This window comes from Candidatus Pelagibacter sp. PS_11, assembly GCF_059417975.1.
The window spans coordinates 1-57671 of sequence record NZ_CM182075.1 but is presented as its reverse complement, the minus strand read 5'-3'; the positions used below and the strand labels follow the sequence as shown (position 1 = coordinate 57671).

47 protein-coding genes, 3 tRNA genes and 1 pseudogene (1 of these 51 running past the window's edge) are annotated in these 57671 nt (G+C 29.2%); 20 read left to right on the top strand and 31 right to left on the bottom strand.

What is annotated here, in order from left to right; genetic code table 11:
- Positions 1–840, top strand: partial view of a cobaltochelatase subunit CobS gene (gene cobS / locus AC5SLT_RS00255; protein WP_271741897.1) — the 3' portion only. It extends 135 nt beyond the left edge of the window; 840 of the gene's 975 nt are visible here — the last part of the coding sequence; its start codon lies beyond the left edge, outside the window; its stop codon occupies positions 838–840.
- Positions 841–2649, top strand: a complete 1809-nt coding sequence (locus AC5SLT_RS00250; protein ID WP_494591953.1) for a cobaltochelatase CobT-related protein — start codon at positions 841–843, stop codon at positions 2647–2649. It abuts the gene before it with no gap.
- Here AC5SLT_RS00250 and AC5SLT_RS00245 read toward each other — a convergent pair.
- From AC5SLT_RS00245 to AC5SLT_RS00235, 3 genes are all read right to left on the bottom strand, one after another.
- Positions 2646–3926: an ActS/PrrB/RegB family redox-sensitive histidine kinase gene (locus tag AC5SLT_RS00245; protein WP_494591951.1), complete on the bottom strand. Its 1281-nt coding sequence runs from the start codon at positions 3924–3926 to the stop codon at positions 2646–2648. The genes AC5SLT_RS00250 and AC5SLT_RS00245 overlap by 4 nt on opposite strands.
- A 2-nt stretch (positions 3927–3928) precedes the next feature.
- Positions 3929–5986, bottom strand: coding sequence for a DNA gyrase subunit B (locus tag AC5SLT_RS00240; RefSeq protein WP_494591949.1), 2058 nt, complete (start codon positions 5984–5986; stop codon positions 3929–3931).
- A 120-nt stretch (positions 5987–6106) separates the two neighbouring features.
- Positions 6107–6196 (bottom strand) — tRNA-Ser (locus AC5SLT_RS00235).
- A gap of 72 nt (positions 6197–6268) precedes the next feature.
- On the opposite strand from AC5SLT_RS00235, the gene AC5SLT_RS00230 reads away from it, so the two are divergent.
- Positions 6269–7015: a hypothetical protein gene (locus AC5SLT_RS00230; protein ID WP_494591947.1), complete on the top strand. Its 747-nt coding sequence runs from the start codon at positions 6269–6271 to the stop codon at positions 7013–7015.
- Positions 7016–7017: 2 nt separating this feature from the next.
- Positions 7018–7146 carry a hypothetical protein gene (locus AC5SLT_RS00225; RefSeq protein WP_494591946.1) on the top strand — a complete coding sequence of 43 codons (129 nt, stop codon included), beginning with the start codon at positions 7018–7020 and terminating at the stop codon, positions 7144–7146.
- A 1-nt stretch (position 7147) separates the two neighbouring features.
- On the opposite strand, the gene AC5SLT_RS00220 is transcribed toward AC5SLT_RS00225, so the two are convergent.
- Positions 7148–7954, bottom strand: coding sequence for a DUF4422 domain-containing protein (locus AC5SLT_RS00220; RefSeq protein WP_494591944.1), 807 nt, complete (start codon positions 7952–7954; stop codon positions 7148–7150).
- 69 nt (positions 7955–8023) lie between these two features.
- On the opposite strand from AC5SLT_RS00220, the gene AC5SLT_RS00215 reads away from it, so the two are divergent.
- On the top strand, positions 8024–8776 hold the full coding sequence (locus AC5SLT_RS00215) for an FkbM family methyltransferase (protein WP_494591942.1): 753 nt from the start codon (positions 8024–8026) through the stop codon (positions 8774–8776).
- On the opposite strand, the gene AC5SLT_RS00210 is transcribed toward AC5SLT_RS00215, so the two are convergent.
- The 9 genes from AC5SLT_RS00210 to AC5SLT_RS00170 are packed head-to-tail and all read right to left on the bottom strand — an operon-like array spanning position 8773 to position 19150.
- Complete coding sequence (locus AC5SLT_RS00210) at positions 8773–9588, bottom strand: hypothetical protein (protein WP_494591940.1); 816 nt, start codon at positions 9586–9588, stop codon at positions 8773–8775. The genes AC5SLT_RS00215 and AC5SLT_RS00210 overlap by 4 nt on opposite strands.
- On the bottom strand, positions 9585–11396 hold the full coding sequence (gene lepA, locus AC5SLT_RS00205; RefSeq protein WP_494591938.1) for a translation elongation factor 4: 1812 nt from the start codon (positions 11394–11396) through the stop codon (positions 9585–9587). Before lepA ends, AC5SLT_RS00210 begins: the two co-directional genes overlap by 4 nt.
- Positions 11397–11398: 2 nt before the next feature.
- A complete protein-coding gene (pheT, locus tag AC5SLT_RS00200; protein ID WP_494591936.1) occupies positions 11399–13807 on the bottom strand; it encodes a phenylalanine--tRNA ligase subunit beta in 2409 nt (802 codons plus the stop codon).
- A complete protein-coding gene (gene pheS, locus AC5SLT_RS00195; RefSeq protein ID WP_494591934.1) occupies positions 13804–14871 on the bottom strand; it encodes a phenylalanine--tRNA ligase subunit alpha in 1068 nt (355 codons plus the stop codon). Before pheS ends, pheT begins: the two co-directional genes overlap by 4 nt.
- A gap of 43 nt (positions 14872–14914) precedes the next feature.
- Positions 14915–15271, bottom strand: coding sequence for a 50S ribosomal protein L20 (rplT, locus tag AC5SLT_RS00190; protein ID WP_494591932.1), 357 nt, complete (start codon positions 15269–15271; stop codon positions 14915–14917).
- A gap of 1 nt (position 15272) precedes the next feature.
- Positions 15273–15479: a 50S ribosomal protein L35 gene (rpmI, locus tag AC5SLT_RS00185; RefSeq protein ID WP_006997462.1), complete on the bottom strand. Its 207-nt coding sequence runs from the start codon at positions 15477–15479 to the stop codon at positions 15273–15275.
- Between the two features lie 53 nt (positions 15480–15532).
- Positions 15533–16078: a translation initiation factor IF-3 gene (infC, locus tag AC5SLT_RS00180; protein WP_006997463.1), complete on the bottom strand. Its 546-nt coding sequence runs from the start codon at positions 16076–16078 to the stop codon at positions 15533–15535.
- The gene (thrS, locus tag AC5SLT_RS00175) at positions 16079–17995 is read right to left on the bottom strand and encodes a threonine--tRNA ligase (RefSeq protein WP_494591930.1); all 1917 of its coding nucleotides are present in this window, start codon (positions 17993–17995) and stop codon (positions 16079–16081) included.
- Positions 17996–19150 carry a glycosyltransferase family 4 protein gene (locus AC5SLT_RS00170; RefSeq protein WP_494591928.1) on the bottom strand — a complete coding sequence of 385 codons (1155 nt, stop codon included), beginning with the start codon at positions 19148–19150 and terminating at the stop codon, positions 17996–17998.
- 42 nt (positions 19151–19192) lie between these two features.
- Here AC5SLT_RS00170 and AC5SLT_RS00165 point away from each other — a divergent pair, with 42 nt between their 5' ends.
- Complete coding sequence (locus tag AC5SLT_RS00165) at positions 19193–19948, top strand: alpha/beta hydrolase (RefSeq protein WP_494591926.1); 756 nt, start codon at positions 19193–19195, stop codon at positions 19946–19948.
- Here the strand turns inward: AC5SLT_RS00165 and AC5SLT_RS00160 are convergent.
- Genes AC5SLT_RS00160 through AC5SLT_RS00150 form a run of 3 tightly spaced genes read right to left on the bottom strand, consistent with a single transcriptional unit; the run spans position 19919 to position 26740 of the window.
- Positions 19919–20794 carry a Rossmann-fold NAD(P)-binding domain-containing protein gene (locus tag AC5SLT_RS00160; RefSeq protein WP_494591924.1) on the bottom strand — a complete coding sequence of 292 codons (876 nt, stop codon included), beginning with the start codon at positions 20792–20794 and terminating at the stop codon, positions 19919–19921. The two genes, AC5SLT_RS00165 and AC5SLT_RS00160, sit on opposite strands and share 30 nt — an antisense overlap.
- Position 20795: 1 nt before the next feature.
- Positions 20796–25301, bottom strand: a complete 4506-nt coding sequence (gene gltB / locus AC5SLT_RS00155) for a glutamate synthase large subunit (protein WP_494591922.1) — start codon at positions 25299–25301, stop codon at positions 20796–20798.
- Positions 25301–26740, bottom strand: coding sequence for an NAD(P)-dependent oxidoreductase (locus AC5SLT_RS00150; RefSeq protein ID WP_494591920.1), 1440 nt, complete (start codon positions 26738–26740; stop codon positions 25301–25303). The genes gltB and AC5SLT_RS00150 overlap by 1 nt, the downstream gene beginning before the upstream one ends.
- Before the next feature lie 183 nt (positions 26741–26923).
- Between AC5SLT_RS00150 and AC5SLT_RS00145 the strand changes: the two genes are divergently transcribed.
- Positions 26924–27694, top strand: coding sequence for an undecaprenyl-diphosphate phosphatase (locus AC5SLT_RS00145; RefSeq protein ID WP_494591918.1), 771 nt, complete (start codon positions 26924–26926; stop codon positions 27692–27694).
- Here the strand turns inward: AC5SLT_RS00145 and AC5SLT_RS00140 are convergent.
- The 4 genes and pseudogenes from AC5SLT_RS00140 to AC5SLT_RS00125 form a co-directional block, all read right to left on the bottom strand.
- Positions 27691–28577, bottom strand: a pseudogene (locus AC5SLT_RS00140) (DMT family transporter). The gene AC5SLT_RS00145 and the pseudogene AC5SLT_RS00140 overlap by 4 nt on opposite strands.
- Positions 28578–28583: 6 nt before the next feature.
- Positions 28584–29855: a 2-oxo acid dehydrogenase subunit E2 gene (locus AC5SLT_RS00135; RefSeq protein WP_494592584.1), complete on the bottom strand. Its 1272-nt coding sequence runs from the start codon at positions 29853–29855 to the stop codon at positions 28584–28586.
- A gap of 1 nt (position 29856) precedes the next feature.
- Positions 29857–32895 carry a pyruvate dehydrogenase (acetyl-transferring), homodimeric type gene (gene aceE, locus AC5SLT_RS00130; RefSeq protein ID WP_494591916.1) on the bottom strand — a complete coding sequence of 1013 codons (3039 nt, stop codon included), beginning with the start codon at positions 32893–32895 and terminating at the stop codon, positions 29857–29859.
- A gap of 130 nt (positions 32896–33025) precedes the next feature.
- On the bottom strand, positions 33026–34213 hold the full coding sequence (locus AC5SLT_RS00125; protein ID WP_494591914.1) for an acetyl-CoA C-acetyltransferase: 1188 nt from the start codon (positions 34211–34213) through the stop codon (positions 33026–33028).
- A gap of 75 nt (positions 34214–34288) precedes the next feature.
- Here AC5SLT_RS00125 and AC5SLT_RS00120 point away from each other — a divergent pair.
- Positions 34289–34365: transfer RNA gene (locus AC5SLT_RS00120), tRNA-Arg, on the top strand.
- A 121-nt stretch (positions 34366–34486) separates the two neighbouring features.
- Positions 34487–34912 carry a PaaI family thioesterase gene (locus AC5SLT_RS00115; RefSeq protein WP_494591912.1) on the top strand — a complete coding sequence of 142 codons (426 nt, stop codon included), beginning with the start codon at positions 34487–34489 and terminating at the stop codon, positions 34910–34912.
- On the opposite strand, the gene AC5SLT_RS00110 is transcribed toward AC5SLT_RS00115, so the two are convergent.
- The 4 genes from AC5SLT_RS00110 to AC5SLT_RS00095 all read right to left on the bottom strand — a co-directional run bounded on the left by AC5SLT_RS00110 (position 34913) and on the right by AC5SLT_RS00095 (position 41577).
- On the bottom strand, positions 34913–37234 hold the full coding sequence (locus AC5SLT_RS00110; RefSeq protein WP_494591911.1) for a TRAP transporter permease: 2322 nt from the start codon (positions 37232–37234) through the stop codon (positions 34913–34915).
- 76 nt (positions 37235–37310) lie between these two features.
- Positions 37311–38315, bottom strand: a complete 1005-nt coding sequence (locus tag AC5SLT_RS00105; protein WP_494591909.1) for a TAXI family TRAP transporter solute-binding subunit — start codon at positions 38313–38315, stop codon at positions 37311–37313.
- A gap of 73 nt (positions 38316–38388) precedes the next feature.
- A complete protein-coding gene (locus AC5SLT_RS00100; RefSeq protein WP_494591907.1) occupies positions 38389–39615 on the bottom strand; it encodes a pyridoxal phosphate-dependent aminotransferase in 1227 nt (408 codons plus the stop codon).
- Complete coding sequence (locus AC5SLT_RS00095) at positions 39616–41577, bottom strand: acetoacetate--CoA ligase (RefSeq protein ID WP_494591905.1); 1962 nt, start codon at positions 41575–41577, stop codon at positions 39616–39618.
- Positions 41578–41751: 174 nt separating this feature from the next.
- On the opposite strand from AC5SLT_RS00095, the gene AC5SLT_RS00090 reads away from it, so the two are divergent.
- From AC5SLT_RS00090 to AC5SLT_RS00075, 4 genes are read left to right on the top strand one after another with little or no spacing between them, the layout of a single operon-like run.
- Positions 41752–44232: a helicase-related protein gene (locus AC5SLT_RS00090; RefSeq protein ID WP_494591903.1), complete on the top strand. Its 2481-nt coding sequence runs from the start codon at positions 41752–41754 to the stop codon at positions 44230–44232.
- Complete coding sequence (locus tag AC5SLT_RS00085) at positions 44232–44657, top strand: tellurite resistance TerB family protein (RefSeq protein WP_494591901.1); 426 nt, start codon at positions 44232–44234, stop codon at positions 44655–44657. The genes AC5SLT_RS00090 and AC5SLT_RS00085 overlap by 1 nt, the downstream gene beginning before the upstream one ends.
- The gene (gene fdxA, locus AC5SLT_RS00080) at positions 44654–44980 is read left to right on the top strand and encodes a ferredoxin FdxA (RefSeq protein ID WP_006997482.1); all 327 of its coding nucleotides are present in this window, start codon (positions 44654–44656) and stop codon (positions 44978–44980) included. Before AC5SLT_RS00085 ends, fdxA begins: the two co-directional genes overlap by 4 nt.
- Entirely contained in the window at positions 44922–45836 is a 915-nt protein-coding gene (locus AC5SLT_RS00075) for a CarD family transcriptional regulator (protein WP_494591898.1), read from the top strand. The genes fdxA and AC5SLT_RS00075 overlap by 59 nt, the downstream gene beginning before the upstream one ends.
- Positions 45837–46192: 356 nt before the next feature.
- Here the strand turns inward: AC5SLT_RS00075 and AC5SLT_RS00070 are convergent, their stop codons facing one another.
- The gene (locus AC5SLT_RS00070; RefSeq protein WP_494591896.1) at positions 46193–47899 is read right to left on the bottom strand and encodes an AMP-dependent synthetase/ligase; all 1707 of its coding nucleotides are present in this window, start codon (positions 47897–47899) and stop codon (positions 46193–46195) included.
- A 7-nt stretch (positions 47900–47906) separates the two neighbouring features.
- Positions 47907–47991 (bottom strand) — tRNA-Leu (locus AC5SLT_RS00065).
- Between the two features lie 68 nt (positions 47992–48059).
- Here AC5SLT_RS00065 and AC5SLT_RS00060 point away from each other — a divergent pair.
- From AC5SLT_RS00060 to AC5SLT_RS00050, 3 genes are read left to right on the top strand one after another with little or no spacing between them, the layout of a single operon-like run.
- The gene (locus tag AC5SLT_RS00060; RefSeq protein WP_494576921.1) at positions 48060–48656 is read left to right on the top strand and encodes a YqaA family protein; all 597 of its coding nucleotides are present in this window, start codon (positions 48060–48062) and stop codon (positions 48654–48656) included.
- A gap of 7 nt (positions 48657–48663) precedes the next feature.
- Positions 48664–49143, top strand: a complete 480-nt coding sequence (locus AC5SLT_RS00055; RefSeq protein WP_494576920.1) for a disulfide bond formation protein B — start codon at positions 48664–48666, stop codon at positions 49141–49143.
- Positions 49127–49660: a demethoxyubiquinone hydroxylase family protein gene (locus AC5SLT_RS00050; RefSeq protein WP_006997488.1), complete on the top strand. Its 534-nt coding sequence runs from the start codon at positions 49127–49129 to the stop codon at positions 49658–49660. The genes AC5SLT_RS00055 and AC5SLT_RS00050 overlap by 17 nt, the downstream gene beginning before the upstream one ends.
- Here AC5SLT_RS00050 and AC5SLT_RS00045 read toward each other — a convergent pair whose 3' ends face one another.
- Positions 49661–50227 carry an HNH endonuclease gene (locus tag AC5SLT_RS00045; RefSeq protein WP_006997489.1) on the bottom strand — a complete coding sequence of 189 codons (567 nt, stop codon included), beginning with the start codon at positions 50225–50227 and terminating at the stop codon, positions 49661–49663.
- Between the two features lie 51 nt (positions 50228–50278).
- Entirely contained in the window at positions 50279–50935 is a 657-nt protein-coding gene (locus tag AC5SLT_RS00040; protein ID WP_494591894.1) for an alpha/beta hydrolase, read from the bottom strand.
- A 50-nt stretch (positions 50936–50985) separates the two neighbouring features.
- On the opposite strand from AC5SLT_RS00040, the gene AC5SLT_RS00035 reads away from it, so the two are divergent.
- Positions 50986–51189: a twin transmembrane helix small protein gene (locus AC5SLT_RS00035; protein ID WP_018413748.1), complete on the top strand. Its 204-nt coding sequence runs from the start codon at positions 50986–50988 to the stop codon at positions 51187–51189.
- Here the strand turns inward: AC5SLT_RS00035 and AC5SLT_RS00030 are convergent.
- Positions 51186–51701 carry a TlpA family protein disulfide reductase gene (locus AC5SLT_RS00030; protein ID WP_006997492.1) on the bottom strand — a complete coding sequence of 172 codons (516 nt, stop codon included), beginning with the start codon at positions 51699–51701 and terminating at the stop codon, positions 51186–51188. The two genes, AC5SLT_RS00035 and AC5SLT_RS00030, sit on opposite strands and share 4 nt — an antisense overlap.
- A gap of 24 nt (positions 51702–51725) precedes the next feature.
- Here AC5SLT_RS00030 and argH point away from each other — a divergent pair, with 24 nt between their 5' ends.
- The 3 genes from argH (at position 51726) to AC5SLT_RS00015 (ending at position 55160) form a co-directional block, all read left to right on the top strand.
- Positions 51726–53114: an argininosuccinate lyase gene (gene argH, locus AC5SLT_RS00025; RefSeq protein ID WP_020169007.1), complete on the top strand. Its 1389-nt coding sequence runs from the start codon at positions 51726–51728 to the stop codon at positions 53112–53114.
- Between the two features lie 117 nt (positions 53115–53231).
- Entirely contained in the window at positions 53232–54446 is a 1215-nt protein-coding gene (gene lysA / locus AC5SLT_RS00020; RefSeq protein WP_494591892.1) for a diaminopimelate decarboxylase, read from the top strand.
- Between the two features lie 12 nt (positions 54447–54458).
- Positions 54459–55160 (top strand): lysophospholipid acyltransferase family protein, encoded by a 702-nt coding sequence (locus AC5SLT_RS00015; protein ID WP_011281690.1) that lies wholly within the window; start codon positions 54459–54461, stop codon positions 55158–55160.
- Here the strand turns inward: AC5SLT_RS00015 and dnaN are convergent.
- Together dnaN and dnaA are read right to left on the bottom strand one after the other, a co-directional pair.
- Entirely contained in the window at positions 55157–56269 is a 1113-nt protein-coding gene (gene dnaN / locus AC5SLT_RS00010; RefSeq protein WP_271480398.1) for a DNA polymerase III subunit beta, read from the bottom strand. The two genes, AC5SLT_RS00015 and dnaN, sit on opposite strands and share 4 nt — an antisense overlap.
- The gene (dnaA, locus tag AC5SLT_RS00005) at positions 56259–57671 is read right to left on the bottom strand and encodes a chromosomal replication initiator protein DnaA (RefSeq protein ID WP_494591890.1); all 1413 of its coding nucleotides are present in this window, start codon (positions 57669–57671) and stop codon (positions 56259–56261) included. Before dnaA ends, dnaN begins: the two co-directional genes overlap by 11 nt.

The window sequence follows — 57671 nt, the reverse complement described above, 5'->3', positions numbered from 1 at the left end:
TTTGATAGAGATACTACCCTTGCTATCTTATCAGGTTTTGCTTTTAATAAACGTGTCTTGGTTCAAGGTTATCATGGTACAGGAAAGTCTACTCACATTGAACAAATCGCAGCTAGATTAAACTGGCCTTGTATTAGAGTGAATTTAGACAGTCATGTAAGTAGAATTGATCTTATTGGAAAAGATGCAATTGTTGTAAAAGATGGAAAACAGATTACTGAGTTTAAAGAAGGTATTTTACCTTGGTCCATTCAAAACCCTGTTGCACTTGTTTTTGATGAGTATGATGCAGGAAGACCAGACGTGATGTTTGTTATTCAAAGGGTGTTGGAAGCCGAAGGTAATTTCACTCTTTTAGATAAAAATAAAGTTATAAAACAAAATAAATTTTTTAGATTATTTGCGACTTCAAATACAGTTGGTCTAGGGGATACAACAGGATTGTACCATGGTACTCAACAAATTAACCAAGGGCAGATGGATAGATGGAATATTGTAACATCTTTAAACTATCTTAGTCTTGATAGAGAAATGGAAATCGTTCTTGCTAAAAATAAAAATTTAAACAATCCAAAAGGTAAAGAAAAAGTCTCTAACATGATTAAAGTTGCATCTTTAACTAGAAAGGGCTTTATAGCTGGAGATATATCAACTGTAATGAGTCCAAGGACGGTACTTCATTGGGCTGAAAATGCTGAAATTTTCAAAGACACAGGTTATGCTTTTAGGGTCACTTTTTTGAATAAGTGTGACGATATAGAAAAAAATATAATAGCTGAATATTATCAGAGATGTTTTGGAGAAGAATTACCAGAGTCGATGGTTAATATTCAGATCTAAATGAGCTCAAAAGAAAACAATTTTAAAGAGCAATTTAAACAAGCATTAATTTCTACAGCTAAAGTAATTTCTGAAGATTATAAATTAGATGTTAAAAAATTAGATAAAGATTTAAGTAATAAAAAAAGTGATTTTTTTGATGTAACCAATTTATCAAATAAAAACGATTTTGTTAAACTAAGAGCAGAAACTGACTCTGGAGCCTTAAAGAAAAAATTTTCAAATAAAGAAATATTTAATAAAAACCTACCTAATAATCCTTCTTGTAAATCTTTATATAATATTGCTGAAAAAATCAGGTATGAACTTCTTGGAGGCAAAATGCTTAAAGGAGTTGGAAAAAATTTAAGTGAAAATTATAACCAAAAAATACTTTCTAATCGTAAAGAACAATTAAAAAATAAAGAAGATGTTCCTGTGAATGAAGCTTTTGAATTATATATGTTAAACAAATTCTTTAAATTAGAGCTCAATGATGTGTCTACAAAAATGTTAGATTTTTGGAAGAAAGAATTTGACGAATCTATTGATAAGCATTTTGATTTTTTAAGTAAAAATTTGGAAGATCAAAATAATTATAGTTTAAAATTTTCAGAAATTTTAGAGAATATGGATGTCTTTGCTTCAAATAATGAAGAAAATAATGAAGAAAACGATGAACAAGAAAATGAGCAAGATAATAAATCAGAGAACGATAATGACGGCCAGTCTGATGACAAAGAGGAAGAAAATAATCAAGATGATAGCCAGACTAGTTTAGATGCTGGCTTTGATCTAAGCGACCAGCAGATGGAAGAGCAATTAGAAGATTCAGATTCTTTAAAAGAGAGTGCAGAAAGTGTTTTACAAAAAACAAATATTGATAATATTGATCAAGATTATAAAGTATTCACCACAGAATTTGATGAAATTGCAAAAGCTGAAATATTAGAAGATATAAAAGAAACACAAAAATTAAGAAAAAATTTAGACCAACAACTTGTCGGGTTTCAAGATTTAATTACTAAGCTTGCTAACAAACTACAAAGGCAGCTCCTTGCAAAACAAAATAGAGCTTGGGAGTTTGACTTAGAAGAAGGTTTATTAGATAGCTCAAAATTAACTAGAATAATTATGGATCCTTATAATTCTTTATCTTTTATGAAAGAAAAAGATCTTGATTTTAAGGACACAATCGTAACCTTGTTAATAGACAATTCTGGTTCCATGAGAGGTCGGCCAATAACAATTGCTGCACTTTGTGCAGATATATTATCTAGAACCTTAGAAAGATGCTCTGTAAAAGTAGAGGTTTTAGGCTTTACAACAAAAAATTGGAAAGGTGGTAAAAGCAGAGAAGCTTGGACTAAAAATGATAAGCCAAAAAACCCTGGAAGATTAAATGATTTAAGACATATAATTTATAAAGGTGCAGACACTCAGTGGAGGCAGGCGAAAAACAATATAGGCTTAATGCTTAAAGAAGGATTATTAAAAGAAAATATTGATGGGGAAGCTATTTCGTGGGCCTATAATAGAATTAAAAAAAGAAAAGAAGAACGGAAAATACTGATGGTTATTTCAGATGGTGCCCCAGTTGACGACTCAACTTTATCAGTTAATTCAGGAGATTTTTTAGAAAAACATTTAAAAAAAATGGTTAAATTTATAGAAACTAAGAGTGACGTTGAAATTTTAGCTATCGGTATTGGGCATGATGTTTCTAGATATTACAATAAAGCTATTAAAATAACAGATGTGCATGAACTTGGAGATGTTATGGTTTCACAATTGAGTGGCTTATTTGAAAATAAAAAAAAACTACATTAAAGTTTTAAAAGATCTTCATTTTTCCATTTAATACTTACTTCAGCCCCACTTCTTGTTTGGGAATTTCTGCATAAAATATTTGCATAATTTTTTTCAAGTAAAGTTTTGCCTATAAAAATTCCAAGACCTAATCCAGATTTAGATTTTATTGAAGACTTAAAAGATTTAATATAAGGCTCTCCAATTTTACTCAAAACATCTTTTGGGTATCCCTCTCCATCATCTTCAATCATAACTTCTGTGAAATCACTATCACTTTTTATATTAATAAAAATCTTATTTTCAGAAAACTTATTTGCATTACCGATAAAATTTCTTAGTCCATAAACAATTTCTATTGATTTAGTTATATTTAGTGGATTTGAATTTTGATCATAATTTACAATAAAATCTTTTTTACTTACTTCTTGGAATGACTTGACTATTTCACTTACGTATTCTGCCATTGTTAAATCACGATCAATAAAATTATCTTCGATTATTGGGTTTAATGTTAATTTTTTTAAAATTTCACTACATCTCTCTAATTGACTGGATAATAACTCAATATCTTTTTTAACATCTTCATTATCTTTAAATCGCTCCAATAAATCAGTGGAGATAATCTTCATTGTTGAAAACGGTGTACCTAATGAATGTGCAGCGGCAGCAGCCTGTCCTCCTAATGATAATAGCTCATGTTCTTTTGACATGATTTCTTCCATTTTATTTAGTGCCTCTTTTCTTATTCTAGATTCTGATCCAAAGGTTAAAGCAAAATAATTTAAAAAAATTAAAGCAATAATTAATGCGATTGGAATTGAATAGTAATAATAGCTGTCTACGTGAAAATGTTCTTTAATTGGATAGGGCAAAGGTTGATTAAAAAAAGTAAGAAAAATAATCACTAAAACTGTGAAGCTAACTAACAATAAATTGCTCCTAAAACCTAAATTAGATGATGAAAATATAGCCGGAATAATCAAAAAAATTGAAAAAGGATTTATAATTCCACCTGTTAAATAAATCAAACAACTCAGTTGTAAAATATCAATAGATAAAAAAAGAAATGCTATTTTATCTGATAGTTGTGTGTTTTTATTAATATAGATTAAATAAAGATTACTTAGCGCTCCAATCAAAATTATCAAATTTTCTAAAATTAGATTAAATCTAAAATCAAAAACAAAATAAATAATATTAACTGTTATAAGTTGGCCAATAATAGCAATCCATCTTAGATTGATATAGGTTGATTTTTTTAATGAAAAATATTTAGAAGTTTCGAAAAACTTCATTATTAGATATCTAGATTTTGAACATTAATTGCATTTGAAACAATAAAATCTTTTCTTAATGCAACATCATTACCCATTAATGTGTGTATTAAATCTTGATCTTTTTTTATATCTTTTGAGTATTGTACTTGTAATAAATTTCTTGTTTCAGGGTCCAATGTGGTATTCCATAGCTCTTCTGGGTTCATTTCTCCTAATCCCTTAAACCTTTGAATGCTCATTCTAGATTTTTCATCTTCATAAGCTTTAGTGAATTCTTTTGTTCCTTTTTTAATTTTTTGTAATTCTTTATTATTCTTTAAAATATAATCTTCTAACTCTTTTTCATCTTTTATATAAATGCCTTTTGTGCCCTTATTGATCTTGAATAAAGGTGGCTGTGCAAGATAAACGTGTCCATTTTCAATTAGTTTATTAAATGGTTTATTGTTAAAGAATGTAAGTAACAACGCTCGTATATGAGAACCATCAACATCAGCATCAGTCATGATGATAATTTTTCCATATCTTAAGTCTTTCAAATCAATATCTTCAACTTTTGGATCAAGGCCAAGTGCATTAATTAAAGTCACAACCTCATTAGATGACATCATTTTTGATAAAGATTTTGTTCTATGTTCGCTACCATCTCTATTGCTATTTTTTTTAAAAAAAATCTCTTCCACATAGGTATTAAGAATTTTACCTCTAAGTGGTAAAACAGCTTGATTTGACCTATTCCTTCCTTGTTTAGCAGAACCACCCGCAGAATCTCCCTCAACAATAAACAATTCTGTTCCTTCTTGTTTGCCTATTTGACAATCTGCTAATTTTCCAGGTAACCCACTTAATTCTAAAGCACCTTTACGTCTAACATTTTCTCTAGCTTTTCTAGCAACGTCTCTTGCTAGAGCTGCCTGCATTACTTTAGCTAAAATAATCTTAGATAAAGTTGGGTTTTGATCAAACCATATTGAAAGTTTTTCACTAACAATACTTTCTACAATCATTCTAACTTCTGATGAAACAAGCTTATCTTTTGTTTGAGAAGAAAATTTAGGATCAGGTATCTTTGCTGAAATTACACAAGTAAGACCCTCTTTTATATCGTCTCCTGAAATAGTTAATTTATTTTTTTTTAATAAATTATGCTCTGTAGCGTATTTATTGATAACTCTAGTAAGGGCACTCCTAAATCCTAATAAATGGGTACCACCATCCTTTTGATAAATGTTATTTGTATATGGATAGATGTCTTCTCCGTAACTTGCATTCCACTTTAAAGAACATTCAATTTCAATATTGTCTTTTTTTCCTTCAATATAAATAGGCTTCTTAAATAAATCATTACCGGTTTTATTTACAAGTTTTTCTCTTTTTTCGTCTAAAAAATCAACAAATTCTAAAACTCCTCCATCAAACTTAAATTCAATTATTTTTTCTTTTTTTTGATTTAAATCGTTAACAGTTATTTTTATTCCCTTATTCAAGAATGCAAGTTCACGCATTCTTTTAATAATTATACTTGGAGTAAATTTAATTGAAGAAAATATTTCTTTTGATGGTAAAAAAGTTATTTGTGTTCCAGTTTCTTTTGATTTTCCTATAACTTTAAGAGGTGCTTTTGAGGCTCCATCTTTAAATTCTATAAAATATCTATTTCCATCTCTATCGATTTCTAATTTTAATTTTTCTGATAATGCATTTACAACCGAAACTCCAACACCATGTAAACCACCCGATACTTTGTAGGAATCATGATCAAATTTTCCTCCAGCATGAAGCTGAGTCATAATAACTTCTGCCGCAGACATTTTTTCACCTTTATGCATATCAACAGGTATTCCTCTACCATCATCTCTAACTGTAATTGTTCCGTCAGAGTTTATTTTAACATCTATATTTTTACAGTGTCCTGCTAAAGCTTCATCTATTGAGTTATCAACAACCTCATAGACCATATGATGCAAACCTGTTCCATCATCGGTATCACCAATATACATTCCAGGTCTTTTTCTAACAGCTTCAAGACCTTTTAAAACTTTGATGGAGTCTGCTTGATATGTTGAGTTGTTTTTCATTTTTTTTGTATTGGAAATTTAATTAATTATAGCATTTTTATAAAAAAAAGAGGGAAATTTATTATATTAATACACACAATATTGCTTAATAAACCTTGATTTTAAATGTCTTCTCTATTCTGGCGGAGAGACAGGGATTCGAACCCTGGGTACCTTTAACAGTACACACACTTTCCAAGCGTGCGCTTTAAACCACTCAGCCATCTCTCCATATAAAAATATATATTATATTTAATTATATATTTCTATTTCTTATCTTTTAAGGTTAATTTATTAATATTTATGAAAAGTTTTGATTTTAGTATTATTTTAACATGCACGGTAAATCCTATTCAAATGCCTAACCTTGTGAGAAGTAACCCAGAAATAAGATTTCAAGACTATAAAAAATCCTTTAACTTTTGGGTTAACAATGCATTTGTTAATAAAATAATACTTATTGAAAATTCAAATTTTGATTTAAGTTATTTTAATGAAGTTGCAGAAGATATAAAGAACAAAGAGATTGAGATTATTTCTTCTAACTCAAATAATGAATATGATAAATCTCTAGGCAAGGGGTATGGGCAATATCTTTGCCTGAAAGAAATATTTGATCAATCACAAATTGCAAAAACTACCAAGTACTTTATAGATATAACAGGAAGACATTGCGTAAAAAATTTTAAAGCAATAATCAAAGATATTATAAAAAATGAGTCAGACATATATGTAAATATTACTGATAACCTAAAATTTGCGGATGCTAATATTTATGGGGGTACTAAAAATTTTTTTATAAATTACTTATTACCAGAAACAAAAAAAACTAATGACTCACAAAATAAAATTTTTGAAAATTGTGTGGCAAGTGCTACATTAAAAGCAGTATCGGATGGAATGAGTTTATCCAAAACACCAATTTATGCAGATATAGAGGGTTTTATTGGTACCAATGGAAAGAAATATAAACAAAGTATAATAAAAAAAATAAAATTATTTTTTTTTAGAAAACTTAAAATTTATTTTTTTAATCACAAAAAATATTAGAAATGAATAAAGTTGAAATTATAAAACTAAAATCTTTTACTAAAAAGAGTGGAAAATTAGTGCCACTAAATTTTGATAGTAAATTTCCTATAAAAGTAAAAAAAATTATCAATATATTAAATAGAATTTAATTTAATTTTGAGTTGTATCAAAAAATTTCCAAGGCCAATGTATTGTTTTAGTATATTTGTTAAACCAAAAAGATAAGTAACGTTCAGCTAAATATGCATATAATCTTTGTGTATCATATCCCTGCAAGTTTTTAAATCCAAATTCTTTTTCACATCTTAAAAGCCAAGGGAATAAGGCCTCAAACCATGTATTAACTATATTAGGCTTTGCTATAAACATTATGTGAGGGTTGTATGAAATAGATTCATTACAATAATCAAAAAAGTCTTTTCTATCTTCCTTATTTAACAGATTAATTGCTTTATTTAGGTTGCCATACCCATGATGCATATCAAAATGAAAAGTTAATGATTGTTTTTTTTTATTAAAGAAAATTGAGGGATCTTTTATAATAGACTTAAAGCCTCTTTTTATCATTTTCATCTTTTTTACATTATTTACATATATTGGTTCACAAATTACTGAGTCAAAACCGTCCCACTCGTCTGGAACAGATTGTAACACTTGATTTGAAAAAGAATTTTTTTCTATTTCATTATTTATAGAATTTTTATTAATCCAAAATCTTCTTTTTTGACAAAACCCAATCCAATTGTCTTCCTGTATATCTATAATATTTTTCCAATACCAATATTGGAAAGTCAGCTCTGAGTAATACTTTTCTTTAGAGAAAATGTTATCTTTTGAATTGCATAAAATATAATTTTTAGGAGGATTTTCATGTCCTACCCAACCTATATTATAATTAGTACTATCTAAAAAATTTATAACCTTATTGGTTACACAATACATTTTTAAATTTTTCATATAAATTTTTTTAGTAAATTTTATATTTTATATAACTTTTAACATATAAAAGTATATTGTCATTTTATAATGAAAAATAAAATATTAAAAAAAATTTTAGGGGTGATTGGTTACAAGCTTATTGAAAAAGAAATAATAAAAAATGAAAGACTAATTTCAAACAAATCATATCTAAAAATTGATAGTTTGCTAGATACACTATTTGAAGAAAAGAAAATAAGTAACTTAATACAAATAGGAGCAAATGATGGTATCCGTTTTGATATATTAAATAGCTATATAAAAAAACATAAAACAAAAAGTATATTGGTTGAGCCAATTAAAGAAAATTATGAAAAGCTAAAGAAAAATTATAAAGATTGTGATTTTATTTCTTTTGAAAATTCTGCTATTTCAGTAAATGATGAAATCTCTTTCCTTTATAAAGTTAATGAAAAATATGTTAAAAATTATGATAACCACATACCAGGGATCACTTCTTTTAATAAAGAGCACTTATTGAAACATGGTGTTAAAAATAGACATATAGTTTGTGAAAATGTTTCATCAATCAATATGAAAGATTTAATAACAAAATATCAATTAAAATCACTAGATTTATTATATGTCGATGCCGAAGGCTATGATGGTAAAATCATAATTGACTTTCTAATGACTACAAATATGAAACCAGTTATTATTTTAGAGTTTATACATATTAAAAATATAATTTTTGAATCACTAATTCAAATTCTTGAAGAAAACGAATATAAATTATTTTCAATTAATGAAAATTTGCTTTGCTACCCAGAAGATGCAGTTAAATATATTAAATTTATTTAATCAATAATCCATTCTTTGAAGAAGTCTTTATTTTCAATTATTTTTTTAGGGAAAGAACTGTCTAATGTTTTAACTTTATATATTTCATTTCTTCCAATTATATCTTGACCAGTATTAATTCTTTTTTTTATTTCATCTAATGCTAAATATTTATCGTCTATTTTTTCTTTAAAGTGGTAAGGGTCATTTGTTTCACATAAATTTTTATATTTATAAAGAAGTTGTTCTGCACTTTTTAAATTACAAAAATGCCAACCACCATTTTCAATAATATTGTTTAATCTAATTTTATCAATTCTCCAAAAGGGTCTTTTTTTAAATTTTAAATTTCTTAACCACTGTGGAGATTTCAAAAACTTTTGAATACATATTCTACTTCCATACCAGTAAGGATTTTTTGTACTTTGTAAATTTATTTTATAATAATAATGATTTTGTTTAAAAGCAGCATAACGCATTTCTTTTTTAAATTTTTGTATTGAATCTGGATTTGGTATTTCATCCAAATCTGAAATAATAACCAAATCATTTTCTGACGAAGATATAAGTCCTCTTAATATAGCATTCCTTTGAAAATTTTCTCTTAGGTAAGGATCATCACCATCTGGCATATCCTCTACTGGGACATATATTATTTTTTTTTTAAAATTTGGAAATTTATCTATATTAAATCTCAATTTTTTAGGATTATTCTGCCATGTTTTGTTTCCTTCAACTATTACAAAATAGTCTACATATTCATTTAAGATATTTAGTCTCAAATCCAACAATAAATCCTCATCCCAATATGAAAAACAATCGTAAATTTTCATAAGCTATCTTTATTAATCTTTAGAACTCCTATGAAGGCTTCCTGAGGGATTTCTACTTTACCAAATTGCTTCCCTCTGGCTTTTCCTTTTTTCTGCTTATCTAGTAGTTTTCTCTTTCGATCTCTGGCACCCCCACCATGAATTTTAGTTAATACATCTTTTTTAAATCCTTTAATTGTCTCTCTTGCTATAATCTTTCCACCAATAGCAGCCTGTACTGGAATCATAAAATTATGACGTGGAATTAAATCTTTTAATTTTTCACATACCTCTCTTCCAACAGTTTGTGCAAAATCTTTATGAACCATCATTGATAGAGCATCTACTGACTCAGCATTAACAAGTATTCCTAATTTTACTAAATCTCCTTCTCTATGACCTATAATTTCATAGTCAAAACTTGCATAACCGCTAGTCATTGATTTAAGTCTATCATTAAAATCAAAAACAACTTCATTTAGAGGAATTTCATAATTTAAAACCGCTCTATTACCTGAATAACTTAAGTTTGTTTGTACTCCTCTTTTATCTTGGCAAACCTTTATGATTGCTCCTAAATATTGATCTGGTGTAATAATTGTTGCTTTAATCCAAGGCTCTTCGATAAATTTGATTAGAGTAGGTTCTGGTAAACTTGAAGGGTTTTGTAACTCTATTATGTCCCCCTTGTTCATATGAACTTTATAAACAACCCCTGGTGTTGTGGTTAATAAATTTATATCGAATTCTCTTTCTAATCTTTCAGTTATAATTTCTAAATGCAAGAGACCTAAAAAACCACATCTAAAGCCAAGACCTAACGCAGATGAAGATTCTGCCTCATATGAAAAACTAGCATCATTTAATTGAAGTTTACCTAAGCCATCTTTTAATTTTTGGTATTCAGAGCTGTCAACAGGAAACAAACCACAAAATACAACTGGCTTACTTGGTTTAAATCCAGGTAGTGCTTCTTGAGGTGGTTTAGTTGCATCACAAATAGTATCTCCCACTTTTGTTTCTGATAAAATTTTTATTCCTGTTGTTATAAAACCAATTTCTCCTGCATTTAATTCATTAACATCAGTTGCTTTTGGAGTAAATACACCTACTTTTTCAATTATATATTCTTGGTCAGTAGACATCATTTTAATCTTCATATTTTTTGAAATTTTTCCATTAATAACTCTAACTAGAATAACCACTCCTAAGTAAGTGTCATACCAACTATCAACTAATAAGCATTTTAAATCAGCATCTTTTTCTCCTTCTGGAGCTGGTAGTGACACAATAATTTGTTCTAGAATATCTTCTATACCCTCACCTGTTTTTCCAGAGCAAGGTATGGCATTTTCAGTATCAATACCTATGACCTCTTCTATTTGCTTCTTTGTTTTTTCTAAGTCTGATGCCGGTAAATCAACTTTATTTAGTACAGGTACTATCTCGTGCTTGGTATCTAAAGCTTGATAAACATTAGCCAATGTTTGAGCCTCTACTCCTTGGGTACTATCAACAATTAAAATAGATCCCTCGCATGCATACAAAGATCTACTAACTTCATAGCTAAAATCTACGTGTCCTGGAGTATCAATTATGTTTAGAATGTACTCTTTACCATCTTTTGCTTTATAATTAAGTTTAACTGTTTGAGCTTTAATAGTTATGCCTCTTTCTCTCTCAATATCCATTGAGTCTAGAACTTGTGCCTTCATTTCTCTTTCAGTTAGGCCACCACAACTATGAATTATCCTATCTGCAATTGTTGATTTACCATGATCAATATGCGCAATGATTGCAAAGTTTCTGATATGATCAATTTTTGTCATGATTATGATCTAATCTTAGCACCAGTTTTGGATTCAACAGCAGAAATAATAAGTTGATTAATCTTGTTTAAATCATCCTCAGCCAAAGTTTTTTCTAAAGATTGAATAATTACATTTAATGCAATTGATTTTTTACCTTCAGGAATATTCGCTCCTTCATAAACATCAAATACTTTGACAGATTTTATTAACTCTTTGTCTACATTAGAGATGGTTTCAATTAATTCTTGAACTTTAAAATTTTTATCTAAAACAAAAGCAAAATCTCTTTCTGATTTTTGAAAATCTGAATATTTATACTGAGTTTTTTGATCTTTTAATGATTTTTTTGGCTGTTTTAAATTGTCTAAAAATATTTCAAAACCCACTAAAGACTCAACTTTAATATCTAATTTTTTTAATATACCTGGGTGAATATCACCAAAAAAAGCAACTACTTTTTCTTTTCCTTTGTTAAGAAATATTCTTCCTGATTTTCCAGGGTGATAATAGCTTGGTGTTTCATCATCAATATAGAGCTTATCTTTATTATAACCTGCTTCAACTAAACTTTTGATAACATCACTCTTAACATCAAACACATCTATTAATCTTTCTTTTTCCAGCCAGCTCTGCCTAGCCAATTTTCCTGATCTTAATCCAGTAGCGACTGTCTGTTGCTCACCTGGCTTAGATCCTAAAAAAGTTGGACCTATTTCAAAAAATGACAAATCTTTAAATCCTCTTCCTAAATTCTTATTTAAATGAATTATCAAATTAGAAAAAATTGAACTTCGCAAAACGTTCAAATCAGAACTTATAGGATTAATTATTTTGATTTCTTTATTATTTTCAATGAATAGTTGATTGATTTTACTGTCAGTAAAAGACCATGTGATAGCCTCAAAATACCCCTTAGAAGCAATAGATCTTTGTAAAAAATGAAATAATTTTTGTTTTAAATTTAATGTTTGTTTTTTTCTAACTTTTTCAGGTTCAATAATTTTAATTTGATCATAACCCTTAATTCTTACAAGTTCTTCTACCACATCAACTTCCTGTGAAATATCTGGTCTCCAAGATGGTATAACGGCATCTAGCATTCCCTTGTTTTCTTTAATTTCAAATCCTAGGTTATCTAAGATTTTTATCATTTCTTTTATATCAATATTAAATCCAGTAATTTTTTCAAACAAAGAAGGATCAAATTTTAATGATTTTTTTTTAACATCTTCAATTTTTTGAATATCAAATTCACTAACTTCACCGCCACATATTTCTTGTATTAAATTAGCTGCTCTTTCAAGTCCTTGATCAATTGATAATGGATCAATACCTCTTTCAAATCTAAATTTTGCATCCGTATCTATATTCAAGATTTTAGATGATTTTCTAATTGATCGTGGACTAAAGTAAGCAGACTCAATTAACACATTCTTTGTATCTGGTTCAGTTCCAGTTCTTGTGCCTCCTATTATGCCTCCAAGACCTAATACGCCTGACGCATCTGATATGACGCACATCTCATCCTCTAATTTATACTCCTTATTATCTAATGCTTCAAATGTTTCACCTTTTTTAGAATTTCTTACAACTATTCCTTTATCTATTTTATCAACATCATATGCATGAAGTGGTCTATTCAAATCAAACATTACATAATTTGTAATATCAACTATTGCCGAAATAGGTTTTTGGCCTAGAGCAATTATTTTGTCTTTTAGCCACTCTGGACTTCCAGTATTTTTTACTCCTTTAATTAAACAACTACCAAAGGATATACATGCTTGATTTTTTTCATTTTCAATTTTTACACTAATTGTTTGTTTATTTTTTTTATCAAGTTTTTTTTCTTTTTGATTTATTAATCTTCCTGCACCTGCAGCAGCTAAATCTCTTGCTATCCCTCTAACCCCTAAGCAATCTGCTCTATTTGGTGTAATAGAGATATCAATTACATTTAAATTTTTTTTTGGAAAATAATTTTCTCCTACTTTTTTGTTATATTTTTCTGGTAAAAGCTCTGTTATGCCATCACTTTCGTTTGATAGATTAAGTTCAGATTCTGAACAAAGCATTCCATATGAGGTTACACCTCTTATTTTGCTTACCACCAATTTCATTTGACTTTTTGGCACTACAGCGCCAGGAGGGGCATAAATTGTTAATAAACCCTCTTTAGCATTTGGAGCTCCACAAACAACTTTTACTGGTTTGCCCGAACCTATATCAACATCACATACTCTAAGCCTATCTGCATCAGGGTGCTTTTCAGCCCTCAAAATTTTGGCAATTACAAATTGATCAAACTCTCCTGATTGACTATCAACACCCTCTACTTCTAAACCAATATCTGTAAGTTTATCGATGATTTGATTTTCATTAAGTTTGGTATCTAAATGGTCTTTGAGCCATGCTGTTGTAATCTTCATCGGCTTAAGCCCCTATAGTTTGTTGGGACATCTATTGGATCAAATCCAAAATGATTTAGCCATCTATAGTCACAATCAAAAAAGGCTCTTAAATCATTAATGCCATATTTCAACATTGCGAGCCTATCTATTCCTATTCCAAATGCATAACCTTGGAATTCATCAGGGTTTACTTTAACATTTTTTAAAACATTGGGATGAACCATTCCACAACCTAAAACTTCTAGCCATTTATCACCTTCCCCAATTACTATTTTTCCATCTTTTATTTCATAGCCAATATCAACTTCTGCAGATGGCTCTGTAAATGGGAAATGACTAGGTCTAAATCTCATTTTAATTTTATCAACCTCAAAAAACTCTTTAATAAAATAATTTAAGCATCCTTTTAAATGCCCCATATTTATATTTTTATCAATATGTAGCCCTTCAACTTGATGAAACATTGGAGTATGAGTTTGATCGCTGTCAGATCTATATGTTCGCCCTGGCGCTATTATTTTAAAAGGTGGTTTATCATTAAGCATTGTTCTAATTTGAACTGGTGAAGTATGTGTTCTTAAAAGTAGCTCTTTTGCATCATCTAGATAAAAAGTATCATGCATATCTCTTGCAGGATGGTTATCAGGTGTATTTAACGCAGTAAAATTATTATATTCATTTTCAACATCTGGTCCTTCTTCTACACTAAAACCAATTTCTGAAAAAATTGAAGAAATTTCATCTATAACTTGAGATACAGGATGAATTTTTCCCTGAACAAAAGGTCTCTCTGGTAAAGTTATATCTATTTTTTCTTTTTCTAATTTTTTGTTAATCTCTTTTTTTTCAATATCATCAATTTTTGTAGTAATTAAATTTTCAAGTTCACTTTTGACTAGGTTTAAATCTGATGCAAATTTTTTTCTTTCTTCTTCTGCTAATTTTCCAAGCTGTTTAAATTGCGAGCTGATTAACCCAGTTTTACCAAATAGTTCTGTTTTAATTTGATTAACTTGATTTAAATCCAAATTTTCTTTTAACTTTAAAAGAAATTCATCTTTTATTTTTTTAATATCAGACATATTGAGAGATTATTTCTTCACCGAAGAAAAACAATAGTGAAGATTAATTTAGTGCCGATTGAGCTTTTTGAACGATCGTTTTAAAGGCTTCTGGGCTATCGTATGCTATTTCAGCTAGTATTTTTCTATCTAACTTAATTCCACATTTAGTTAAACCATTAATAAATTTTGAATAAGTTATTCCTTCAGATCTAACACCTGCATTAATTCTTTGTATCCATAAAGATTTAAATTCTCTTTTTTTAGTTCTACGATCTCTGTAAGCGTATTGCATAGCTTTTTCCATAGCTTGCTTTGCAACTCTTATAGTGCTTTTTCTTCTGCCCCATTGACCTTTGACAGCTTTTAAAACTTTTTTATGTTTTGCTTGACTTGTTACGCCTCTTTTTACTCTAGCCATTTTATCCTCTTAAACTGTAAGGCATGTATGATTTAACTATTTTGCCATCTTGTTTTGACATAGCAGTCGTGCCTCTTAATTTTCTAATTTGTGAATTTGTTCTTTTTATCATGCCATGTCTCTTTCCAGCTTGAGCCATCATAACTTTCCCCGTAGCTGAGATTTTAAATCTTTTTTTTGCTGAACTTTTAGTTTTTAATTTTGGCATAATTCTGCGGACTTATACAAATATTGGAATGGATTTACAACCTCTATTAAGCCTTATAAAGGCTGAATAACCATGATCATTTGCTTACCATCAAACTTTGGGTGCAATTCAACTTTGCCAATATCTTGCATATCAGCTTTTATTTTATCCATTAATTCTCTACCTAAATGTGAGTGTTGTAGCTCTCTACCCTTAAATCGTATTGTAAATTTTACCTTGTCACCTTTTCCAATAAATTTTTTAGCATTTTTAACTTTAAAATCATAATCATGAGTTTCTGTAACTGGTCTCATTTTAATTTCTTTTAATAAAACTATTTTTTGTTTCTTTTTAGCAACATTTGCTTTTTTTTGAGCATCATATTTAAATTTACCCATATCAATAATTTTACATACAGGTGGTTTTGCGTTTGGAGCTATTTCAATTAAATCCAATCCTTGCTCTTTAGCCATTGATATAGCTTCATTTGTATTAATGATTCCTATATTTTCACCATCGCTTCCAATTACTTGAACCTCAGGTGAAGAAATTCTATTGTTAGATCTTGGACCTTTATCTTTAGTTCTTCTTTGAAAATAATTTTGTTTAAAATCTGCCACTTAGTTTGAGGATGCTTTGTTTAAAGCTGAGAAAGTTTCTAAGAATAAGTTTAATTCCATATTTTCTTGTTTGTTCGTATCCAATCTTCTAATCGTTACTGAGTTACTGTCAACTTCTTTTTTTCCACAAATCAATAAAAGTGGTATTTTTGATAGTGAATGTTCTCTAATTTTATAATTTAAGTTATGGTTTTTTAAATCTACCTCAGAGCTTATGCCTGCATTATTAATTTTTTCATTTACTTCTTTTGCATAAGAATCAAATTCCTCTGAAATTGGAATTACAACAGCTTGTAAAGGAGCTATCCAAAATGGAAATTTGCCTGCATAATTTTCTATAAGAATTCCAATAAATCTTTCTAATGATCCAAATAACGCCCTATGAAGCATTACAGGAATTTTTTTAGTTCCATCTTTATCAACAAAAGAAGCATCTAATCTTCCTGGTAAATTAAGGTCTACTTGTAAAGTTCCACATTGCCAATCCCTACCAATAGCATCACGTAAAACAAATTCAATTTTTGGACCATAGAATGCTCCCTCTCCTTTATTAATTGTGTATTGAAGCTTTGAGGCTTTGACTGCATCTAATAAAGCTTTTTCAGCTTTGTCCCAAACATTATCATCACCAACTCTTAAGTCTGGTCTATCTGAGTATTTTAATATTACATCTTCAAATCCAAGATCTTTATAAATATCTAAAATTAAATTAGTAACAATCAAACATTCTGATGTAATTTGATCTTCTGTGCAAAAAATATGAGCATCATCTTGAGTAAAAGCTCTAACTCTTAAAAGTCCATGTAAAGCACCTGAAGGCTCATATCTATGTACTTTTCCAAATTCTGAAATTCTTAAAGGAAGATCTCGGTAGCTTTTTAATCCTTGATTAAAAACTTGTACGTGGCCTGGGCAATTCATTGGTTTTATTGCAAATATTTTTTCATCTGGTGTTTGAGAAGTATACATATGCTCTCCATATTTTTCCCAGTGGCCAGATTTTTCCCAAAGAGATCTATCTAAAATTTCAGGAGTATTCACTTCTTTGTAGCCAGCTTTTTCTTGTCTAGCTCTCATATATGCAACTAATTTTTGAAATAACTTCCAACCTTTTTCATGCCAAAATACTGATCCTGGACTTTCTTCCCTAAAGTGAAATAAATCCATTTCTTTTCCAAGTTTTCTGTGGTCTCTTTTTTCTGCTTCTTCTATTCTTTTTAAATATTCATCTAAATCTTTTTGTGATGCCCAACTTGTTCCATAAATTCTTTGCAACATTTCATTATTTGAGTCACCTCTCCAATAAGCCCCTGATACCTTTGTTAATTTAAAGTACTTACCAATTTTTCCCGTTGAAGACAGATGAGGGCCTCTGCATAAATCATGCCAGTCTCCATGAAAATATATAGAAACATCTTCACCCTGTGGAATACTTTCAATAATTTCAGCCTTATATATTTCTCCTTTATCTTTGAAATGAGATATGGCTTTATCTCTTTTCCAAACTTCTCTTGTAGTTGGAACATCTCTATCAACAATTTCTTTCATTTTATTTTCAATTTTATTTAAATCATCTTCTGTAAAGGGTTCTTTTCTTGAAAAATCATAATAAAATCCATTTTCTATAATTGGACCAATTGTAACTTGTGTTCCGGGAAAGAGTTCTTGAACTGCCATTGCAGTTATATGGGCCGTATCATGACGAATAGTTTCTAAACCTTCTTTATCTTTTGAAGTAAAAATTTTAACTGAGCAATCCTCATCTATAACATAACTTAAATCCTTAAGTTCTTCATTAACACTAATAATAGTTGCCTGCTTTGATAAAGATTTACTAATCTTTTCAGCAACCCCAAGTCCTGTTACTTTATTTGGAAATTCAATAGTGTTTCCATCTGGCAATGTTATTAATGGCATTTAATTTAATAATTTTTTGTATTCTGAATATGTAGAAAAACACATTTTTTCAACATTAAATTTTTTAATTATATTTTTTCTACCTTCTATACCAATAGATTTCAATCTAGATTCGTCTAATTGTAAGACTTCTATTATTTTTTTACTCAAAGCTTCTGCATTACCAGACTGAAATAAAAAACCTGTCACGTTATCAATAATAGTTTCGTTAGATCCCCCAATATCACTTGCTATTATTGGTTTTTCCATTGATTGAGCTTCAACTGCTACCCTTCCAAAAGCTTCAGGTTCTACTGAGGCTGAAACAACAATGTCTGATATTTTATAGGCTAACGGCATATTTTTACAATGTTCTATAAATTTTAACTGACTAGTTAGCCTATATTGCTCAGCCAATCTTTTAATTTTTTTGGTATAAATATCTCTTCCTTGATCGCTACCCAAAATAATAGCATTAAAAGACTCATACCCCAGTTCTTTATTAACAAGATTTAATGCCTCAATAAATGTCTCCTGACCTTTCCAAGCAGTTAACCGACCTGGCATTAGAATCGTTTTTTTATTTCTATCAACTTCCCAATCTGAAATAAGTCTGTTTTCTTCACTGTCTAAAATTGTTGATAATTCAAAATAATCGACATTAATTCCCCTAAAAATTACTAAGAATTTTTTTTTTAAATCTAAATATTTTGGATAATTTTGATTAATATGTGAAAAAATAAAATTTGATCCTGCTATTATTAAATCTGATCTAACCATTACTGAATTATAGAATTTTTTAATTGAGTTTTTAAAATTATAAGTACCATGAAAAGTTGTAACAAACTTTCTTCTTGTAATTTTTGTTGCAAACAAACAAGACCAAGCTGGAGCACGACTTCTTGCATGAACAATAGATATATTATTTAGTAAAATAATAAAAATCAAAGCTATTGAATTAAAGAGCATTAAAAATGGATTTTTACTGTGAACAGAAAGTTTTATTACTTTTACTTTTTTTTTATCAATAAATTTTAATAACTCACCTCCACTAGTTACTATATAAGAACTACAATTATTTTCTGGTAAATAGTGTGCAAGATCGTAACAGCCTGTTTCTGCACCCCCATATCCAAGTTTAGGAATTACTTGCAGTACTTTTAATTCTGAAGACATTTGATAGAACTATATATTAAGAATTAATTCTAATAAACTTATATGAATAAATTTAAATACATTAAGACCCTTAATAACAAGCAAATAAGATACTTAAGTAAGGAATATAGAGATAATCTTTATATTGTTTTTTTGCATGGCTTTATGTCAAACATTGAAGGTGAAAAACCTCAAGCAATACTAAAATTTGCAAAAAAAAATAAGCTTGGTTTTCTTGCGCTTGAATATTCTGGTCATGGAAAATCCTCAGGAAAATTTACCAAGGGAAATATCACACAATGGTCAAAAGAAGTTGAAATAGTAATAAAAAAAATAGTTAAAAAAAATAAATTTATCTTAGTTGGTTCAAGTATGGGAGCGTGGCTCTCCTTAAATCAATTTAAATATTTTAAAGATCAAATTCAAGGTTTTTTAGGAATTGGTTCAGCTCCAGAGTTTTTACAAAACCTAATGTGGAAAAAATTTACAAAAAAAATGAAGAATGAAACTATAAAGAAAGGGATTTACAACTTAAAACACGGTAATTATGAGTATCCAATCACTTATCAGTTAATAAAAGATGGTAGAAAAAATAAAATCTTGAATAAAAACATTAAATCCAAAATCAATGTAACTATGATTCATGGAAGTAAAGATGAAGTTGTTCCAACAAGTTATTCTAGAAAAGTTCTTAAGTTATTTACTAAAGCTAATAAAAAATTAGTAATAATAAAAAATGGTGATCACAGCTTATCAAATAAACGTGGTTTAAAAAGAATACTCTTAGAGCTAGATAAAATTACTTCTAATGTGGTTTAATCCTTCGATATAGCTTGGAAATTTTAAATTATAATCAAAATAACTTTTCATCTTTTTGTTGCTAACTTTTTTAGACTCATTATAAAAATTTTTCAACATCTCACTTTTAATTTGGTCAACTTCAATTTTTTCGATATTTTCAATATTTAATATTTTTGCTCCAAATAAAGTAACCTCTTCAGATGTAGAGGGTTTATCATCAGATAGATTATATATTTCTCCTGACTTAAATTTTGATAAAGATTTAAATAATATATTTGAAATATCATCTACATGAATTCTAGAAAAAAAATGATTTTTTTTATTGATCAATTTTACACCTCCTGATTTTAGACGTATTAAAATATTTTTTTCATTGGAATAAATTCCAGATAACCTAAATATCTGAATTGGTATTTTCTTATTTTTTTCTAAAGAAAACCATGCATTTTCAGCTTTCAATCTTGCAATACCATTATTTGAAATTGGGTTTGTTTTGCTATTTTCATTAACCCACTCTCCCTTATGATCACCATAAATACTAGTGGCTGATAAGTATGTTATCCATTTTACTTTGGAGCTTTCTATAAATTTAGAAAAATTTTTTATAACTAAATCTTCTTGATTTTCTGGTGGTATAGAAACTAAGATATGATCTGCTTCTGTTAATTTTACAACTAAATTTTGATCAAATTTTTCACTATGAAATAGATAGCTATTATAATTAATACCATTGAATGTTTTTTTTGAAGACTCACTTTTAGAGGTTGCTGACAAATTAATATTATACTGCTCAACACTAAGCTTCTTTATAAAATTTTTTGCTACTTGGCCAAAACCAAAACAAAAAATATTTATATCCTTCATTTTAACTAACTTCTTTTATAATAGATTTTAAACTTATTGGGTTTTTTAGCTTATCAATCATTTCTTTTGGACAAACTTGAATAAAATTAGAAATTTCTCTATCAAAATTTTCTATAATCTTTTTAGAAAAATCTGAATTTGTCTCCTGGTGATGCTCTTGAATTAAATTTTTTAAATAAGTTATCCAATAATCTGTTTCTGGTGTTTGCCATACTACAGTCTCTGGGTTTACTTTTTTATCAAATTTCTTATTTATATCGTAAATAAAAGCCATTCCGCCAGTCATTCCAGCTCCAAAATTGTCTCCTACATCGCCTAGAATTACAACTGTGCCACCAGTCATATATTCACAAGCATTAGAATCGCATCCTTCAATAACTGAAATTGATCCTGAATTTCTTACAGCATACCTTTCTCCAGCTTGACCTGCTGCAAAAAGTTTTCCAGATGTTGCTCCATACAAAACTGTATTTCCTATTATGGTATTCTCATGTGAAACTAGATTACTTTCGTCAGGAAGTTTAACTACGACTGTTGCGCCTGATAAACCTTTGCCAACATAATCATTAGCATCACCTTTTAAAATAAGTTTTAAGCCTTTTATTGCAAATGCACCAAATGACTGTCCAGCTGATCCTTTAAACTTTAAAGATAAAAAACCATCATCTAGTTTTTCAGATCCATATTTTTCATAAAGATGATTAGAAATTCTTGTTCCAACTGTCCTATGAGTATTTTTAATAATATATTCCTTTTCAATAATTTTTACTTTTCCAATTTGTTCTTTAATTTCAGGTAAAATTTCTTGATCCAAAGTATCTGGAACAGAATTTATTTCTGGAACTGTACAGTATCTTGTATTCTCACCAGCATCTGTTTGAACAAATAAAGGGTTAAGATCTAAATCATCTAAGTTTGGTGAAGCTTTACTTACCTGTCTTAATAAATCAGTCCTACCAATTATTTCATTTAATGATTTAAATCCTATTTGTGCTAAAATTTCTCTTACTTCCTCAGCTATAAATTTAAATAAGTTGACTACCTTTTCTGGCGTACCAGAAAATTTTTCTCTTAGTTTTTCATCTTGAGTACAAACTCCAACTGGACATGTGTTTGAATGACACTGTCTAACCATTATACATCCCATGGCTACTAAAGCTGTAGTAGCTACTCCATATTCTTCTGCTCCCATCATGGCTGCAATAACAACATCTCTTCCTGTTTTAATTCCACCATCTGTTCTTAGAGTAACTTTATGCCTTAAATTATTTAAAGTTAAAACTTGATTAGCCTCAGTTAATCCCATCTCCCAAGGTATCCCCACATATTTAACACTTGTTTGCGGTGTAGCTCCTGTTCCTCCATTATGTCCAGAAATTAAAATTATATCTGCTTTAGCTTTAGCTACCCCGGCTGCGATTGTTCCTATCCCAGAAGATGCTACTAATTTTACACCAACTCTTGCTTTTGGATTGGCTTGTTTAAGATCGTAAATTAATTGAGCTAAATCCTCGATAGAATAAATATCATGGTGAGGTGGTGGTGATATTAAGGTTACACCCGGTGTTGAATGTCTTAATTTGGCAATTTCTTCCGTAACTTTAAACCCTGGTAATTGACCTCCCTCACCAGGTTTTGCTCCTTGTGCAATTTTAATCTCTATTTCGTTACAGTTATTTAGATATTTAAGTGTTACTCCAAATCTTGCTGAGGCTATTTGCTTAACTCTAGAATTAGCACTATCTCCATTTTCCATCTTAATAAATCTTTTTTCATCTTCTCCACCTTCACCACTACAAGAGGCTCCTTTAATTCTATTCATTCCTATAGCTAATGTTTCGTGTGCTTCTTTCGATAATGCACCATGAGACATACTTCCACTTCCAAATCTTGTTAAAATATTTTCGATTGGTTCTACTTCTGAAATATCTAAGGATGGGTTTAAATTTTTATCTCTAAATCCAATCAAGTCTCTAAGGTGTATAGGGGGAAGATTATAAATGCCTTCTGCATATTTTTTATAAGCTTCAAAAGAATTTGATGTAACTGCACTTTGCAAAAGATGAATGAGCTTACCTTGATATTGATGAATTTCACCATCCTTTCTATATCTATAAATTCCTCCAATTGGTAAAACTACATCCGTTCCTTCAAATGCTTCTTTATGAATAGTTCTTAATTTTTTTTCTATTCCATTTAACCCTATGCCTGAAATCTTTGATAAAATTCCTGGAAAGTATTCTGATGCTACTGTTCTACTCAAACCAACTGTTTCAAAATTACATCCACCTCTATAAGAGCTTATTACCGAAATTCCCATTTTTGACATTATTTTCAGAAGTCCATAATTTACTGATTGTATATATCTGTCTATGCATTCATCGTACTCAAACTTTCCAAATAATTTTTTTTCAAACCTTTGATATAAACTGTCCAGTGCTAAATAAGGATTAACAGTAGTTGCCCCAACACCTATAAGTGTTGCAAATGAATGCGTGTCTAATGCTTCTCCAGTTTGAGCATTGATTGATGCATAGCCTCTTAATTTTTTTTTAATAAGATAAGTATTTATTGCACCAACACATAATAGCATTGGGATGGGTAATCTTTTTTCAGAAATATTTTTATCACTTAGAACTAATTGCGTAAGGCCTTGTCGAACTGCAATTTCAGATTCTTTTCTAATTCTCTCAATAGAAGTTTCAAGATTTTCACTTTTATCAAAAGTACAATCAATTGTTATTGATTTTTCCCCAAAAAAATTAATAAATTTTTCTAATTGAGAATTTGATAATATGGGACTGTCTAAAACGTATATGTTTTCTTCTGTTAAATTAGTAAAATCTAAAATATTTCCAAGATTACCAAAACGAGTTTTTAAACTCATAACCTTGTTTTCTCTTAAAGAATCAATTGGTGGATTTGTAACTTGACTAAAATTTTGCCTAAAAAAATGGTAAAGCGGTCTATAACGGTCAGACAATACCGCAAGTGGAGTGTCATCACCCATAGAGCCAATGGCTTCTTTTGCATCTTCTGCCATCGGGTGAAGAATAAGCTCTAGATCTTCTAAACTATAACCAAATGTATGCTGTCTTTTTTTTAGCTCATCACCTGAAAAAGTAGATTTTTCATTCTTTATTGGGAATTTCTTTTCTAAATCAATTATTTGATTGTTAAAATGTTTAAACTCTTTTGCTAGATAGTCTTTTATTTCAACATTAGAAAATACTTTACCTTTAGCTATTCTAACTCCAAGAATTTCTCCAGGTCCTAATCTGCCTTTTTTAAGAATTTGCTTCTCATCGATTTCAACCATTCCCGTTTCTGATCCTGCACACAATATTTTATCTTTTGAAATAGTATATCTCATTGGGCGTAACCCATTTCTATCAGCCGCTACAATGGCCCATTCATTATCGGTAGCTGCAATAGCAGCTGGTCCATCCCATGGCTCCATTGTGCTATTTAAAAAATTAAATAGTTGTTGGTGATCTTTCGATAATGTTTGACTTTTTTTAGACCATGCATCTGGAATTAACATTAATTTTGCAAGGGGTGCTGATTGGCCAGAAATATTTAAAAGTTCAAAAACACTATCTAGTGCAGCAGAGTCTGACGATCCTGGTTGTATAACTGGTTTTAAATTTTCCATATTATCAAATAATGGACTATTCATTTCTTGCTCATGAACTTTCATCCAGTTTGTATTTCCTTTGAATGTATTTATTTCTCCATTATGAGCTAATGCTCTAAAAGGTTGTGCCAGATCCCAACTAGGTGCTGTGTTTGTTGAAAATCTTTGATGAAATATTGCAAATCGAGATATAAACCTTTCATCTTTTAAATCTAAATAAAAATCTGCAATAGATTCCGCTAAAAACATGCCCTTATAAATAACTGACTTTGAACTTAGTGAACAAATATAAAAACCTTCTATCGCATCTTTAATAGCTTCTTTTTCAATTTTTCTTCTAGATTCATAAATTTTTCTTTCTAACTCTTTTTCTGTTAAATCTTTATTATTATGTTTAAATAATACTTGAGTAATTTCTGGTCTTGTAAGATTTGCTTTTTCACCTAAAACTTTTGGATTTACAGGAACCTGTCTCCATCCATAAATACTAAAATTACTTTTTGTTAATTCACTTTCAACTAAAGTTCTTGCATTTTCTTGTGCTTGATAATTGTTTCTGGGTAAAAAAATCATACCCACACAAATTTCTGAACCATCATGGTCGTGACCTGTGATTTCTATCTTTTCAGCAAAGAAGTCTGAAGGAATTTCTAAATGGATTCCAGCTCCATCACCTGTTTTTCCATCAGCATCAACTGCTCCTCTGTGCCAAACCGCTTTTAGGGCATTAATTCCATATTCTACTACTTTCCTTGATTTTTTACCTTCTGTAGAAGCAATTAACCCTACTCCACAAGCGTCATGCTCCATTTCTTTAGAATAAACATGACCATCCTCAAGAATTTTAAGATTTTTTTTATAATTTTTCATTAAGCAACCTTCTCTTTACTGAGTTCTTTGGTCTCTAAAAAATTTTTTATTGATACTGCTACATCTCTACCGTCTTTTATGGCCCAGACAACTAAAGATGCGCCCCTAATAATATCTCCAGCTGCAAACACACCTGACAAATTTGTCTCCATAGTATCAAAATTAGTTTTTAATGTTCCCCATTTAGTAACTTGTAGATCCTCAGAACCAAATAGTTTTGGTAAATTTTCTGGATCAAAACCAAGAGCCTTAATTACTATGTCTGCCTTAATATTAAAGTGAGAATTATTTTGAATTTCTGGTTTACGTCTTCCACTGTCATCAGGTTCCCCAAGTTTGATTTTATCCACCATCAACCCTTCAACTTTATTTGTTCCAATAAATTCTTTGGGGCTAGATAGCCATACAAACTCTACTCCCTCTTCCTCTGCATTAGCTACCTCTCTTGCAGATCCAGGCATATTTTCTTTGTCTCTCCTGTAAAGGCATTTAACTGATTTTGCTTTTTGTCTGATTGAAGTTCTAACACAGTCCATTGCAGTATCACCTCCTCCAATTACTACAATATTTTTTCCTTCAGCATTTAAAGTTCCATTATCAAATAGTTCTACCTTGTCTCCTAATCCTTTTTTATTTGAAGCTGTTAAAAATTCCATGGCTGGAAATATATTTCCTAAATCTTTTCCAGGAAGATCTATTTCTCGAGCCTTATAAACTCCAGTTGCAATTAGAAGAGCATCATGTTTTTTTCTTAATTGCTCTAATGAGGCATCTTTTCCAACTTCAAAATTTTGAACAAATTTAATTCCACCTTCTTCTAATAATTTAGTTCTTCTCTCTACAACAAATTTTTCTAATTTAAAATTTGGAATACCATAAATCATTAAACCACCAGCTCTATCATATCGATCGTATACTGTAATTTGATAACCTGACTTACGTAACTGCTCTGCAGCAGCTAGACCAGCTGGGCCTGCTCCTATAATTCCAATACTTTGACTCTTTTCATTTTTAACCTTTATTGGATTTACCCATCCTTGTTCCCAAGCATTATCAGTAATATACTTCTCAACTGAACCTATAGTTACAGTTCCATGTCCTGATTGTTCAATTACACAATTTCCTTCACACAATCTATCTTGTGGACATATTCTTCCACACACCTCTGGCATGTTGTTAGTGCTTTGAGATAATTCGTAAGCCTCTTTTAATCGTCCTTCTGCGGTTAATTTTAGCCAATCTGGAATATTATTACTTAATGGACAATGGACCTGGCAAAAAGGAACTCCACATTGAGAACACCTGCTAGATTGTTCACTTGCTTTATCGTTAATAAATTCCTTATAAATTTCGTTAAAATCTTCTTTTCTATTTCTAACTTCTCTTTTAGGTGGAGTTTGTTGACCTATTTTAACAAATTTAAGCATATTTCCTGACATATTTAACCTCAATAAATTTAACATATATCAAGGTTTTATGTAATAAAAGACAAACAAGGTCAGTATATATGACCTTAAATTTGAAATAAATCCAATTAAATCTTAATATTTTAATTTATGCATATCTAATATGTTAAAATGGAATTGTTTAAATTATTGAATATTTAAGCTACGAAGCATTAAATGTTCTCAAATATTATTGAAATTATAATCTTATCAATAGTTCAGGGAATATCAGAGTTTTTACCAATCAGTTCATCAGCTCACTTAAATATTGTTGAGATAATATTTGAGTTTAATTCTAACTCACTAATGATTGATGTTAGTCTCCATCTTGGCTCTTTACTTGCAATAGTCTTTTATTTTAGAAGAGAGTTATTAGACCTTAGAAATAATCAGAAGTTATTATCTTTATTAATTATTGGCTCAATACCAATTGTAATAGCTGGCTACGTAATCAGTTCCACAGGTCTAGTTAACCTATTAGAAAACAATTTAAAGATAATCGCTTGGACAACATTAATTTTTGGAATTATCTTATATCTCGCAGATAAAAGTAAATTTGATAAAAAAATATCATCTAACTTAAATTTTAAAACAATACTATATATTGGTTTGTTTCAAATACTTGCTTTAATACCTGGTGTGAGTAGGGCGGGAATTACAATAACAGCTGCAAGACTTTTTAGATTTAATAGATTTGACTCAAGTAAAATTTCTTTTTTACTAGCTATACCTGCTATAGCTGGAGCAAGTGTGCTGCAGTTAAAAAATGCCATTGGTCAAAACTTTGAGCTTAACTATCTTGTGCTAATATCAATCACTCTTTCTTTTTTATTTTCTTATTTTACAGTTAAGTTTTTCCTAGATTATATAAACAAATTTTCTTTGAATGTTTTTGTCATTTACAGAATAATTATTTCAATAATTCTATTTATAATAATATATAATTAATTTTTTTTTAATATTGGTGCTAATTGTGAAAATAAAACTCCAAATAAAATAAATAAACATCCAAATAAATTATTTATATCTAAAATTTGATCTAATAAAATCCAAGCAGCAATTGTCGCAAAAACACCCTCTAAAGAAAAGATTATTGCTGAGGGAGCAGGGGATATATTTTTTTGTGCATATATTTGTAAAACAAATGCAAGGCCTCCAGATAAAATTCCAGCATATAAGATTTGAAATTTTTCTTTAAGAATATTGGACCAAATAAAATCTTCAAAAATTAATCCTATAATTAATGACAAAGAAGAAACAATTAAAGTTTGAATTGCACCAATTGTTAATGGAAGATTATATTTTTCTATAATTTTACCAGTAAAAATAATATGTGTACTCCAGAAAAATGCGCCCATTATTATAAGTGCATCACCAGTTCTAACTGTTGCACTATAAAAATTAGTTAACAGATAACCTCCCATCACACAAAGAAGAACTGAAGGCCAAATACTCCAGTGAATTGGTTTTTTATACATGAAAAAAATTATAAACGGGACCATTGGCACATAAAAAATCGTAAAGAATGCAGCATTAGCAACATCTGTGTAGAGTAAGGCTACTTGTTGAAGCGCTGATCCCAAGAATAAAGATAGGCCAATTAAAATAGCCAAGTTGATAAATTCTTTTTGATTTCTTTTTACTGATTTTGATATTTTTTTTTTTCAAAAATAAAGGCTAATGGAGCTACTACTAAAAAACCAACAAAAAATCTGACCGCATTAAAAGTAAAAGGACCAATGTCGTCCATTCCAGTATCTTGAGCTATAAAAGTTGTTCCCCATATGAATGTACATAATAATGCACAAAATAATGATGATGTTTTTGACATTAAAATCTATACAGCTAATTTATAAGCAAAATTTTTGCCTAAATTTTCTTTTAGATCATTATTAAATCTAGCTGCTTCAGCTCCATCAATTATTCTGTGATCATATGATAAAGAAAGCGGTAGCATTGTTCTTGTTTCAAATTTCCCATTAATAAAAATTTGTTTTTTTTGTGCCTTGCCTACTCCTAATATAGCAACTTCTGGATAATTTATTATTGGTGTAAAGAATGAACCTCCAATTCCTCCAAGACTCGTAATAGTCATAGATCCTCCAAAGAATTCTTTCTTATCTATTTTTAAATTTCTACATTGGTCACTTACTATTTTCAATTCATTGCTAATATATGAGATGCTTTTATTGTCAGCATTTCTAATTTTTGGCACCATTAAACCATGTGGAGTATCCACTGCAATCCCAACATGAAAATAGTTTTTCATTGTAATTTTTCCATTTTCAATATCATCTATTGAAGAGTTGAAACTAGGAAACTTTTTTAAAGATGCAACTAAAGCTTTAACAATAAAAGCTAATGGAGTAATTTTTTTTCTTTCCCCTGTATACATGTCAGTAAGTGAAGTTCTAAAATCTTCCATTTCAGTTATATCTGCTTCATCATGATTTGTGACATGAGGTATTGTAGTCCAAGAATTAACTAAATATGTAGAGGCTAATTTTTTAACCCTAGGCATATCTTTAACTTCAATTTCACCAAAATCAGAATGAGAATATTCACTAACAATTTTTTTTGGTTGAACTTCGGTCTTATCTGGAGCTTTATTAATTCTAGAGGATATAAAATTTTTTACATCATCTTCCACAATTCTTCCCTGTCTTTCACTACCAACTATTTCATTAATATTAACCCCAAGCTCTCGAGCAAATTTACGTACTTTTGGGCTTGCAGATGAAATTTCTGAATTATCTTTTTTTATTGTATTTTGTGCTGGATTGACTTTTGCAATTTTTTCTACTTGATTTTGATTTGTAACTTGTTCTACTTCTTTAATAGTTTTTTGTTCTATTTTTTTTTCTTCTTCTCCAGACTGTTCTACGGTTAATATTAAATCACCTTTTGAAACTCTATCTCCCACTTTAATTTTAACGGACTTAACCTTTCCATCAAAAGAAGCTGGTATTTCAACACTAGATTTGTCACTCTCAATTGTAATAAGTGGATCATTTTTAGAAACTGACTGGCCATTTGAAACTAGCACCTCAATTACCTCAACGTCTTTAAATTCACCAATATTTGGTACTTTAATCTCTTTATCTGACATCTTATAGTTTTGTTGGCATTGGTTTGCTGCCATCAATATTATACTTCTTTATGGCTTCTTTAGCGTATTTAGAGGCTATCAGTTGCTCTTTTGCTAACACACTCAGTCCATAGGCAACAATATGCTCTTTATCAACTTCAAAAAATTTTCTAAGGTTTTTTCTAGTGTCACTTCTTCCATAACCATCTGTCCCTAAAGAATAAAAACTTTTATTAGTATAAGGTCTAATTTGGTCAGAATTCATTCTCATATAATCTGAGGCTGCCATAATCGGTCCTTCAGTTTTTCCTAAACACTGTTCTACAAATGAAACTTTTTGTTCTTTATCAGGGTTTAAGAGATTATATCTTTCAACTTCCATACCATCTTTTCTCAACTCATTAAAGCTAGTAACACTCCAAATTTCACTATCTATCTGATATTCATTTTGAAGAATTTCTGCTGCAGACATCATTTCTCTCAATATTGTACCTGAGCCTAAAAGTTGAATTTTTGTTTTTCCATATCTATTAAATTCTTTAATCTTGTACATTCCCTTAAGAATTCCTTCTTCACAATTTTTATCTTTTGGCATTCCTGGATGTGAATAGTTTTCATTCATGGTTGTGATATAATAAAAAATATTTTCATTTTTTTCATGCATTCTTCTCAAGCCTTCTCTAAAAATAACAGCTAACTCATAATGAAAAGTTGGGTCATATGTTACACAATTTGGTATCGTTGAAGCTATCAAGTGACTATGTCCATCTTGGTGTTGTAATCCTTCACCAGCCAAAGTAGTTCTTCCAGCTGTTGCTCCAATTAAAAATCCTCTAGCCTGACTATCTCCAGCAGCCCATGCAAGATCTCCTATTCTTTGAAAACCAAACATTGAGTAAAAAATATAAATTGGTATCATTTCAATATCATGATTCGTGTAAGCTGTTGCAGCTGCAATCCATGATGACATTGCTCCAGCTTCATTAATTCCTTCCTCTAATACTTGTCCACTTTTATCTTCTCTATAAGAGCTTAACTGTGCAGAGTCTTCAGGTTCATATTTTTGACCTTCATGAGCATATATTCCTATTTTTTGAAAAAATCCTTCCATGCCAAAAGTTCTTGCTTCATCAGGAATAATTGGGACTAACCTCGGTGAAACATTCTTGTCTCTTAGCAAATTTGTAAACATTCTAACTAATGCCATGGTTGTAGACATTTCTTTTTCACCTGTTGATACTTTCATAAAATCAAAAATATCTTTTGCTGGTGCTTTAATTGGCTTTGCGTAAGTTGTTCTCTCTGGCAAAGAACCCCCAAGGTTCATTCTTCTTTCTTTGATGTATTTAATTTCTGGAGATTTTTCATCTGGCTTAAAATACTCTACATTTTTTACTTGATCGTCAGTTAAAGGCACATCAAAACGATCTCTATAATATAATAAATCATCTACGTCTAATTTCTTAGTTTGATGGGTTGTGTTAACACTTTCACCAGTTTTTCCCATGCCATAACCTTTAATGGTTTTAGCGATTATAACCGTTGGGCTGCCTTGATTTTTTGATGCCTGATCATATGCTGCATAAACTTTATGAGGATCATGACCACCTCTATTCAATCTCCAAATATCTTTATCTGACAAACTAGAAACTAGCTCTTGTGTCTCTGGATATTTTCCAAAAAATTTTTCTCTAACGTAAGCTCCATCTCTAGCCTTCATTGCTTGATACTCACCATCAACAGTTTCGTTCATAGCTTTAACTAAATGACCTGTTTTATCATTAGCAATCAGTGAGTCCCAGTAAGAACCCCAAATTACTTTAATTACATTCCAACCGGCTCCTCTAAAACTTCCTTCTAGCTCTTGAATAATTTTTCCATTACCTCTAACAGGTCCATCTAATCTTTGAAGATTACAGTTTATAACAAATATTAAATTATCCAGTTTTTCCCTAGAAGCTAACCCTATAGCACCTAAAGACTCAGGCTCATCCATTTCTCCATCACCAAGAAATGCCCAAACTTTTCTACCTTCATCTTTAATTAATCCTCTATTAATTAAATATTTCATATATCTCGCCTGGTAGATTGCAAGCATAGGTCCTAGTCCCATTGACACAGTTGGAAACTGCCAAAACTTTGGCATCAACCAAGGGTGTGGATATGAAGAAAGCCCCCCCGGTTTTACTTCTTGTCTAAAACTATCTAATTGTTTTTCATTTAATCTGCCTTCTAAAAATGCTCTAGCATAGATGCCTGGTGCACTATGACCTTGAAAATAAACTAAATCACCACCAAATTTATTATTTTTAGCTCTCCAAAAATGATTCATTCCTACATCATAAAGTGTTGCTGCAGATGCGAATGTTCCTATATGACCACCTAATTCAGGAAATTTTTTATTTGCTCTCACAACCATGGCTGCTGCATTCCATCTTATTAAAGATCTAATTCTTCTTTCAATGTTCTGATCACCATTGGACTTGACTTCTGCCTCTGGTGGGATTGTATTTATGTAAGGAGTGTGTTGTGTATAAGGAATATTTGCACCTTCTTGATATGCTTTATTGATTAATTCTTTTATCAAAAAATGAGCTCTTTGATTTCCATCTTTTTCAACAACTGCAGATAAAGACTCTAACCAATCTTGTGTCTCTAATGGATCAATATCATTTTCATTTGTAACTTGAATTATTGTTTGTTTTTTTTCTGGGGCTGGACTTTGTTGACTAGCTTCTTCTTTTTTTTCATTCTTTAAAACAGATTCTGCTTGTTTAATAATACTTTCTGTATCTTTAGGAATTGGCTTTTCTGAAGGGCTTTCTTTTGAAGACTCAATACTTAATAATACGTCTCCTTTAGAAACTTTATCACCCACTTTAATATTTACAGATTCTATCTTGCCAGAAACGGTTGATGGAATTTCAACACTAGATTTGTCACTCTCAATAGTAACAACAGGATCATTTAAGTTTATTTGATCTCCAACTTTTACTAAAAGTTCAATGACCTCAACTTTTTCAAATTCACCAATGTCCGGAACAAGTAATTTTTCACTCATTATTTTAAATCGATTTATACACTTAAAAAAAACTATATCTCATGTTATTTTAGCACAATAATAAGCCTTTTTGTGCAAACCTGTATTTTTATTGAACAAAAAACTTTAAAATTAACAAATAAATAAGAAGTTAATTTCTCTCAATGCACATGGCTATTCCCATTCCACCACCAATACAGAGGGTGGCACAACCTTTGCTTTTATTTCGTCTAATCATCTCATGAATAAGGGTTACTAAAATTCTGGTTCCTGAGGCTCCAATTGGATGTCCTAATGCAATTGCCCCACCATTAACATTTACAATCTCTTTAGGAATTTTAAGATCTCTAATTACAGCAATGCTTTGAGCTGCAAATGCTTCATTTATTTCAAATAAATCAACATTCTCTATCTTCCATTCAGCTTTTTCTAAAGCTATATTGACAGCCTGAATTGGACCTAGTCCCATCAATGAAGGCTCAACACCACAAGTTGCCCAAGAGACTACTTTGGCTAACGGCTCTATAGTTCTAAGTTCTGACTCTTCTCTAGACATTAATATAGTTGCTGCAGCACCATCATTTATTCCCGATGAATTGCCTGCAGTGACTGTTCCATTTTCTTTGAAAACAGTTTTTAATTTTTTTAGATCTTCTAAATTTAAATTGTTTCTTGGATGTTCATCTTTTTCAAAAAGAAAATTTTTATTATCTTTATCAATCTTTAATTTGATCAGCTCATTTTTGAATTTATTTTCATTTATAGCTTTTTGAGTTTTTTCTTGAGAATTCAATGCAAATAAATCTTGCTCGTCTCTAGAAATTTTATATTTTTCTGCAATATTTTCGGCTGTAATTCCCATGTGATAATTGTTAAATGAGTCTATTAGCCCATCATTGATCATCGTATCTACTAGTTTATTTTGATCTAGTTTTTTATCTTCTCGAAAAAATATAGCATGTGGTGCTCTAGACATATTTTCTTGTCCTCCAGCAACTATAATTTTATTTTCACCTAGTTTAATAGACTGATATCCTGAAATTACAGATCTTAATCCAGATCCACACACTTGATTGATTATATGTGCAGGTTTTGAAACTGGAATTCCAGCATGAATAGAAGCTTGTCTTGCTGGGTTTTGTCCTAATCCAGAAGTTAGAACATGTCCCATAATCACCTCATCAATATCGTCTGATTTTAATTTTGATTTATAGACAGCTTCTTTAATAGCTAGTGCACCTAGTTTATCAGCGCTCAAACCTTTTAAAGATCCTTTATATGTGCCTATTGGTGTTCTTAATGCAGCTGTAATAACTACATCATTTGATTTTTTGCTCATTGATAGTACAGCATAATATTTTATAACTTAAATTACATCAAAAACTTTGATATGTTGGGCAAATTATTTAATTAAGGACCGCTGGCCAAATTGGATAAGGCGCTCGGCTACGAACCGGGAGATTCCAGATTCGAGTTCTGGGCGGTCCACCAAAAAGGATAAATAACAATGTTAGATTGGCTACTAAAATCATCACTACAAAAATCAGTTATATATTTTTTTATAATTGTTTTAATAATTTTATTAATTTTAACTTTCGTATTATAAAGAGCTATGAGTAATGAATTTGAGCAAATAAGTATTAAGCCTGGTTTTATGAAACACAATGGTGGTATTTTATTTAGAACTATTTCTGAAACAGAATATGAATTCAAAACTACAGTTAATGAAAATCATTTAAATGCTGCTGGGATAACTCATGGAGGTTATTTGTCAGCCTTAATAGATGCAGGAGCGGGGACTGCTGCACATAGAGCATCTGGAAATGCACCTTGTGTAACTATTTCATTGGATCTAAAATTTATTGGTGCATCTAAAGTTGGTGATGAAGTTACTGGTTTTACAAGAATTCTTAAAAAAACAAACACACTGGTATTTTTGTTTTGTGAACTAAAATGTAATGATAAAATTATAACTTCAGCATCGGGAATATGGAAAATTTTAAAAATTAAACCATCTGATCTTGGTCCTGGCGGATAATTATTCTTTTCTTCTAGCGTTAAAATAACCAAATATAATTAAAAATAAAATTGCTATCGGATAAATGATCCCTTTATTTGGTCTATCTACGTTTTCTATTTTAAATTCGCTTATATAATCTCCAGTTTCAAAACCATCTTTCTTAGCTTTCCCATTCCACTTTAATGTATCAACAATAACTCTATTTTTGTCTCTAATTAAACTAATTCCATATTGCTCTAAACTATAATCTGTTTCAAAAGTATTCTTTTTGATTACAAATAATTTGTATCTTTCGCCATAATTACTTGGACGTGTTACTTTAAATCTGGCTTCCTTATTGGAATCCAATTTTATTGAGTGAATTTGATTTATATCTCTATAATTATATTTTGGATAAAATTTATTTAAAACAAACTCTGGTGCTAATAAAGAAATAGAAATTAATAAAAAAATTATTATTTCATACCATCTTAATCTATTAATAAACCAACCTTGTGTTGCTGAAGTAAAAACAAGTATTCCAATTAATGAAGTTACAATTACTAGTAATCCATGCCAAATATTTTCAATACCAATTAATAATAATTCATGGTTGAACAAAAATACTATAGGTAAAATTCCTGTTCTTAAACTATACCAAAAAGCCTGCAAACCAGTTTTAAGTGGATCTCCTCCTGAAATAGCTGCTGCTGCATATGATGCTAGACCAACAGGTGGAGTAACATCTGCCATTAAACCAAAATAAAATACAAACAAATGAACTGCTATGAGAGGAAAAATGAAGCCAGATGCGTTTCCAACATCAACCAATACTGTTGCCATTAATGAAGCCACCACAACATAGTTTGCTGTTGTAGGAAGGCCCATGCCAAGCAACAAACATAAAATTATTGTTAAAAATAATAAAATAATAACGTTATCTTTTGCAATAGATTCTATAACTATAATTAAATTAGTACTTAAACCTGTAGAACCAACTGCTCCCACAATAATACCTGCTGTTGCTATTGCAATACCAACACCAACCATATTTAAGGCTCCTTTTTCAAAACCAATTATAGTTTGGTTAAACCAATTTTTTAGAGCTACTTTAAAGTTTTGATTTTTAATTAATATGTAAAATAGGTTTACGACAATTAATGCAATCGTTGCGTAAAATATTGAGTAAGAAGCGGTAAACCTTAGATAAACAAGCATGTATATCAAAACAAAGATAGGAATTAAAAAATGTATTCCTGAAAAAAATGTTTTTTTCAAATTTGGGACATCTGCATTGGCCATACCTTTTAAATTTAATTTTAGTGCTTCAAGGTGAGAAATATAAAATAATGCAACGTACGAAATAATTGCTGGTAAAAATGCATGTTTAACAATTTCAAAATAAGTAACTCCGATAAAGCTTGCCATTACAAAAGCTGCTGCTCCCATAACTGGTGGCATTAACTGACCATTTACTGAAGATGACACCTCTATTGCACCTGCTTTTTCTTTTGAAAAACCTGTTTTTTTCATTATTGGAATTGTAAAAGTTCCGGTTGTTACAGTATTTGCAATTGAAGACCCTGAAATTAAACCAGTCATTCCAGATCCTAAAATCGCTGCTTTAGCTGGTCCTCCTCTCATTTTTCCAACCATGGCAAACGCCAAATCTAAAAAATATTTACCTCCACCAGCAGTTTCTAATAATGCACCAAATAAAACAAATAAAAAAATAAAATCTACTGAAACGCCAATTGGAATTCCAAATATAGCTTCTTGATCAAGCCACTGAAACCCTACTAATCTATTTAATGAAAGCCCACCATGAGAAATTATTTCTGGTGCATACCTTCCAAAATATGAAAAAAGTAAAAAACAAACTGCAATAATAACCAGTGGTAAACCAATTGCTCTTCTAGTTGCTTCAAGTAATATTAAGATACCTAAACTTCCAAGAATTAATTCAACTGGCAAATTAAAATTTTTACCAAATGGAATACTTAAAAGAACTCCACCTCTATCAACTAACTGATCATAAAAAAAATAAATATATAGACAGCAGAAAGCTCCAACAAAACTAATTATAATATCGAATATAGATATTTTTTTTCCTTTAAAAGTTGGGTAAATTAAAAAAGCTAAAGTTAATGCAAACCCTAAATGAATAGCTCTAGCTGGAAGTCCTTTAAACATTCCTATGTTAAACCAAAAAGGAAAGGGTGAAGCATACCAAAGCTGAAATAATGACCAAATGATTGCAATGCTTGCAACTATCTTTAAATGAAGACCAGTTAAATTTCTCGTTGGTGATAAGTCTTCTTTAATTTTACTGTCTACTTTATCACTGATGCTTTGATTCATGATTTAAAAGATACCTTATTACAAAAAAAAGGCCCAATAAATATATCAGGCCTTTTAATTTAATTATGAATTTGGATTACATTAATCCAGCTTCTTTATAGTATCTTTTAGCACCTTCATGTAATGGAGCTGATAAACCATCAGCAATCATATCTTCTTTTTTAAGTGAAGAGAAAGCAGGATGTTGTTTTTTGAAATCATCAAAATTTTCAAATACTGCTTTTACTACTAGATAAACAAGGTCTGCTTCAACCATATTACTAGTTACAACAGTAGCTTTAACACCAAAAGTGGTCGCATCCTTTTTTTGTCCTGTGTAAGTTCCTTTTGGAATTACAGCTTGCGCATAGTAATCAGCACCACTAATTAATGCTTTAACTTCAGGACCTGTTAAGTTGATAGGTGAAGCTTTAGCTGCACAAGTTGCTGCTTGCTCCATAGCTCCATTTGGAAATCCTACAGAATAACCAAAAGCATCAATTTTACCGTCACACAAAGCTTTTACTTGCTCAGATGAAGTTAATTCAGTAATTGATTTAAAGAAACTATTATCAACACCTTTTGCTTTCATAAGTTCTTCCATAGTTCCTCTTTGACCAGAACCTGGGTTACCAATATTTACAACTTTTCCTTTAAGACCAGCAAAATCTTTGATTTTTGCTTTTTTTCTAGCCCAAATTTGAAAAGGTTCGTTGTGAACTGAAAAAACAGCTCTTAATCCTTTGTACTGTTTTCCTTCCCATTTGCTAGATCCATTAACAGCGTGATATTGCCAGTCAGACTGAGCTACACCAAATTGAAATTCACCTGCTGCGATTTGACCAATATTATAATTTGATCCACCAGTTGAAGGCGCAGTACATCTGTAAGCTTTATCTATACCTTTTTTTCTTCCATGTTCTTTTGCTATTGCTGATTTATGAAGCATTTTGCAAATTGCGTTACCAGTTTGGAAATATACTCCAGTTGGTCCGCCTGTTCCTATCGTGAAGAACTCTGCAGATTTTGCAACACCAGTAAAAGATAAAGATGCAACAAAGATTAGTAGAGCACTTGATAGAGATGTTATTATTTTTTTCATATTCTCTCCTCTAAGTCGTTATTTTTATTAATTAAATTAAACAATAATTAAGTAGTTATGTATAGCCTAGTATTTATGTTGATGTTGACCATTTTTTTAACTTATCAACACCCTCTACTATTTTGGGAGCAAGTTTTAAAATTAAATTATCATCAATTTTTTTTTCATTTTGAGAATGATTCATAAAATTTTGACCATCAAAATCAGTAAAGCTTAATCTTGCTAACATCTTATTTTTCTCAAAACCAAAATCTGATCCTGGTAATAATGCTACACCTGTTTCCTTTAAGATATTGTCACACATTTCTGAGGATGAATTAAATTTTTTATTCAAAAATTCTGGCATAAGATAAAATCCACCTTGAGGTTTATTAATTAAAACTTTATTTGACTTCAAATTCTCATAAACATAGTTACCAACTGCTTTAAGAATATTTTTAGAACTATCAATATATTTGCTATGATCACTTGTATAAGCAGTAATTGCAGCATATTGAATTGGTGCACTGACAGCAGAAAAAGTTTCACTAGCCAAAACATTAATTGAATTTTTTAAAATATTTAAAGAATCTGGAACTATAAAATAACCTAATCTCCACCCACCTGCACCACACCATTTACTTAAACCTGTGCTGATAATAGTTTTTTCAGGACAAAAACTTGAAATAGATTTGAACCCTTCATCAAAACTCAACTCAGAATAAATTTCATCTGATAAAATAATAAGATTATATTTTTTGGCAATCTCACTAATTTCTTCTAGATTTTTACAAATCTGTCCTGATGGATTATTTGGTGAATTCAAAAATAATAAATAGTTTTTATTTTTATCCTTTAAAATAACCTCTTCAATTTCAGATCCAGTAGGAAACCAATTATTTTCTCTTTTTGTTTGAATTGATTGAATTTTATTTCTTCCAAGAATTGCTTGGGGGGCATAAGAAACCCAACTTGGTGCTGGCAATATTATTTCTCCATCAAATAAAATATGAAGTAAAAACATCAGTTCTTTTGAGCCAGGGCCTATAATTACATTTTCAGGTTTGTAATTATAATCTTTTTTAACTGATGTATATTTTGCAACAGCGTCTCTAAGCTCATTAAGACCTTGCATTGGTAAATATTTATTTTGATAGGCGTTATCTTTTAACGCATTAACAATATCAGTTGGTATTTGGAATGGAGATTGGCCAAATCCAAATTTAAATATTTTTTCACCTTTATCTTCTAGTTTTCTAGAGATTTCATTAATTTTTAAAGTAGAGGATGGTTCTAAACCTTTAACTATATTTTTTAACATTTAATAATTTAATTCCTTTAAATTTCTATATTCTTCTAAAACTGTTGGGTTTGCTAGAGCTTCTTTATTTTTAATTTCATTTCCTTCTATTGTATTTTTTACAGCTAGTTCAACTATTTTTCCATTTTTAGTTCTTGGAATATCATCAACTACTATAATTTTAGATGGTACATGTCTTGGGGATGCATTTTTTCTAATTTGTGTTCTAATTTTTTTCAATAAATCTTCGTTCACCACGTGTTTAGGGTTTAAAACTATAAACAAAATTATTCTGACGTCATTATCCCATGCTTGACCAACAACAATGGACTCTTTGATTTCTACAAACTTTTCTACTTCAGAATATATTTCAGCAGTTCCGAGTCTTACTCCTCCAGGGTTTAGTGTCGTATCTGATCTTCCATGAATAATAAAGCCACCTCCTTTTTTTATCTCTGCGTAGTCACCGTGGTACCATGTGTTCAAAAAATTATTAAAATATGCTTTTTTAAATTTAATATCATTTTTATCATTCCAAAATTTTAAAGGCATTGATGGGAAGGGATTTTTGCAAACCAACTCTCCTTTTTTATTTTTTAAAGACTCGCCCTTTTCATTAAAAACATCAACATTCATACCCAAACCTTTATTTTGTATTTCACCCAAAATTACAGGCTGGTATAAGTTTCCCAAAACAAAACAAGAAACAATATCTGTACCCCCAGAGATAGAAGATAAATGAACATTTTTTTTTATATTCTCGTATACATATTTAAATCCATCATTTGATAATGGAGATCCAGTAGAGCAAATTGTTCTTAATTTTGATAATTTATAGTTATATTTTAAAGTAGGCTTAGATTTACGAAGAGCATCAACATATTTTGCACTAATGCCAAATAAAGTAATTTTTTCTTTTTCAGCTATTTTTAATAGTAAATCATCTTTTTTATACATTGGCGATCCGTCAAATAAAACGATAGATGCTTTTGAAGCTAAGACACTAACTAGCCAGTTCCACATCATCCATCCACAAGTAGTAAAATAAAAAACATTATCACCTTCTCTGATATCACAATGAAGCTGATGCTCTTTTTTATGCTGAAGCAAAACTCCTCCACTCCTATGACATATGCACTTTGGCTTTCCTGTGGTTCCACTTGAATATAAGATTGCAAGATCTTGTTCAAAATTAAATTTAGAAAATTGAAACTCTTCAGATTCTTGTTTCATTAACTCACTCCATTTAAGTACTTTTGCTTTTTTATATGAGTATTTATTTTCTAAGTATTTTTCTCCTGGATAATTAGCAATGACGACATATTTAATAGAAGGTATCTCTTTTAAAATTAGAGGAACTCTTTCTAAAGTATTTATTATTTTTCCGTTATAAAAATACTTATCTACTACAAATAGAACTTTAGGGTTAATTTGTGAAAAACGTTCTACTACCCCTTTAACCCCAAAATCTGGTGAGCATGAAGACCATATTGCTCCTAAAGAGGAAGAGGCTATAAATGCCTCAACTGTCTCAATAGTATTAGGCATATATGCTGCAACCCTGTCTTTTTTTTTAATATTAATACCTTTTAAAAATTTAGATATTTTACTTACATTAAGGTTTAGTTCGTGCCAGCTTCTTTCTTCTCGAAAACCATTCTCACTAACAAATGTTATTGCTTTATCCTTATTATTTTTTGATAGTATATTTTCAGCAAAGTTTAGCTTTGAATTTGGTAAAAATTTATTTTTATAAAATATTTTTGATTTTTTAATCTTAATTTTGCTCTTAAGTCCCTTAACTTCAGAAAAATCCCAAATAGAACTCCAGAAATCACCCGGATTTTTAATACTCCATTTTAGAATGCTTTCATATTTTTGATTAAAATTTTTTTTGTATCTTTTTGAAATGAACTGCTCATAACTCGATAAAAGAGATTTTTTTTTCTGCCCATTTGATGCTTCCCACAATTTTTTATTCATAACTTTGTTACAAAATACTAATACAGAATTGTTTTTTAATATGTTAAATTAATTGGTGTATAATGAGTAAATGAGAACTTTAGCCCCTACGATTCGGTCATGTTTTAACCTATTTTTGTTCTTTATGGACAACAATATGTGGTGGAGTAAAAATTTAAGGTACCATCAATAGAAATGTCTAAAAATAAAATTACAGCTGTTCTTGGTCCAACAAATACCGGCAAAACGTATCTTGCAATAGAAACAATGCTTTCTTTTGACTCGGGAATGATTGGATTTCCATTACGTTTACTTGCACGAGAGGTATATGACAAAATTATAAAAAAAATAAGCTCTGATAAAGTTGCATTAATCACGGGTGAAGAGAAAATAATTCCTCCTAATGCAAAATATTTTCTTTGCACAGTAGAATCGATGCCAATCAATAAGCATTTAGATTTTGTGGGTATTGATGAAATACAAATGTGTGCAGATCATGAGAGAGGTCATATTTTTACTGATAGATTGTTAAATCTTCGTGGCGAAAAACTAACGATGTTTATGGGCTCTAGTACTATAAAAAATATAGTCAATAAATTGAATGAAGACACTGAATTTATAAATAGAGAAAGACTTTCTAAACTTACCTACGTAGGACATAAAAAAATATCAAGAATAAATAGAAAAACTGCAATAATAGCTTTTTCAACTGAAGAGGTTTATGCAATTGCAGAACTTGTACGTAGGCAAAAAGGTGGAGCAGCTATTGTTATGGGTTCTCTAAGTCCAAAAACAAGAAATGCACAGGTTGAATTATATCAATCAGGAGATGTTGATTTCCTAGTTGCAACAGATGCAATTGGTATGGGAATTAATATGGATTTAGAAAATGTATATTTTTCAAACCTTAAAAAATTTGATGGTAAAAAATTAAGACGTCTTAATATGTCTGAGATTGGGCAAATTGCTGGAAGAGCAGGTAGATATTTAAATGATGGTAGTTTTGGAGTAACTGGAGACTGCAAAGATATTTCAGCTGAGGAAGTAGAATTACTTGAAAATCATAAATTTGAAGAAATTAGAATGTTATTTTGGAGAAATTCTAATTTAAATTTTAATAACGCTTTAAGTTTAATTAGATCACTTGAAGAAAAACCCAATAAAGATTGGTTAAGGAAAATACACGAGTGTGGAGATGAAAAAGTATTAAAATATTTTTTAAAAGATATGGAAGGTAACAAAATTGAAAACAATAGAGAAACACTTGAATTACTTTGGGAGTGTTGTCAAATTCCAGACTTTGTGAAAAAAACATATGGAAATCATATTGAAGTTGTTGGCAAGGTATTCAATTTTTTAAATAGCAATGATGGCAAAATTACCAATGATTATATGAGATTACAGTTGATGAAATTAGATAAATTAGAAGGAAATGTAGATTCTTTGTCAAATAGAATTGCAAATGTTAGAACTTGGTCATATGTTTCTAATAAAATTAATTGGGTTGAAAACCAAGATTATTGGATAGAAAAAACAAAACTATTAGAAGATAGATTATCAGATAGACTACATGAAGAGCTTACAAAAACATTTATTGATAAACGAGCCAGTGTACTCGCACGAGGCTTAAACCAAGATATGGATTTTAAAACTGAAATAATGGAAAACGATAAAGTAATAATTGATGAGCAGTTTATTGGTGATTTAAAAGGTCTAAAATTTGAAATGGACTTAAAGGTTGGGGCTTTAGAAACTGACATTAAATCATTGAAAAAGGCAGCAAGACAGACTGTGGGGCCCGAGCTTCAAAAAAGAGTTCAGATAATCATAGAAACAGGTCTAATTGAATTAAAAGATGATTTTAAAATCTATTGGAAAAATTTTCCTATTGCAAAATTAGTAGCTGGAAAAGATTATTTAAATCCAGATATACTTTTAATAGTAGATGATCTTTTAGATAATAATGACAAACAAAAATTATCAGAATTTATTGAAAAATGGGTTAATGAAAAAATTAATTTAGTACTAAAAAGTTTAATTGATCTAAGAAATTTAAAAGAAAGTAACTCATCCATTAAAGCTTTAGCTTATCAATTGTATGAAAACAATGGTGTAGTTAAAAGAGAAATGGTTACCGAATACTTAAAAAAACTTGGGCAAGATGAAAGAAAAATTTTAAGAGACTTGGGGGTAAAGTTTGGGCGTTATCATGTTTTTTTATTCAAACTATTAAAACCTGAAGCAGTTTCTTTAAGAACTTTATTATGGAAAAATTTTAACCAAAAATATTTTGAGTTAACACCACCTACGTTTGGTCTAAATTTTTTAGATGACAAAAATAGAAGAAATAAAAAATTTATGCTTTTATGTGGATTTGAAAATTTTGATAATTATTTTGTTAGGATTGACATTCTAGAAAGATTGTTTGTGCTAATTATTAATGCTAGCCCTGAAAAGGATAAAGAAATTAAACTAGTACCAGAGATGCTTAATTTATTAGGATGTAGTAAAGATAACTTTAAGAAATTGATTGAAAAAATGAATTATAAAACTTTAGAAAAAGACAATGATATGTATTTTAGATATAATCCAAAAAAACAAATTAAAAAAACTTTTAAAAAAATAGATACTTCAAACAGCCCATTTAAAGTATTGAAAAACTTAAATTTGAATTAATGATTAGCTTCTTTAAAAATAAAGGAAAAAATGAACCTCAGGATAACTCTTATTCTAAAATTGCTGCCTTGCTAATTCATGCAGCAAAAATAGATGAGGCCTATGAAAAAAAAGAAGAAGATATTATTAAAGAAACGCTTATTGATTTAGGCGCGCCGATCTCTGAGATTGATAAAATTATGTCTGAAGCAATAATTGTTGAAGATAGCTCAAATCAAATATTAGATTTTACGAGAGAAGTAAAAAATGTTCCAGATTCTGATAAAATTAAAATAATTGAGTCATTATGGAAAATCATCTATTCAAACGATAGTGCTGACATTTATGAAACAAACTTAATGAGAAGACTCTCGGGTTTACTATATGTGGATGCTAAGACAATGGGAGAATTAAAGTTAAAAGTAAAAAGTGAATTGGGAAAATGACATACGTTGTAAATGATAAATGTATTAAGTGTAAACTAATGGACTGCGTTGAAGTCTGTCCTGTTGATTGCTTTTATGAAGGCAAAAATATGCTTGTAATTAAACCGGAGGAGTGTATAGATTGTGGCGTTTGCGAGCCAGAATGTCCAGTAGATGCGATAGTAGCAGATACTGAGTCTGGGAGCGAAAAATGGCTTGAACTAAATACAAAGTATTCTGAAATTTGGCCAAATATAACTATTAAAAAAGATCCTCCAGAGGATAATGAAAAATATAAAAATGAAGAAAACAAGTACGACAAATATTTTAGCGAAAATCTTTAAAAAAACTCCTGCGAAAAAAGTAAAAAAAAAAACTAAAACAAAGGTAGCAAAAAAGCCTACGCTTCCTAAAGCTAAAGTTGTAAAAAAAAAAATTCCAGTAAAAAAAACTAAAACAATAAAAGCAACTCCAACTAAAATTAAAAAAAATTTAAAAACAGTCTCTAAAAAAGTTGTTCCAGAAAAAGTAGAAATAAAAACTGATAATTTAAGAATTTCAAAAAGTAATGAAGTTAAACCTGAAATTAAAAAGGTAAAAAAACAAGAAACAGAAAAAAGAGAATATAAGGTTAAAGATTATGTTGTTTATCCAAAACATGGTGTTGGCCAAATTACAGAGTTTAAAAAAATTAACATTGGTGGAATTGATGTTGAAACTTATGTTCTTAAATTTGAAAAAGACAAAGCCAATGGCATGGTTCCTGTAAATAAGCAATCTCATCTTAGACCTCTTGCAACAATAAATCAGGTCAATAAATGTATATCTATTTTAAAAAGCAAGCCAAAAATTAAAAGATCTATGTGGAGTAGAAGAGCACAGGAATATGAAGCAAAGATTTCTTCAGGCAAAATCTATGAGCTTGCAGAAGTTGTTAGAGATTTAAATAAAGGTGACGACTTAATGGTTGATCAATCATACAGTGAAAGACAGTTGTTTGAAAAAGCTTATGAAAGAATTTTATCTGAATTTCAAATAGTGATGGGTGTATCATTAGAAGATACCCAGAAAAAATTAGATAAAGCTTTAAAGAGAAATTTGGAGGGCCAAGCAAAAGCTATGGCTGCACCAACTAAGATTAAAGAACCTATCACAGAATCTGACACAGACTCAGAGCCAATTACCGATACTGAGGATTAAAAATTAGGGCAAAAAAAAACGCCTCTCACACATAACGTTATGAGAAGCGTTTTTTGAAAAGTCTAAGATACTATCTTTTTCTTTTCTTCGCTTTTTTAGCTTTTTTAGCTTTTTTCTTAGTTTTCTTTTTAGCTTTTTTAGCTTTTTTTCTTGTAGCCATCTTTAGCTCCCTGTTTAAGTTAAACGAATCAAAGTGATTCGCTGTTAACTTATTTTTATTTTTTTATGCAAGTGATGTCAATTCATTAATTAATTGGCAAATTACTAATTTATTTTTTAAAAAAAATTTTTATTTAAAATTTTTGTTAAGTAAAAAACATTAACATTTATGCGACTTATAATGTCTTTTATAAAAATTAATTAAAAAGTTTTTCTAACTCATTTTGATAAGTTTTTATAATTTTATATCTTTTTAATTTTAAAGTAGGGGTCATCATATTGTTTTCAATTGTAAATTGATTTTTAATTACAAAAAACTTTTTTATTTTTTCTATTTTACTTAAATTTTTATTTAGTTTTTCTATTTCTATTTTAATTTCTTCATTCTTTATATTTTTATATTCTGAGCTTAAAACAATTAAACAAACTAGATAAGGTTTGTTGTCACCATAAACTAAACTTTGCTCTATGTAATTAGATTTATTTAAATCGCTCTCTATTTTGATTGGAGAAATATTATCTCCACCTGGAGTTATAATTATATCTTTTTTTCTATCTGTTATTTTTAAAAACTCGCCATCAAACTCTCCAATGTCACCTGTAGATAACCATCCATTCTTTAAAACTTTATTTGTTTCTTCTTCATTATTCCAGTAACCCAACATCACATTTTCTCCTTTAACCAGAATCTCACCATCATTTGCAATTTTAACTAAATTTCCCCTAAATGGTTTGCCCACAGTTTCTACCCTGATTTCATTAATAGAATTACAGCTTACTACTGGAGATGTTTCGGTTAATCCGTACCCTTGTAACGTTGGGAGACCAATTGCATTTAAAAAGCAACCCACTTCTTTGTCTAGCGCTCCTCCTCCTGAAATAAATGCCTTTAAATTTCCACCAAATTGTTCTTTGATTTTCTTTCGTACTAAAAGATCACAAACAAAATTTATTAAACTTTCTATTAATGAAAATTGCACTCTATTTAATTTCTTATTTCCAAGTTTGATGGTTTGATTGATTAAGAATTTTTTTATTCCTGTAGCTTTACTAAAATTAGTATTTATTTTTTGATGTAAATTTTGATAAAATCTAGGAACTGCCGTCATTATCTCAGGTGAACAATTTTCCATATTTTTTATAAGTTTTTCTATACTCTCAGCATAGAATACCTGTGCTCCCACGACTATTTGAACAAATTGAACTGTATGTTCATATGAATGAGAAAGGGGTAACCATGTCAAAAATTTAGGTTTTTTTGAGACAAACTCTTTTAATAAACCAAGGGCTCCCTCACAATTATTTAAAATTCCACCATGGCTTAATACAACTCCTTTTGGATTTCCCTGGGTACCAGATGTATAAATTATACAAGCAACATCTTTTCTTTGAATTTTTAATTCAGAAAAATTTAAGGAATTAAAGTTTTTATTTGCAAAAATTTGATTAATACTTACATGAAGTTCTTGGTCAAATTCTTCAATTGCATCAAAAAAAATTATTTTTTTTATAAATTTTTTTTTAGGTATAATATTTTTTACTTTTAAATACTGTGTCTTATCAGAAATGATTAAAACAGTCGGAGTGCAGTCATCAATTATATACTCATAGTCTCTTTCTACATAAGTTGTATAAGCCGGAACTGTTATGCCCTCTGAAAGCATAATAGATAAATCTGATATCATCCACTCTGGTCTATTTTCTGATATTAACAAGCATCTATCACCTTTTTTTATATATCTTGATATTTCTTCAGAAAGTTTAATGACATTTGAATACACATCCTCCCAAGAATATTTTTTTTCAACTTCTTTTAAGGACTGTAAAAACACACTTGTTTTATCTTGTGTAAGATACTGTTTATAAAATAGTTCTAATAAATTATTAATTTTGTTTATTTTCATAAAATATTGGTGGGCGAAGAGAGAATCGAACTCTCACTTCTTGCGAAACACGATTTTGAGTCGTGCGCGTCTACCAGTTCCGCCACTCGCCCTTTGTTTTTCTTATTATAACTATAAAATTAAATAGTATAAGAGCATAATTTATATTAAAAACAAAAAAATGCTTAATGAATTATATCAAAAAACTTTAAAACTTGCTGCTCACAAGAAGTCAAATACTTATCTTGCAATTTTATCTTTTACTGAAAGTTCTTTTTTTCCAATCCCACCTGACGTTATGATTGCTCCAATGGTTATTGCAAAAAAAAATGATTACTTAAAAATTTTTTTAATAGCTACTTTATTTTCTTCACTTGGAGGTATCCTTGGATATTTCATTGGATCTTATTTTTTTGATCTTGGAATGATTGTGGTAGAATTTTATAATTATGAAGAAAAGGTAATTAATCTTAAAAATAGCTTATCTGAGGGAAGTGGTCTTTATGTGTGGCTTGTTACATTATTTCTTGCTGGGTTTACGCCTTTGCCCTTTAAAGTATTCACAATAACAAGTGGTATGATTGGTTTTAATTTGCCTATATTTTTCATTATTTGTCTATTTTCTAGAGGGTTAAGATTTTTTATCGTCTCATACCTATCATATAAATTTGGTGATATTTTTAGCAAGTTTATGAAAACTGATGCTGCAAAATGGTTTACAATTTTAGGTATTATAATTGTATTAATTTTTACCCTAATATATTTTGCAATTAAATAACACAAACATGATTAACCGAAAAACTACACTTCATCTTATATTGTTATTCAGTATTTTTGCTCTTTTAACAGCCTATTTTATTGAACATATTTTGGGTCATCAACCGTGCAATCTTTGTTTAATTGAAAGAATACCTTACGTTGTTTCAATAGTTATAATTTTACTTTTTATTTTTATTCAAAAGTTTGAAAGATTTTTTTTAATAATTTTAAGTATTACATTTATTATAGCATTCACTATTTCGTTCTATCATTTTGGAATAGAGCAAGGCTTTATAAAAGAGTCTTTAGTTTGTGACCTAAATTCTAATAACGCAGATTTGACTAAAGAAGCTCTTCTAAATCAGCTAAAAGAGGTTACAGTTAGCTGTAAAGATGCAACGTTTAAAATTTTAGGATTATCTCTTGCTACAATAAATATTTTTATCTCTTTAATAATCACAACTATAACTATAAAACTTTTCTTAACTTATGAAAAAAACAAATAAAGAAAAAGTAAAAGAATTTATTCGAGTTGATCACGCAGGTGAACGAGGTGCAATAAAGATTTATGAAGGCCAATTACTAGCTCTAAATACGTTTGTTAAAGATGAAAACCTTAAAAAGAAAATTGAAGAAATGAAAATTCACGAAAAAGAACACTGTGAATATTTTGAAAATGAAATTAAAAAAAGAAATATAAAACCTACAAAGTTTTTACCTTTATGGGATTTGCTTGGTGTAGGACTTGGTTTTGGCTCAACAATGCTGGGGAAAAAAGCTGCTATGCTATGCACTGCCTCAGTGGAAGAAGTAATTGACGAACATTATCTAAATCAAATTAATGAATTAGAAAATGATGAGAAAAAATTAAAAGAAAAAATAATTAAATTTAGAGAAGATGAGCTGCACCATAAAGATATAGCCTATAAAGAAGGTGCAACTAAAAAAGGAATGTATTCTATTCTGGATAAATTAATTAAAACTGGATCAAAAATTGCTATTAATATTTCTGAGAAAATTTAATTAAGCTTCTAACTCAACATCCCAATACAAATAATCCATCCAGCTCTTGTGTAGGAAATTTGGTGGGAAATTTTTACCATTTTTATGTAGGTCTTCTGTAGATGGCTGATATGGCTTTTGATTTAAGCTCATATCCAAATTTTTTAATAACCTTCCACCTTTTTTTACATTGCATGAAGAACAAGCAGTTACAACATTATCCCAGTTGGTTTGTCCACCTTTGGATCTTGGAAGTAAATGATCAAAAGTAAGATCTTCACCACTTCCACAGTATTGACATGAAAATTTATCTCTTAAAAAAACATTAAATCTTGTGAAGCTAGGATTAGACTGTGGTTTTATAAAACTTTTTAATGCAATAACACTTGGTAATCTCATATTAAACGATGGGCTCCTAATAACTCTGTCATAATTACTAACTATAACAACTCTATCCAAAAAAACAGATTTTATAGAATCTTGCCAGCTCCATAAAGACAATGGATAATAACTTAAAGGTCTATAATCTGCATTTAACACTAGCGCAGGACATTTTTCTAAAGACAAATTCTGATCGTTAAAAATCATTATAAAAAACTCTAACTGAAAAAAAATAATTTATCAATAAATAGAATTTAATTATATTTGAAAGTTATTTTTAATATAATTTAAAGCCGCGCTTGATGCCTCTATAGGAATATGATGTTCACAATTCTTTATCATTTTGGTTTCAATTTCAATATTATTTCTAATTAGGAAATCTTTTGCCTCTAATAAAAATGTTGGTGACACAACTGCGTCTTGATCACCATGTATCAATAGCATTTTAGTAGAAGAAGATTTTCTCATACTAAGATCATCTTGATTAATTATCTTACCAGAAAAACCAACAATACAATTATAATTTTGATTGCTAGTTAAACCTAAATTAATAGACATCATGCATCCTTGACTAAATCCTGATAAGCAAATTTGAGAATTATTAAGATTATATTCACTTTTAACTTCTTCAATATATTTTCGGAGTTTATTTTCTGCTTTTTTAGATTCTTCTAGAATATAACTTGGATCATCTTTAGTTAAATCAAACCATTGAAAACCTGCTGGGTTAATTTTACATTCTTCATGACCATCTGGACATAAAAAAATAGTATTAGGCAAAAATCTTTTCCAATTTAAGGTCAACATACTTATGTCTTTCCCATCACCCCCATAACCGTGCAGTAAAATAATAGCATTTTTAATTGGTATATCTTTTCCTGGCTTAATAATTGTAGTTGATAGACAAAGTGTCATAGATGTTTTTATTATGTTTTTTTTATCAAAAATTATTCTACAATAGTTTCATGATAACAGGAACATTAGTTAAAATTTTAGGTATTGTGCTTTTAATAGTTGTAGCAGTCGTCTTGATCTTAGGAATTGGAACTTTGTTCAAAGGTGGCGAAACTAGCAAAAAATATTCGAATAAACTGATGCAGCTAAGAGTGTTGCTGCAATTCATTGCTATAGTAGCATTGGTTAGTTTTGCTTATTTCTTTAAAGATTAATCGTATTGTTTTAGCCAATTAATAAAATCCAAATTATTAAAATCAATAGATCCCATAATACGCCCAAACTCTTCACCTTTTTTATTAAATAAAATAGTTGTAGGAACTCCCCTTAAAGAAAATTTTTTAGCCAAAGTAATTGGTGCATCAAAATATATCTCTAGATTTTGAATATTTAGTTCTCTAAAAAAAGAATCTGATTTAGAGAAATTTTCCTGACCAATATTAATAGGAAAAATTTTTAAGTTATCAAAATTACTATTTGACTGTAAGTCATCTAGAGATGGCATCTCCTCTCTGCAAGGAGCACACCAAGTAGCCCAAAAATTCAATATTAACAATTTTCCTTTAAAATCATCTAAATTTACATCATAATTATTTGAGTCTTTAAAAACTACTCCCTCATATATTTTTGTATTTTTTGATAAAACTAAATTTTTTATATTAGGTTTTTCTAGTGCATAACTAATGTTGCTAGTTATTAGGTAGATAAATATTAATAATAATTTCATGCTAAATATGTATAATTAATTATCATGGTAAAAAATAAAAACAATATGGCAATATGGGGATCAAGAATAAAGAAAGATGCCTCAACTTTGTTTCAAAAAGTTGGTAATTCAATAGATATTGATAAAAAGCTTTTTCAAGAAGATATTTTAGGATCAATCGCACATGTTGAGATGTTATTTAGACAAAAAATTATTTCTTTTAAAATTAAGAATAAGATAATTTTTGGACTTAATAAAATTGAGAAAGAAATTTTAAAAAATAAATTTGAATATAATAAAAAATATGAAGATATTCATATGAATATTGAAAAAAGATTATTTCAAATTATAGGAGAAGAGGCTGGATATGTTCACACGGCTAGATCTAGAAATGATCAGGTAATTACTGATTTTAAAATGTGGACGACTTCAGCAACTAAAGAAATTAATAAGAATTTAGACAATATTATTAAAACCATTCTCAAAATTTCAGAAAAAAATATTGAAACCATAATGCCTGGGTTTACTCATTTAAAAAATGCACAAGCTGTATCTTTTGCGCATTATTTAATGTCTTATGTAGAAATGTTTAATAGGGACAAAAAAAGATTTACCTATAATTTAGAAAGTTTATCAGAAAATCCTTTGGGTGTTGCCGCTTTAACAGGTACTTCTTTTAATATTGACAGAAATTTTACTTCAAAAAAACTAGGCTTTAAAAGACCAACAAATAATTCAATCGATACTGTTGCAGATAGAGATTTTGTTCTAGATTTTTTATATAGCGCTTCTGTTTGTTCAATGCATATTTCAAGAATTGCTGAAGAGCTTATTATTTGGAACTCTGATGGATTCAACTTAATTGCACTTTCAGATAAAGTGGTAACTGGTTCTTCGATAATGCCTCAAAAGAAGAATCCCGATTTGTTAGAATACTTAAGAGGTAAAACTGGAATGGTTTATGGAAATTTATTTTCAATGCTGACAATTCTTAAAGGACTTCCCATATCTTATTTTAAAGATCTTCAAGATGACAAAGAAATACTCTTCAAATCTAATGAAATCCTTAATAATAGTATTGCTATTCTTAATGAGGTTTTAAAAAATCTAAAGCCTAATAAACAACAAATGTTAGACCTTGCTAACTCAGGCTATATTACAGCTACTGACTTAGCTGACTATCTTGTTAAAAATCATTCAATGCCATTTAGAAAAGCGTATCAAACTACAGCTTCTATTGTGAATTATGCAGAGAAAAAAAAGAAAAAATTGAATGAATTAAATATTGACGAACTAAAGAAAATTGAACCAAGGCTCACAATTGAAGTTTTAAAGATATTTAATGTGAAAAACTCTGTTAACTCTAAAAAATCTTATGGTGGAACATCTTTTGATAATATCAAAAAAATGATAATGAAATATAAAAAGATGTAAAATGATAAAAAAACTAATTTTAATTTTTATAATTTGTTCTTTCTTGTTTTCATGTGGAAAAAAAGGAGATCCTCAATATGAGGGGAATGAAATGGTTTTTCCAAAGTCAGTAGATTGATGAAATATATAAATAAAAACTTAACAATTGAAAAAGTTAATGTTCAAAAAATAGCAAAAAAGTTTGGTACACCAACTTATTGTTATTCACACAAACGGCTAACAGAAAATATAAAAAATTTTAAAAAAAATTTTAGCTCTTTTTCTCCATTGATTTGTTTTGCTGTCAAATCCAATACTAATGTAAATCTGATAAGAGAAATTAGAAAATTAGGGCTAGGTGCTGATGTTGTTTCAATGGGTGAGTTAATGATGGCTCTAAAAGCAGGTATAGACCCAAAAAAAATTGTTTTTTCGGGCGTGGGTAAAACTTCAAAAGAAATAAGTTATGCAATTGATAAAAAAATTTTATTAATAAATGCTGAGTCTAAAAGTGAAATTATTGAAATTGAAAAAATTGCAAAATCAAAAAAAAAAATAGTTAATATAGGTATTAGACTTAATCCCAATACAGATGCTAAGACATTAAAACAAATTTCAACTGGAAAAAAAGAAAATAAATTTGGTGTAGATGAAAAAACTTTTTTTGAATTAGTAAATTTTACAAATCATTCTAAAAATATTAACCTTAAATGCTTAAGTGTTCATATTGGTAGTCAAATTTTAGATCACAAACCATATGAAAAAATGCTCAATGTAGTGAATAAAATAATAAAAAAAAGTGGTCATATCTTTGAATTTATTGATCTAGGTGGGGGCATGGGTATTTCTTATGAAAAAAATAGTAAAAAACTTAACTATCAAAAATATAACATTGCTATACAAAAATTTTTAAAGGACCAAAAAACAAAAATAATATTTGAACCTGGTCGATCTATAGTCGGTAATATTGGATTTTTAATTTCTCAAGTTATTTATATAAAAGAAAATACTAAAAAAGATTTCATCATATTAGATGTTGCAATGAATGATCTTATGAGACCTGCATTATATGGTGCAAATCACCAAACTATACCTGTAGTAAAAAATAATAGAATTTCAAACAAAACTTATGAATTTGTAGGACCAATTTGTGAAAGTACAGACAAATTTACAACTATAAAAGGTTTTCAGAAATTAAAAGAAAAAGATCTTGTGATAATGTGTGATGTTGGAGCTTATGGAATGTCACTAAGCTCAAATTACAATGTAAGACCAAAACCAGCAGAATTAATAATTAAAGGATCAAAGATTAATATTATTAAAAAAAGACAAAAACTAAAAGATTTGATTTAGTTTTTGATTAATATGATAAGAAATTTTTTATTTTCATTATTTTTTTTCTTAGGAATAGTTTTAATTTCCATAATTTTCTTGCCAGCAATTTTACTACCAAAAAAAATAGTTTTATTTGGTGGAAAAATTATGGGCTTTTGGACTTCTTTATGTTTAAAAATATTTTTATCAACAAAGATAATCATTAAAGGTAGAGAAAACATAATTAGAGGAAAAAAATTTTTTATAGCTGCTTCACACCAGTCAATGTTTGAAACTTTTTTTTTACAAACTATTTTTAATTCTCCTGTTTTTATTTTAAAAAAAGAATTGCTAATGATTCCTATATTTGGCTGGTATTTAAAAAAAATAGGGTCAATTTCAATTAAAAGAAATAAAATTTCTAAAGAAAACTTAGGTTTTTTCGATGATATTTCTAAACAAGTGAAATTATCTGAAAGACCTTTAATAATTTTTCCACAAGGAACAAGACTTTCTGCAGAAGATAGAACTCCTTTTAAAAAAGGATCTGGTAGAATTTATGAAGAATTAAATATTCCATGCCAACCAATCGCAATCAATTCTGGTAATACCTGGCCAAAACATGGTTGGAAAAAAATTAATACCACTCTAACTGTTTCAATTTTAAAACCTATTGAACCTGGACTAAGCAAGGAAATTTTTACAAAAGAATTGGAAAAAACTATTTATACTGAACTTGATACTTTAAGCTAGCCTTTCATAGGCATTACAACAAATATACTGTCAAAATCGCCTGGATCTTTAATTAATGCCGGAGACCCAGTATCATTGAAAAAAATTTCAATCTTATCTCCATCAAGTTGTGCTGCTACATCAATTAAATATCTAGAATTAAAACTTATTTCTAGATCATGATCAAACTTTACAGTTAAACTTTCTTTTCCATCACCACTATTTGTGTTGTTAACTGATAAGTTTAAAACGTCTTTTGACAAATTAAATTTAACTCCATCTTTTTTATCTAATGAAACTGAAGCAACTCGATCAACAGAGTCTAAAAATAATTTTAAATCTATTTCTAACTTCTTTTGATTATTCTTAGGTATTACCTGAATATAATTTGGAAATTTTCCATCAATTAACTTAGATATTAATATACTATTATTTAATTCAAATTTTATTTTAGATTTAATATTTGAAATTTTAACATCACCATCATAACTTTCTAACAATGAGCATAGTTGAAAAATTGTTTTTTTAGGAAGTATTATTGGTTCAAAATCTACTTGCTGGTCTAATCTTATTTTTGAAATAGACATTCTATGACTGTCTGTAGCTGCTGCTGTTAAAAAATTTTTATCTTCAGTTTGTGTTTGATGAAAAAAAATTCCACTTAAATAGTGTCTTGTTTCATCATTTGAAACTGAAAATTTACATTTATTCAATAATTTCAATAATTGTTTTGATTTTATAGAAAATTCATTTTGATTAAAGTTTTCATCTGTTAGTGGAAACTCAGATGCACTAATACAATTTAAATTAAAAACAGACTTTTCAGACTCAACTTGAAGTTTGCTAACGTCTGTTAAAGATAAATTAATTTTTTTTCCTGACGAAAATTTTCTTATGATGTCATACATAATAGATGACGTGGTAGTTGTGTTTCCTTCTTCTATAACTTCTACATTGTTAATTTGATGAATAAATATTAAATCTAAATCGGTTGCTGTAATTGTTAGGTTAGAATTACTCGCATTTAATAAAACATTTGACAAAATAGGGAGTGTGCTTCTTTTTTCAATTACGCCTTGGCAATAATTAAGTGCTTGTTGCAGATCTTGTTGATTAACGTTAAATTTCATTTTCTTTATTATACAATATCTGATTTTTTAGATTATTAATATTGTTTGTCATTTCTGGATCTTTTTCCTTCAATTTTTCAATGGTTTTAACTGAATGAATGATTGTTGTATGATCTCTATTAGAAAATTCTCTTCCAATTTCAGGTAATGACTTAGATGTCAAAATTTTTGTTAAATATATTGCTGTTTGTCTTGGTCTTACAAGATATCTAGATCTTCTTGAAGAAAGCATCTCACTTTTACTAATTTTGAAGAACTTACATACGGTTGATTGTATTAAATCTATTGTTACTTTGTTTTCTCCAATATTTAATAGATCTTTTAAAACTACTTTAACCTCTGATAAATTTGGAACTTTGTTGTAAATTCTTGAAAAAGAAACAACTCTATTAATTGCTCCTACTAACTCTCTAATACTTGTGGTTATTTCTGTGCTTATAAATTTTTGTATTTCTTCTGAAATATTTACTTGATTTGAGTAAAAAATGCTTAGTTCCTCTGTTTTTTGTTTAACAATTTTACTTCTAAGTTCATAGTCAGGTTTTTGTATATCTACAACAAGACCTCCAGCAAATCTTGATTTAATTCTATCTTGGATTCTTGATAATTTGTTCGGAGCTCTATCGGCAGAGATTATAACTTGTGAGCCTTTATCTAATAGTGCATTAAACGTATGAAAAAACTCTTCTTGCATTGCTTCTTTACCATTCATGAATTGAATATCGTCTATCAATAATATGTCAGTATTTCTAAAATACTCTTTAAACTTCACCATATCATTAGATTTGATTGATTTTACAAACTGATACATAAATCTCTCAGCAGAAATAAACATAACTTTGTTTTTTTCTTTTAATGAAAGACCAATTGAATTTAATAAATGTGTTTTTCCCATTCCAACTCCTCCATAAATATAAAGTGGATTATAATGAGAAATATTTTCTGAAACTTTCATGGATGCTTCATAGGCAAGTTTATTACTTGTTCCTGTTATAAAATTATCAAATCTTTTATTTGGGTCTATTCTGTTATATTGCAAGTATGTATCTTTAATGAATGATACGTTTTCATTATTTTCATTTTTAGTAAAATTATTTTCTATCTCATTTTCAGAATTTTTTTCAATAATCTTAAACTCTATTCTTGTTAAATCTTTCTTATACATTTTTACTATTTGTAAAATTTGGTCTAAATATCTTGAAGTAATCCAGTCTCGAATAAATCTAGTAGAAACCGAAAGTAAGACATAGCTATTCATCTCTTCAACAAAGTCTATCTTTCTAAGCCAGCTTTCATATATATCGCTACCTAGCTTATTTTTCATATCCTTTTGAATTACAGCCCAATCTAAAGCTTCAGATGAAACATCTTTTGTACTTTGTGTTGTGTTGTTGCTTGTCAT

What these genes read in the sequence shown, in the direction of transcription:
- lysA (WP_494591892.1), top strand. Translation starts at nt 53,232, where the DNA reads ATGAAATATATAAATAAAAACTTAACAATTGAAAAAGTTAATGTTCAA.
- AC5SLT_RS00105 (WP_494591909.1), bottom strand. Translation starts at nt 38,315, where the DNA reads ATGAAAAAAATAATAACATCTCTATCAAGTGCTCTACTAATCTTTGTT.
- AC5SLT_RS00150 (WP_494591920.1), bottom strand. Translation starts at nt 26,740, where the DNA reads ATGTCAGGAAATATGCTTAAATTTGTTAAAATAGGTCAACAAACTCCA.
- AC5SLT_RS00115 (WP_494591912.1), top strand. Translation starts at nt 34,487, where the DNA reads ATGAGTAATGAATTTGAGCAAATAAGTATTAAGCCTGGTTTTATGAAA.
- fdxA (WP_006997482.1), top strand. Translation starts at nt 44,654, where the DNA reads ATGACATACGTTGTAAATGATAAATGTATTAAGTGTAAACTAATGGAC.
- AC5SLT_RS00125 (WP_494591914.1), bottom strand. Translation starts at nt 34,213, where the DNA reads ATGAGCAAAAAATCAAATGATGTAGTTATTACAGCTGCATTAAGAACA.
- thrS (WP_494591930.1), bottom strand. Translation starts at nt 17,995, where the DNA reads ATGCCATTAATAACATTGCCAGATGGAAACACTATTGAATTTCCAAAT.
- dnaA (WP_494591890.1), bottom strand. Translation starts at nt 57,671, where the DNA reads ATGACAAGCAACAACACAACACAAAGTACAAAAGATGTTTCATCTGAA.
- AC5SLT_RS00035 (WP_018413748.1), top strand. Translation starts at nt 50,986, where the DNA reads ATGATAACAGGAACATTAGTTAAAATTTTAGGTATTGTGCTTTTAATA.
- AC5SLT_RS00170 (WP_494591928.1), bottom strand. Translation starts at nt 19,150, where the DNA reads ATGTCTTCAGAATTAAAAGTACTGCAAGTAATTCCTAAACTTGGATAT.
- AC5SLT_RS00230 (WP_494591947.1), top strand. Translation starts at nt 6,269, where the DNA reads ATGAAAAGTTTTGATTTTAGTATTATTTTAACATGCACGGTAAATCCT.
- dnaN (WP_271480398.1), bottom strand. Translation starts at nt 56,269, where the DNA reads ATGAAATTTAACGTTAATCAACAAGATCTGCAACAAGCACTTAATTAT.
- AC5SLT_RS00240 (WP_494591949.1), bottom strand. Translation starts at nt 5,986, where the DNA reads ATGAAAAACAACTCAACATATCAAGCAGACTCCATCAAAGTTTTAAAA.
- AC5SLT_RS00075 (WP_494591898.1), top strand. Translation starts at nt 44,922, where the DNA reads ATGAAAAATATAAAAATGAAGAAAACAAGTACGACAAATATTTTAGCG.
- rpmI (WP_006997462.1), bottom strand. Translation starts at nt 15,479, where the DNA reads ATGCCAAAATTAAAAACTAAAAGTTCAGCAAAAAAAAGATTTAAAATC.
- AC5SLT_RS00135 (WP_494592584.1), bottom strand. Translation starts at nt 29,855, where the DNA reads ATGTCAGATAAAGAGATTAAAGTACCAAATATTGGTGAATTTAAAGAC.
- AC5SLT_RS00245 (WP_494591951.1), bottom strand. Translation starts at nt 3,926, where the DNA reads ATGAAGTTTTTCGAAACTTCTAAATATTTTTCATTAAAAAAATCAACC.
- lepA (WP_494591938.1), bottom strand. Translation starts at nt 11,396, where the DNA reads ATGACAAAAATTGATCATATCAGAAACTTTGCAATCATTGCGCATATT.
- AC5SLT_RS00160 (WP_494591924.1), bottom strand. Translation starts at nt 20,794, where the DNA reads ATGAAGGATATAAATATTTTTTGTTTTGGTTTTGGCCAAGTAGCAAAA.
- argH (WP_020169007.1), top strand. Translation starts at nt 51,726, where the DNA reads ATGGTAAAAAATAAAAACAATATGGCAATATGGGGATCAAGAATAAAG.
- AC5SLT_RS00070 (WP_494591896.1), bottom strand. Translation starts at nt 47,899, where the DNA reads ATGAAAATAAACAAAATTAATAATTTATTAGAACTATTTTATAAACAG.
- AC5SLT_RS00090 (WP_494591903.1), top strand. Translation starts at nt 41,752, where the DNA reads ATGTCTAAAAATAAAATTACAGCTGTTCTTGGTCCAACAAATACCGGC.
- AC5SLT_RS00030 (WP_006997492.1), bottom strand. Translation starts at nt 51,701, where the DNA reads ATGAAATTATTATTAATATTTATCTACCTAATAACTAGCAACATTAGT.
- AC5SLT_RS00220 (WP_494591944.1), bottom strand. Translation starts at nt 7,954, where the DNA reads ATGAAAAATTTAAAAATGTATTGTGTAACCAATAAGGTTATAAATTTT.
- AC5SLT_RS00095 (WP_494591905.1), bottom strand. Translation starts at nt 41,577, where the DNA reads ATGAATAAAAAATTGTGGGAAGCATCAAATGGGCAGAAAAAAAAATCT.
- AC5SLT_RS00210 (WP_494591940.1), bottom strand. Translation starts at nt 9,588, where the DNA reads ATGAAAATTTACGATTGTTTTTCATATTGGGATGAGGATTTATTGTTG.
- AC5SLT_RS00250 (WP_494591953.1), top strand. Translation starts at nt 841, where the DNA reads ATGAGCTCAAAAGAAAACAATTTTAAAGAGCAATTTAAACAAGCATTA.
- aceE (WP_494591916.1), bottom strand. Translation starts at nt 32,895, where the DNA reads ATGAGTGAAAAATTACTTGTTCCGGACATTGGTGAATTTGAAAAAGTT.
- AC5SLT_RS00100 (WP_494591907.1), bottom strand. Translation starts at nt 39,615, where the DNA reads ATGTTAAAAAATATAGTTAAAGGTTTAGAACCATCCTCTACTTTAAAA.
- AC5SLT_RS00050 (WP_006997488.1), top strand. Translation starts at nt 49,127, where the DNA reads ATGAAAAAAACAAATAAAGAAAAAGTAAAAGAATTTATTCGAGTTGAT.
- gltB (WP_494591922.1), bottom strand. Translation starts at nt 25,301, where the DNA reads ATGAAAAATTATAAAAAAAATCTTAAAATTCTTGAGGATGGTCATGTT.
- AC5SLT_RS00015 (WP_011281690.1), top strand. Translation starts at nt 54,459, where the DNA reads ATGATAAGAAATTTTTTATTTTCATTATTTTTTTTCTTAGGAATAGTT.
- AC5SLT_RS00060 (WP_494576921.1), top strand. Translation starts at nt 48,060, where the DNA reads ATGCTTAATGAATTATATCAAAAAACTTTAAAACTTGCTGCTCACAAG.
- AC5SLT_RS00085 (WP_494591901.1), top strand. Translation starts at nt 44,232, where the DNA reads ATGATTAGCTTCTTTAAAAATAAAGGAAAAAATGAACCTCAGGATAAC.
- AC5SLT_RS00040 (WP_494591894.1), bottom strand. Translation starts at nt 50,935, where the DNA reads ATGACACTTTGTCTATCAACTACAATTATTAAGCCAGGAAAAGATATA.
- pheT (WP_494591936.1), bottom strand. Translation starts at nt 13,807, where the DNA reads ATGAAGATTACAACAGCATGGCTCAAAGACCATTTAGATACCAAACTT.
- AC5SLT_RS00165 (WP_494591926.1), top strand. Translation starts at nt 19,193, where the DNA reads ATGAATAAATTTAAATACATTAAGACCCTTAATAACAAGCAAATAAGA.
- rplT (WP_494591932.1), bottom strand. Translation starts at nt 15,271, where the DNA reads ATGGCTAGAGTAAAAAGAGGCGTAACAAGTCAAGCAAAACATAAAAAA.
- AC5SLT_RS00145 (WP_494591918.1), top strand. Translation starts at nt 26,924, where the DNA reads ATGTTCTCAAATATTATTGAAATTATAATCTTATCAATAGTTCAGGGA.
- pheS (WP_494591934.1), bottom strand. Translation starts at nt 14,871, where the DNA reads ATGTCTGATATTAAAAAAATAAAAGATGAATTTCTTTTAAAGTTAAAA.
- AC5SLT_RS00110 (WP_494591911.1), bottom strand. Translation starts at nt 37,234, where the DNA reads ATGAATCAAAGCATCAGTGATAAAGTAGACAGTAAAATTAAAGAAGAC.
- AC5SLT_RS00055 (WP_494576920.1), top strand. Translation starts at nt 48,664, where the DNA reads ATGATTAACCGAAAAACTACACTTCATCTTATATTGTTATTCAGTATT.
- AC5SLT_RS00215 (WP_494591942.1), top strand. Translation starts at nt 8,024, where the DNA reads ATGAAAAATAAAATATTAAAAAAAATTTTAGGGGTGATTGGTTACAAG.
- AC5SLT_RS00045 (WP_006997489.1), bottom strand. Translation starts at nt 50,227, where the DNA reads ATGATTTTTAACGATCAGAATTTGTCTTTAGAAAAATGTCCTGCGCTA.
- AC5SLT_RS00225 (WP_494591946.1), top strand. Translation starts at nt 7,018, where the DNA reads ATGAATAAAGTTGAAATTATAAAACTAAAATCTTTTACTAAAAAGAGT.